Below are 43,825 nucleotides of genomic sequence, written 5' to 3'. Positions count from 1 at the left end.
CCAGGGGGCAAGGGAATGACGGGACTCTCCCCCTGCCCTGCCCCGGGCCGAGGCGGCAGCCCGCCGGGGCGGCCCCCCCTCCCCTCATCCGACCCCGCTGCGCGGGGCCACCTTCTCCCGCAAGCGGGAGAAGGGCAGCGCACCACCGATTAGAGGGTGCCGTCGGCGAGCAGGAGACGGAGCGCCTTCTTGTCGATCTTGCCGACGCTGGTCTTGGGGAGGGCGTCCAGGATCGCGATCCGGCCGACGCGGGCGTAGCGGCTGAGCGCCCCCGCCGCGATGGCGGCGTCGAGGCAGGCGTCGACGCGCTCGGCGGTGACGGTGGCGCCCGGCGCCGGCACCAGAACGGCGACCGGGCGCTCGCCCCACAGCGCATCCGGCACGCCCACCACCGCGACATCGCCGACCTCGTCGAGCTCCGCGACGATGTCCTCCATGGTCACCGAGCAGAGCCATTCCCCGCCGGACTTGATGACGTCCTTCAGCCGGTCGCGGATCTGGATGGCGCCATCGGGGTGACGCACCGCCACGTCCTGGGTGTGGAGCCAGCCGCCGCGCCACAACGCGTCCGAGGCGTCCGCGTCGGCGACGTAGCCGCCCGTCAGCCAGGGCGCCCGCAGCACCAGCTCGCCCTGGGAACGGCCATCCGCCGGGAGGTCCCGCATGGAAGCGTCGACGATGCGCGTCGCCACCAGCGGGATCGGCGCCCCCGCCAGGGTCAAGGCCGCCACCTCCGCCGGGTCGTCGAGCCCGTCCCGGGCGAAGCTGCGGGCGTGAATCACGGTCGGGCAGGTTTCCGACATGCCGTAGCCGGCCACGACTTGCAGGCCCCGCCGCCGCCCCGCCTCGCAGAGCGCCCGCGTCAGGGCGGCGCCCCCGACCGTCATCATCCAGCCCGACAGGTCCTCGTCGCGGGCCTCGGCGACGGTCAGCACCATCTGCAGGAGCGTGGGCACGCAGTGCGAGTAGGTAACGCCCTCGCGCGCCCGCAGGTCGAGGATGAGGGTGGGATCGTAGCGGCCGGGGTAGACCTGCTTCAACCCCAGCATGGTGGCGACGTAGGGCATGCCCCAGGCATGGACGTGGAACATCGGCGTCAGCGGCATGTAGACGTCGTCGATGCCGAGGCCGCGCCGCCGCGAGGCGCCGAACATGCCGCAGCAGGCCAGCGTGTGCAGGACGATCTGCCGGTGCGTGAAGCTCACCCCCTTGGGCCGGCCGGTCGTACCCGTGGTGAAGAAGGTGGTGGCCACCGCGTTCTCGTCGAAGTCGCGGAACGGGTAGTCGGGAGACGCCCGCTCCAACAGGGTCTCGTATTCGATCGCCGCCCAGGCGGGCGCCGGCAGGTCGACGCCGTCGGCGATCAGCACCACGGCCTTCACCCCCGCGAGCCCCGGCAGCGCGGCTTCGAGGAGGGGCAGGAAGTCGCGGTGGACCAGGATCACCTCCGCCCGGGCCTCGGCCAGCGTGAGGGCCACCTGGGCGGGCGGCAGGCGCACGTTCACCGTCTGGATCACGGCCCCCATCATGGGAACGGCGAAGTAGCATTCGAGATAGCGGTGGCTGTCCCAATCCATCACCGCCACCGTGGAGCCTTCCCCGGCACCGAGCCCGGCCAGGCCCGAGGCGAGCCGCCCCAGGCGGTCGCGGAAGGCCGGATAGGTGAAGCGCGACCGGTCGCGGTAGACGATCTCGTTGTCGCGTGCCGTCAGCAGGCAGGAATTGAGCAATTGGCCGATGACCAGCGGGAAGCCGTAGGCTTCAGCGGCCGGCTCGACGAAGCGCAACGGCATGGAACCCTCCCCCACGATGCGCGGGAGCCTGCGGCCAGGCCCGCGTCCCATGCCGACCCAACGCCGACACGGCGTCGGAATCCGACGACCGAGAGTGCCGGTCGCGCGTCGCATTGGCCAGCCCGAAGCGAGCGCTTTCCGTAACGGGAGATGTTGCGGCCACGCCATAGCGGGGCTCGAAGGCCTCCCGAAAACTAACATGTGTTTGACAGGTCGGCACCTCAAACCTAGCCTTCCTGCAACATGCACGGGCATCTCGTGATCCGTGGAGGGAACACATGAAGGCTCTGAGGACGGCGCTTCTGGCCGGCTCGGCCCTGCTGGCGACGGCAACCGGGGCCGCCGCCACCGAGGACGGCCTGACGCATGTCGACCTCGGCTATCTCGCCATCCTGGGCGGCTTCGCCCCTCCGACGGGACAGCCCTACCTGCGCGCCGACACCAACGTCGTGTTGTCGAGCCGGTCCAACGACCGCAACGGCGATCCCGTCAAGCTCGATCTCGGGACGCTGGGGCGGAGTCGCGTCAAGGTCCTCGCCAACACGTCCGCGGAGGTGCTGAGCTTCGCCTATGTGCCGGACGTCGTCCTGCCGATCCTCGACGCCCGCGTCGGCGTCGCCGCCTATACCTTCTATGCGGGCGCCCGCGCCGAGGCGCAGACCCGGATCCTCGGGCGCGTTTCGGGCAGCGGCGAAACGGTGAGCGGGCTCGGCGACACGACTTTCATCCCGATCTTCCTGAACTTCGACCTGCCCAAGGCCTTCCTACACGTGAACCTGTCGCCGGCCGAGTTCACGGCCCCCACCGGGCGTTACGACAGGACCGACCCGATCGGCGCCAACATCGGCCTCAACTACATCAGCTACCGCCCCGCCATCGTGGCGACCTACCTCGATCCGCGCGGGCACGAACTCGACCTCAACGCCAGCCTGTCGTTCAACGGGACCAATGGCGCGACCCACTACACGTCGGGCGACGAGTTCGGCATGACCTTCGCGGCCCTGCAGCATGTCTCCCCGGGGCTCGCGGTCGGCGTGGAGGGTTACTACTACAGGCAGTTCACCGGCGACCGGCTCGACGGCGTCGAGGTCAACACGGTCCGGCCGGCGAGCGCCTTCGTGCCCTTCGATCCGCTGAACCAGGGCCCGGGCAACAAGGGCCAGGTCTTCGCCATCGGGCCCGCCGTCACCTATAACCCGACGCCGCGGGTCGCCACCGACCTGCGCGTCCAGCACGAGGTGTTCTCGGACAACCGGCGGCAGGGCGACGTGCTCTGGGCCAAGGTGTCGGCCTCGTTCTGAACCTCCCGGCGTCGGAGGCGCCCCGCCCCGGCCCTCCCCGCATCGGAGACGGCCGGCGCCGCTCCTTGCCGTCCCTCGCCGGTTGACCTATACGTCAATCGACAGCCTCAAGCGTCAAGCACAAGGGGGGACACAGGTCCATGACAGGCGCCGTGATCGCGGGCTATGCCCGCTCGCCGTTCCAGCCCGCCGGCAAGGGCAGCCTCGCCCGGGTCCGCCCCGACGACCTCGCCGCCCAGGTCGTGCGCGCCCTCGTGGCCCGCACGGGGGTCGACTCGGACGACATCGAGGACCTGCTGCTCGGCTGCGCCTTTCCGGAAGGCGAGCAGGGCTTCAACGCCGGGCGGATCGTCGGCCTGCTCGCCGGCCTGCCGCTGACGGTGGGCGGCGCCACGGTGAACCGCTTCTGCGGCTCCTCCATGCAGTCCGTCCACATGGCGGCGGGCGCCATCGCCATCGGGGCCGGCGACGTCTTCATCTGCGCCGGCGTGGAAAGCATGAGCCGCATCCCCATGGGCGGCTTTAACCCCATGCCGAACCCCGACCTCGCGCGCGAGCGCCCCGGCGCCTACGCGACCATGGGCGAGACGGCCGAGAACGTCGCCCGCCAGTACCAGATCACCCGGGCCGACCAGGAGGCCTTCGCGGTCGCGAGCCAGCGCAAGGCCGCGGAAGCGCGCGACGCCGGGCGGTTCGCCGCCGAGATCGTGCCGATCGTCACCAAGGCCGGCACGGTGGACCGCGACGGGTGCCTGCGGCCCGACACCAGCGGCGAGGGGCTGGCGGCCCTGAAGCCGGCCTTCGACGGGAACGGCACCGTGACGGCTGGCACCGCGTCCCCGCTCACCGACGGCGCCTCGGCGGTGCTGGTCTGCTCGGCCGATTATGCCGAGCGCCATGGGCTGACGGTGCTGGCGCGCATCCGCTCGGTCGGCGTGTCGGGCTGCAAGCCCGAGACGATGGGGCTCGGCCCGATCGGCGCCAGCCGCAAGGCTCTCGCGCGCAGCGGCGGCGTCGCGGCCGCCGACCTCGACGTCGTCGAGCTCAACGAGGCCTTCGCCAGCCAGGCCATCGCCTGCGCCAAGGAGCTCGGGCTTCGCGACGAGGCCGTCAACCGCGACGGCGGCGCCATCGCGCTCGGCCATCCGCTCGGCGCCACCGGCGCCCGCATCGTCGGCAAGGCGGCCGAGATCCTCAGCCGCGACGGCGGCCGCTTCGCCCTCGCCACCCAGTGCATCGGCGGCGGCCAGGGCATCGCCACCCTGCTGGAGCGCGCCTGATGGATGCCGCCATCCGCCGCGTCTGCGTCATCGGCGCGGGCGTCATGGGGGCCGGCATCGCCGCCCAGGTGGCCAATGCCGGCGTGCCGGTGCTGCTGCTCGACATCGTGCCGCCGGGCACCGGCGACCGCAACAAGCTCGCCGATGCCGCCGTCGCCCGCATGCTCAAGACCGACCCCGCGCCCTTCATGGCGCCCCAGGCCGCGAAGCTCGTCGAGACCGGCAACACCGAGAACGACCTCGCCGCCGCCGCCGCCTGCGACTGGATCATCGAAGCCGTCGTGGAGCGGCTCGACCTCAAGCAGGCGCTGTACCGGCGGCTCGCCGAGCTGCACCGTCCCGGCACGGCCGTGAGCTCCAACACCTCGACCATCCCGCTGGCCGCGCTGCTGGGCGGCCTGCCCGAGGCCTTCGCGCGGGACTTCCTCATCACGCATTTCTTCAACCCGCCGCGCTACATGCGGCTGCTCGAAGTGGTGCCGGGCCCGGCGACCGACCCCGAACTCGTGGCCCGCGTCTCGGCCTTCTGCGACCACGTGCTCGGCAAGAGCATCGTGCGCTGCAAGGACACGCCCGGCTTCATCGCCAACCGCATCGGCACCTTCTGGCTGCAGCGCGGCGTCAATGCCGCCATGGACCTCGGCCTCGGCGTCGAGGAGGCCGATGCCGTGATGGGGCGCCCCTTCGGCATCCCCAAGACGGGCGTCTTCGGCCTGCTCGACCTCGTCGGCCTCGACCTCATGCCGCATATCGACGCCAGCATGACGGCGCTGCTGTCGGCCGAGGACGCCTTCGTCCGGGGCCACCGCGTCAACCCGCTGCTGACCCGGATGATCGGCGAGGGCTATACGGGCCGCAAGGGCAAGGGCGGCTTCTACCGGATCAACCGCGAGGCGGGAAAGATCAAGGAATCGATCGGCCTCGTCACGGGCGTCTACGAGCCCTCGCGCGACGCCAAGCTGCCCGAGGCCGCCGGCCGCGACATGCGGGCCCTCATGGCGTCGGAGGACCGCTACGGCCGCTACGCCTGGGCCGTGATGGGCGACGTGCTGGCCTATGCGGCCGGCCTCGTGCCCGAGATCTCGGACGACGTCGCCGGCGTCGACGCCGCCATGCGGCTCGGCTTCAACTGGAAGCAGGGCCCCTTCGAGATGCTGGACCGGCTCGGTCCCGCCGCGGTGGCGGCGCGGCTCGCCCGCGACGGCCGGCCGGTGCCGCCGCTGCTGGCGGCCGTCGGCGAGGGCAGCTTCTATCGGGAGGCGGCGGGCGAGGTCGAGGTCTTCGGGACCGACGGCGCCTATCATCGCGTGGAGCGGCCCGAGGGCGTGCTGCGCCTCGCCGACGTCAAACGGGCCGGGGCGCCGCTGCTGAAGAACGGCTCGGCGGCGCTGTGGGACATCGGCGAAGGCGTCGCGTGTTTCGAGATCGCCACCAAGATGAACAGCTTCGACGAGGCCGTACTGAAGCTGCTCGACCGGAGCCTCGGCGTGGTGGCCGAACGCTTCAAGGCGCTGGTGATCTACACCGATGCCACCAACTTCTCCGCAGGGGCCAACCTCGGGCAGGCGCTCTTCGCCTGCAACATCGCCGCCTGGGGCGAGATCGAGAAGCTGGTCGACGCGGGCCAGCGCGGCTTCAAGGCGCTGAAATACGCGCCCTTCCCGGTGGTCGGCGCGCCCGCCGGCCTCGCGCTCGGCGGCGGCTGCGAGATCCTGCTCCATTGCGACGCCATCGAGGCCCATGCCGAAACCTATGTCGGCCTCGTCGAATGCGGCGTCGGCCTCGTGCCGGGCTGGGGCGGCTGCGGCGAGATGATCGCCCGCTGGGCCGGTGCGCCGCGGATGCCGCAGGGCCCGATGCCGGCGGTCGCCAAGGTGTTCGAGACCGTGTCGACCGCCAAGGTGGCGAAATCGGCGGCCGAGGCCCGGTCCATGGGCGTGCTGCGCGAGCGCGACGGCATCACGTTCAACCGGGACCGGCTGCTCTTCGCGGCCCGGGCCAGGGCCCTCGCCATGGTGGACGGCTATGCGCCGCCCCCCAAGCCCGAGTTCCGCCTGCCCGGCGCTTCCGGCCGCCTCGCCATGACCCTGGCGGCCGAGGGGTTCCGGGCGCAGGGCCTGGCGAGCGCGCACGACATGGCGGTGGCGGGCGCCCTCGCCACGGTGCTGAGCGGCGGCGACGCTGACCCGGTCGACATCGTCACCGAGGCCGACCTGCTGAAGCTCGAACGCCGCGCCTTCCTGGCGCTGATCCGCACCGGCCCCACGCTGGAGCGCATCGAGCACACGCTGGCGACCGGCAAGCCGCTGCGCAACTGACGCTTCCCCGCCCGACCGCCGCCCCCCTTCGCTCGGAGTTTCCCATGCAGGTCTACGAGGCCCCGCTGCGCGACATGCGCTTCGTGCTCCACGAGCTCCACGGGCTCGACCGCATCACGGCCCTGCCGGCCTATGCCGAGGCGACGCCCGACGTCGTGGACGGCGTGCTGGACGAGGCGGCCCGCCTCACCAAGGAGGTCATCCTGCCGCTCAACGCCCCGGGCGACCTCGAGGGCTGCAGGCTGGAGAACGGCGTCGTGCGCACGCCCGAGGGGTTCCGCGAAGCCTATGCGGTGTTCCGCGACGGGGGTTGGCCCTCCCTCGCCGGCGACCCCGCCTTCGGCGGCCAGGGCTTGCCCGAATGCGTCAACAAGCTCGTCGAGGAGATGATCTGCGCCGCCAACCTGTCGTTCAGCCTTTATCCCGGCCTGACCCACGGCGCCGCCAAGGCGCTGGAGGTGCACGGGTCGCCGGAGCTGAAGGCGCGCTTCCTCCGGAACATGACCGAGGGCACCTGGGCCGGCGCCATGGCGCTGACCGAGGCGCATTGCGGCACCGACCTCGGCCTGATGCGGACGCGGGCCGTGCCGGACGACGCCGGCGCCTATCGGCTTTCGGGTTCCAAGATCTTCATCTCGGCGGGCGAACACGACCTGACCGAGAACATCGTCCACCTCGTCCTGGCGCGCCTACCGGACGCGCCCCCCGGCATCAAGGGCATCAGCATGTTCCTGGTGCCGAAGCTGATCCCGGGCGAGGACGGCCGCCCCGGCCGGCGCAACGGGGTGATCTGCACCGGCCTCGAGCACAAGATGGGCCTCAAGGCCTCGGCGACCTGCCAGATCACCTACGAGGACGCCGTGGGCTGGCTCGTGGGCGCGCCCCACAAGGGCATGCAGGCCATGTTCACCATGATGAACGAGGAGCGGCTCGGCGTCGGCATCCAGGGCCTCGGCGTCGCTTCGGCGGCCTACCAGTCGGCGGCGGCCTATGCCAAGGAGCGGCTGCAGGGCCGCGCGCTGTCGGGTGCCAAGCGGCCCGACCTCGCCGCCGACCCCATCATCGTGCACCCCGACGTGCGCCGCATGCTGATGACCATGCGGGTCAATGCCGAGGCGTGCCGGGCCGTCGGCATCTGGGTGGCGCAGGCCGTCGACCTGTCGAAACACGCCGGCACGCCGGCCGAGCGCAAGGAGGCGGAAGACTTCACGGCCCTGATGACGCCCGTGGTCAAGGCGCTCTTCACCGACCTCGGCTACGAGATGGCGAGCCTCGGCGTGCAGGTCTACGGCGGCCACGGCTACATCCGCGACCACGGCGTGGAGCAGTTCGTCCGCGACGCCCGCATCGCCATGCTCTACGAGGGCACCAACGGCATCCAGGCGCTGGACCTCGTGGGCCGCAAGATGCCGGCCCACATGGGGCGGCTGCTGCGCCCCTTCTTCCATCCCATCGCGGCCTTCATCGAGACCCGAAAGGGCGATGCCGCGCTCGGGCCGCTGGTGCTGGCCCTGGAGCGGGCCTTCGGCATGCTGCAGCTGGCGACCGGCCAGATCGCCACCGCGGGCCTGAAGGACGCCGAGGAGGCCGGCGCCGCCGCCACCGACTACCTGCGCCTGATGGGCCTCGTGGCGATGAGCTACATGCTGACGCGCTCGGCCGAAATCGCCCAGGAAAAACTGGCGGCGGGGGACGACGCCGACGGCTTCTACGCCGCCAAGCTCGCCAGCGCCCGCTTCTTCACCGACCGCGTGCTGCCCCAGGCCACGGCGCTGTTCCTCGCCATCAAGTCCGGCAAGGCCTCGACCATGGCCATGCCGGAGGCCGCCTTTTGACGGGGCGGGACCCGGCCCCGCCGGACGGGTTCGTCGCCCTGCCGGTGGTGGAGGCGAGGGCGCTCGGCTTCGACCCCATCGCCTTCCATGCCCGGAGGATCGGCGACGCGCTGGCGCTCGGCTTCCGCGTAGGTCCCCAGCACTGCAACCCGGGCGGCCGCTGCCACGGCGGCGTGCTGGCGACCTTCTGCGACATCCAGCTCGCCTTTGCGGTGATGTTCGACACGCCTGCCCTGGCCACCACGATCCTGCCGACCGTGAACCTGTCCATCGACTATCTCGCGGCGGTGCTGCCCGGCGCCTGGGTCCAGGGCATCGGCGGGACCGTCTCGGTCACCCGCAACCTCGCCGTGGCGCAATGCGTGGCGACGGCCGACGGCGTTCCGGCGGTGCGGACCAGCGGCATCTACAAGGTCGGCGGCGCCCGGGTGACGGGCATCGACACCGGGGCGTGGCTGCGGGCCCATGTCGGCAAGGTCGATGTCGGCCAAGCCTGAGCCGACCCTCGTGGACCCGCGGGGCGGGTCGCAGGCGGGCGAGCGGCTTCTGACCGTGACGGAGCTCGCCGCCGACCTCGGCGTGACGCCCCGCGCCATCCGCTTCTACGAGGACAAGGGGCTGATCGACCCGGCGCGGGCCGGTGCCACGCGCGTCTACACGGCGCGAGAGCGCGCCCGCATGCTGCTGATCCTGCGCGGCAAGAGGCTCGGCTTCAGCCTGGCCGAGATCAAGGACTTCCTCGACCTCTACGCCGTCGACCCGCGCCACCTCGAGCAGAAACGGGCGCTGCTGGCGGGCGTGCGCAAGCGCATCCTGGCGCTGGAGGAGATGCGCGTGTCGCTCGACCGGACGCTGACGGAGCTGCGCGCCATCGAGGCGCAAGTGGGGCGGGAGGTGAAGGAGGGGTGAGGGCGGGGAGGCGCGCGACGCCGCGGCTGCGTCCCACTCCCTCGCGCCCCTTCACTCGGACCGAATGGACGGTCGATCGCCCGCTGCCGGCAGGCTTCGGGCTGACAACTCTCAAGGCCCAGGCGACCCGCCGGCCAACGCCCGCCTGCAACGACCTCGCAGGTGCGCGGTCGTGCGCTTGCGGATGTCGCCCCGCGGCAGAGTCATGCGAGTTTCGAAATACGAAGCTGGTGATGGGCCGATGTCGAAACCTGGCAACAGCGTCTGAGGAGGGGCTGCAGGCTTTCGCCGAAACCGCGACGACCGTGACCCATCAGGGTCAAGGCAGCACGACGGTCGCTTCGCTTGGAGGCCTCGCCCGGAATCGAACCGGGATGCAAGGATTTGCAGTCCTCTGCGTAACCACTCCGCCACGAGGCCTCGACGCGGCCTGAACGGCCGGTGATCGCTTGGTCAGGGCGACTGTCCGGAGATCTACCGGATCCGGCGTCGGACGGCAAGGCGAAGCCCGGGGAAACTTTTCCAGGGCCGGCCGGCAAAATAGGGGTTGGCAAAGCCCGACGATCGGGGCTAAACACCCCCCACGCTGCAGCGATGCGGCGGCGTTCCCCGATAGCTCAGTTGGTAGAGCATTCGACTGTTAATCGAATTGTCGCAGGTTCGAGCCCTGCTCGGGGAGCCAAGCTTCTTGGTTTCGTTTTGAAGCATCCACGAAGCCCCGCCCCGCGGGGCTTTCGTCGTGACGGCCGAGGGTGGTCGACCTCCAGGCCTCTGCCACGCGATGGCGCCTGCGGACCTGTCCGTCGGTCCATATCGCGAAAAATAATTCCGCGGGCCGATTCCTTACCCCAAACGGGTGATGTCAGACTGTCGCACCTCGGCGAGGTTGCAGGCGACAGGCGCTGTTTTTCGAAGCCTGTCGGGACGGATTGATCGTTGGGGCATTGCGAACGGAGCGACCGTGGTCCGTCCCTTTCGGCGGCGGGCCACGGGTTTCCCCCGCCCGATGCGTCCCGCCGGCCGCCCTCGCCGGCGCGCCCTCGGGACGCGTCGGAGGGCCGGCTTGTCGCAGGACGCGGCTGTCGAGGGTGTCAGCGTGGTTCGACGGCCTCCCGTTCGGAGGCGTTCCATCGATCGGTGCCCGCCGCAACGAGGTCCAGAACCGCTGGAGAGTCCCATGGCCCGGTACTTCTTCGACGTCCGAGACCGCGAGCGGCGCATCCGCGACACGGCCGGCATCGAACTCGGCGACGATGCCCTCGCCATCCGGGAAGCGACGCTCATCGTGTGGCAGCTCCTGTCCGACGCCGCGGCCGAGGACCGAGTGGGCAGCGTCTCGATCAGCATCAGGACCGAGACCGGCGCCTGCCTCTACGAGGCGTCGACCTCGCAGCGTTGACGCCCCGGCCCGCCCGGAGCGTGGTGGTCGATCGATGGACCGCGTTCGTTTCCTGATCTAGACAGGCTCCCTGCCCTTCCGGCCGGCCCTGCGACGCCCGCCGGCCCAATCGGATCCGTCATGCTGAAGTCCGTCATCGATGCCATCGGCCACACGCCGCTGATCAAGCTCCGGCGCGCCTCGGACCTCACCGGCTGCACGATCCTGGGCAAGGCGGAGTTCATGAACCCGGGCGGCTCGGTGAAGGACCGGGCGGCCCTGGCGATCGTCGAGGATGCGGTGGCGCGCGGCACGCTGCGCCCCGGCGGCACGATCGTCGAGGGCACGGCCGGCAACACCGGGATCGGCCTGGCGCTCGTGGCCAACGCGCTCGGCTACCGCACCGTCATCGTCATCCCGGAGACGCAGAGCCAGGAGAAGAAGGACATGCTGCGCATGTCCGGCGCCGAACTCGTCGAGGTGCCGGCCAAGCCCTACAGCGACCCCGGCAATTACGTCCACGTGTCGCAGCGGCTGGCGGAGCGGCTCGCCGCCACGGACCCGAACGGCGCCATCTGGGCCAACCAGTTCGACAATGTCGCCAACCGCGGCGGCCACGAGCGCACCACCGGCCCGGAAATCTGGGACCAGACGGAGGGCAAGGTCGACGCCTTCATCTGCGCGGTCGGCACCGGGGGCACGCTGGCCGGCACCGGCCTGGCGCTGAAGGCCCGCAATCCCGCCATCACGATCGGCATCGCCGACCCCATGGGCTCGGCCCTGTTCAGCTACTACGACGCGGGCACGTTGACCTCCGCCGGCTCCTCCATCACGGAAGGCATCGGCCAGGGCCGCGTCACCGCCAACCTCGTCGGAGCCCCGGTGGATTTCGCCTGCCAGGTCGACGACCGCGAGGCGCTCGACGTGGTCTTCGACCTCGCCGAACACGAAGGCCTGCTGCTCGGAGGCTCCTCCGGCGTCAATGTCGCCGGCGCCATGCGGCTCGCCCGCCACCTCGGCCCAGGCCACACCGTGACGACGATCCTGTGCGATTCCGGCGCGCGCTACGCTTCGAAGCTGTTCAACCGCGCGTTCCTGGAGGGCAAGGGCCTGCCGGTGCCGCCCTGGCTCGACCGCGCGGACCGCGTCGACGCCGACATGACGCGCTGAGCGCGTCCAGGCCGACATGACGCGCTGAGCGCGTCGCGCCACGAGGGCGCGCCGACCCGCGTCAACCCAGGCATGCCGGCGCGCCGGCTCCGGCCTGTTGCAACCGGGCGCCCGCCGTGCCAAGGCATCGCCATGCTGACATCGCTCGATCCCGTCCTCGCGCCCGCCGCCGGCCGCGCCGCGCCGCGCATCTCCTTCGTGTCGCTCGGCTGCCCCAAGGCGCTGGTGGACAGCGAGCGCATCATCACGCGCCTGCGCGCCGAAGGCTACGAGATCGCCAAGAAGCACGACGGCGCCGATGCCGTCATCGTCAACACCTGCGGCTTCCTCGACAGCGCCAAGCGCGAGTCGCTCGCCGCCATCGGCTCGGCCATGGCGGAGAACGGCAAGGTCATCGTCACGGGCTGCATGGGGGCCGAGCCGGAGGTGATCCGCCAGGCCTATCCCAACGTGCTGGCCGTGTCGGGCCCGCAGGCCTACGAGAGCGTGATGGCGGCCGTGCACGAGGCGGCCGAGCCGCTGCACGACCCCTTCATCGACCTGTTGCCGCCGCAGGGCATCAAGCTCACGCCGCGCCACTACAGCTACCTGAAGATCGCGGAAGGCTGCAACAACTCCTGCTCGTTCTGCATCATCCCGCGGCTGCGCGGCCGGCTCGCCTCGCGCCCGGTGTCCGAGGTGCTGCGCGAGGCCGAGAAGCTGGTGAAGGCCGGCGTCAAGGAATTGCTCGTCGTGTCGCAGGACACGGCGGCCTATGGGCTCGACCTCGGCTACCCGCTGCAGCAGCACGGGGACCGCGAGGTGCGGGCCAAGTTCCTCGACCTCGCGGGCGAACTCGGCCGGCTCGGCGCCTGGGTGCGGCTCCACTACATCTACCCCTACCCCCACGTCGACGACGTCATCCCGCTGATGGCGGAGGGGTCGGTGCTGCCCTACCTCGACATCCCGTTCCAGCACGCGGCGCCCAACGTGCTGCGCGCCATGCGGCGCCCCGGCAAGCAGGACCGCACGCTCGACCGCATCAAGGCGTGGCGCGACATCTGCCCCGACCTGACCCTGCGCTCGACCTTCATCGTCGGCTTCCCCGGCGAGACCGAGGAGGACTTCCAGATCCTGCTCGACTGGCTGTCCGAGGCGAAGCTGGAGCGCGTCGGCGCCTTCAAATACGAGCCGGTGGAAGGCGCGCCCGCCAACACGCTCGGCCTGCCGCACGTGCCGCCCGAGGTACAGGCGGAGCGGCTCGACCGCTTCATGAAGCACCAGCAGCTCATCAGCGCGCGGCTGTTGGCCCGCAAGGTCGGGCGCCGCATGCCGGTGATCATCGATGCCGTCGGGCCCGGCGGCGCGGTGGGGCGTTCCAAGGGCGACGCGCCGGAGATCGACGGCAAGGTGCACCTGTCGCACCGTTTCCCGGTGCGGGTCGGCGACATCGTCACGGCCAGGGTCGACCGGGCCGACGCCTACGACCTCCACGCCACGGTGGTGTGAGGGAGACGGCGGCGCCGGCCAAGCGCCGCCTCAGATGGTGAAATCCATGCCGGCCTCGTGGGCGAGGCCGAACGTCTCGGCGCTCGTGCAGAGGTCCGCCACGGTGGTGCGGTCGAGCTCCGCCAGGAAGGCGTCCCCGGCGGGACGGAGCGCGGGCGTCACCACGGCGTCGACGAAGGCCGGCCGGGGCCGCGGCTTCGCATCCCCCTCCCCGACCCTCGCGGCCGCCCGCAGGATGTCGCCCACCGTGACGCGGCGGCGCTCCCGGGCCAGGGCGTAGCCGCCGCGCGGCCCGCGCGTCCCCTTGAGGATGCCGGCGCGGACCAACTCCTGCAGCAGCGTTTCGAGGTGGCGCGGCGTGAGCCCGTGGCGGGCCGCCAGCGCCTTGGCGGAGACGGGCGCGACGCGCCCGTTGAGGGCGATGTCCGTGACGGTGGCCACCGCCAGGAGGCTGCGCTCCGGCAGCAGCCTCACGGGACGGCGGCCCGGCCCGTCGAGCCGAACCCCCCGGCCCCGCGCGCCGTTTCGTCGAGTTCGCCCTCCTCCCAGGCGAGCCGCTCCACCCGGGCGAGCACGAGCTGGGCGATGCGGGTGCCGCGCTCGATCACGAAGGGCTCGGCGCCATGGTTGACCAGGATCACACCGACCTCGCCGCGATAGTCGGCGTCGACGGTCCCGGGGGCGTTCAGCACGGTGACGCCGTGGCGCAGCGCGAGCCCGGAACGCGGCCGGACCTGCGCCTCGGTCCCGTCCGGCAAGGCGATGCAGAGCCCGGTCGGCACCAGGGCGCGGGCGCCGGGTTCGAGCACCAGCGCCTGGTCCGGCGCCAGGGCCGCCACGAGATCGAGCCCCGCCGCGCCCGCGCTCTGGTAGGCCGGCAGGTCAAGCCCTTCCGCATGCGGGAGGCGCCGGACCCGGACCGGCACGGGACGCGCGGCCGTCATGCGCGGCCACCGTCGAGCATGGCGGCGAAGCGGGCGACGAGGCGGTGCGCCACCTCCGCCTTGTCGAGCCGCGGCCAAGCCTCGACGCGCGGCGCCCCGTCGGTGCGGGTGAGCAGGTGCACGGCATTCTCCGCCCCGCCCATGACGTCGCTCCCCGCCCCCACGTCGTTGGCGACGAGGAGGTCGCAGTTCTTGCGCGCCAGCTTGGCGGCGGCGTGGTCGAGCAAGGCGTCGGTTTCGGCCGCGAAGCCCACCACCAGCCTCGGGCGCCCTTCCCGGCGGCCCGCCACCGCGGCCAGGATGTCGGGGTTGCGGTCCAGCTGCAGCACGGGCTCGGGCGCGCCGTCGCGCTTCTTGATCTTGAGGTCCGCGGCGGCCTGCGGGCGCCAGTCGGCGACGGCGGCGGCAGCGACGAAGAGGTCGGCCGGCAGCGCGGCCTCGACCGCCGCCAGCATGTCGCGCGCCGTCTCGACCCGCACCACCGCGACGCCGCGCGGGTCCGGCAGCGCGACCGGTCCCGACACCAGCACGACCTCGGCCCCCGCCGCCGCCGCCGCCGCCGCGATCGCGTGGCCCTGACGGCCGGACGACCGGTTGGCGATGTAGCGGACGGGATCGATGGGCTCGTGCGTCGGGCCCGACGTCACCACCACGCGCCGGCCGCGCAGCGATGCCGCCCCGGCACCGGACGGCGGCGACACGGCGGCGACCGGCGCTGATTGTTTCAGCGGCGAGGCATCCTTCGCCAGCGAGGTGTCGGGCAGCGGGATGGCGGTGCCGTCCGCGAGGGCACGGGCGGCGGCGGCCACGATCTCCAGCGGCTCCGCCATGCGGCCGGGGCCGAACTCGCCACAGGCCATGACGCCCTCGCCGGGCCCGACGGTGAGGACGCCATCGGCCGCGAGCAGCGCCGCGTTGCGGCGCGTCGCCGGGTGGAGCCACATGCGCAGGTTCATGGCCGGGGCCAGGAGGACGCGGGTGTCCGTGGCCAGAAGCAGCGTCGAGGCGAGGTCGTCGGCGAGGCCCTGCGCAATCTTGGCCATGAGGTTGGCGGTGGCGGGCGCCACCAGGATGAGGTCGGCGCTGCGCGACAGCTCGATATGCCCCATCTCGGCCTCCTCGGTCAGCGAGAAGAGCTCATCGTGGACGCGCTCGCCCGTGAGGCTGGCGACGGCGAGGGGCGTGACGAAATGCTTGGCCGAGGCGGTCATGACGGCCCGCACCGAGGCGCCCCGCTCGCGCAGGCGCCGGATGAGGTCCAGCGCCTTGTAGGCGGCGATGCCCCCGCCCACGATCAGCAGCACGCGCCGACCCGCCAAACCGTCGTCGCCCGAGAGTGTCGACACGGCGGGTGCCGCGCCCGTTCCTGCCGCCATGGCCCCCTCCTCCCGCTGTCCGACGCCGCCCCTCCTCTATGCCGGATCCGGGCAGCGGGACCAAATCCCCTGACCGCCGCCGCAGGCAGCGAGCATACGGACAGCCGAAACCGCGCCAGACCCCAGAAAGGGCTTGCGACGGAGGGCGAAACATGGCATAGACGATATGCAACGTTTTCGTTGCATGCCCTTCTTGGGCGTTTCCTCCCTAGACTTGGGCCGCCTCTCGGGGCGGTCTTTTTTTGTTCCGGTGTCCGCACCCGCTTCGGGGGACTTCCGGAGGCCGGGGCATCGTCGGCCCGGTTTCATGGTTTCACCACATTGCTTCCCGCTTGGCAAGCAGCGTCACGGCAATTTCACGAATTTCTAGGCATAAATGCGGACTGGAAGGCAAAGACTGCCACGCCCTTAAGCAACCGAATAATTGCTCTTCGTACGATCATTTGCTCAGCCCGATGGTCGGGCCGCCACAGCGACCCGATGGTCGGGCCGCCACAGCGCCCCGTCTCACCGCAGCTGGAAGTCGACGGGGCGGAGCGGTTCGGGGAGGTCGGCCTCGCCGAGCATCTCCCGGATGTCGATCTCGATGCCTCGCGTCAGGGCGCTGAGCGGCAGGGCGTTCTGGCCGGTCCCGAACGGGTTCTCGAGTTCGTCGCCGAGGGCGTCGAGGCCGAAGAACGTGTAGGACACGATCAGCACCAGCAGCGGCGTCCAGGCGCCGGCCGCCGCGGCCAGCCCGAAAGGCAGCAGCAGGCAGAAGAGCATGGCGGTGCGGTGGAGCATCAGCGAATAGGTGTAGGGCACCGGCATGTTCCTGATGCGCTCGGCCGCGGCCAGCACGGCCGACATGGAGACGATGCTGTCCTCCAGGACCTGGAACACCTGGGCGGCGATGCTGCCGGAAGCGACCGCCTCCGCGGCCTCGCGCGTCAGGGCCGTGAGCAGCATGTTGGGCGGGTTGCGGGCGGCCGCCACGCCGGGCATTCCCGCCTCCGCCAGGGCCGCCAGGGCTTCCGGCCCCGGCGGCTCGGCGCGCAGGTGATGGCGCAGCAGATGCGCGAAGGCGATGGCGCCGAAGGCCGCGCGACGCGCCACGGCGGGTTCGCCCGGGCCGCGCACCGCCATCTGCTGGCGGGCGAAGCTTCGCGTGTCGATCAGCAGCTGGCCGAAGATCTTGCGGCCCTCCCACCACCGGTCGTAGCAGGCGGAGTTGCGAAACCCCGCGAAGATCGAGAGCGCGATGCCGATGAGCGAGAACGGCAGCGCCGCGATCTCGTGGAAGCGCATCAGCCCCGCCTCCTGCGACGCCACGACCAGGATCGACAGCAGCGTGACGGCGGCGAGACGCGGCGCGATGGTGGGGACGATGGATCCCTTCAGGATGAAGAACAGCTGCCAGGCGTTGGGCTTGTCGCGGACGATCACGGGTGGGGCTCCGGCGGGCGGGGACGGTGCCGTTTCACCAGGGCCGGGCGGCGCCGGTCAAGCCGGCCGAGCCGGCGCAGCCGGTCCGCGTCAGCCGGGCCGGCCCTGGAAGGGCCGCGCGAGGCCGAGGCGCGGCGTCCTGAAGGACAGGTCGGCGTGCTGCGGGCTGGGGTTTCGGATCTTGGAGGGTCGACCCTCGGCGCGCATGCGCCGGTCCGCCTCGGTCCAGGACGGGAGGTCGCCGTGCTCCTGGTCCCAATGCACCACCGAGGCCTCGTCGCACCAGCCGGCGAGGCGCGGCATGGCGGTGCGATGGTCGCCGCTCGTCATGTAGGCGCGCATGCTCGCCTGCCCGTCCCAGAGCGTGAGGGTCCAGAACGTCCAGGAGCGGTCGGCGAGCAGCGAGCCGTCGCGGAAACCCGGCGCGGCGCGCGCCTGGCGGTACGAGGGCACCGCATGGAAAAAGAAGGACGGGAGGAAGCGGACCGACCGCAGGCGCAGCCGCGTGACGCTGACGAAAGGCATGGGGATCTCCAGGTCGTTCCCCGCCACCATAGACCGGGACCGCGCCATCCGCCCAACGCGCGAGCGGGCCGGATGCTTCATCTGACCTGACGCTTCTCCAGTTTGCGGGCGAGCGTGCGGCGATGCATGCCGAGGCGGCGCGCCGTCTCCGAGATGTTGAAGCCGGTCTCGGCCAGCACCTCGTGGATGCGCTCCCACTCGAGCGTCTTGATCGAGGTGGCCCGCTCGCCGAGCGGCACGGCCGCGTTGCCCGCCCCACGGCCGAAGGCCGCCTCGATGTCGTCGGTGTTGGCGGGCTTGGCGAGGTAGTGGCAGGCGCCGAGCTTGATGCTTTCCACCGCGGTGGCGATAGAGGCGAAGCCCGTCAGCACCACGATCAACATGGCGGGGTCGTGCGCGTGCAGCGCTTCGAGGCAGGCGAGGCCCGAGGCGCCGGCGAGCTTGAGGTCCACCACGGCGTAGCCCGGGCTGCGCGCCGTCAGCAGCGCCTGCACGTCGGCCAGCGTCGGCGCCACCACGACATCGTAGCCGCGGCGCTCGAAGGAGCGCTTCAGCGTGCGGGCGAAGGCCTCGTCGTCGTCCACCACGACGAGAAGGCGCTCAGGCGTCGTCATGCGCCTCCTCCTCCTTCACGGCCAGGGCGGCCAGCGGCAGCGACAGGGTGACGGCGGCGCCCCCGCCGAGCCGGTTGGTCGCGGCGAGGCGCCCGCCGAGCTTGCGCACCACGTTGGCGACGAGGAACAGCCCGAGGCCGCCGCCTTCCCGCCCCTTGCTGGACCGGTAGGGCTTGCCGATCGTGTCGAGGATGTCGGGCGCGAAGCCGGGACCTCGGTCCGTCACGGCGAGGAGCAGCCGGCCGCCGTTGCGGACCGCCTCGAAGCGCTGCCAGCCGGGCGACGCCTCGAAGGCATTGTCGAGCACGTTGACGATGGCCTGTTTCAGCGCCGTGTCGGACACGATCGGCAGGTCGTCCCGCACGACGTTCTCGTAGACGAGGTGGGCCGAGGGCCGCGCCGCGCGCCAATCCTCGACGAGGTCGTCGAGAAAGGTGTGCAGCGTCGTGACGGCGGCCGATTCGCCCCGCGTCTCGCCCGCCGACACTAGGATGCCGGTGAGGATCGCCTTGCAGCGCCGCACTTCGCCCTCCATGGCGTCGAGCTCCACCATGAGTTCGGGATCGGCGGCGAGGGCCGGCATGCGCCGCCAGTCGCCCAGGATGACGGAGAGCGTGGCGAGCGGGGTGCCGAGTTCATGGGCGGCGCCGGACGCCAGCAGACCCATGCGGACGATGAAATCCTCCTCGGCGGCGCGCTGGCGCAGCGCCGCGAGCCTGGCGTCCCGCTCCCTTAGATTGCGGTTGATGCGACCGATGAAGACCACGAGCAGGCCCGCGTCGAGCAGGAAGCAGATCAGCAGGCCGATGATGTTCAGCACCGGCAGGCTGCCGTCGGCGAGGCCCGACAGGTCGAGCGGGCGGTGCAGCACCGTGAGGCCGGCGAAGCACAGACCCGTCACCGCGGCCAGACCCCAGGCCGCGCGCCCGTCGAGCAGCACGGCGCCGAGCGTCACCTGCAGCAGGTAGAGGAAGGCGAAGGGATTGGTGGCGCCGCCGGTGAGGGACAGCTGCAGCGTCAGCGCCGCCACGTCGAGCAGCATGGCGAGCGCGAGTTCCGGAGCCGCCACCGGGCGCGGGCGCGACAGGCGCAGGAGGCTGCCGAGGTTCAGCGCCACGAGGCCGCACAGCACGCCCGCCATGGCGCCGAAGGGCAGCGACACGCCGAGCCCGAGGCTGACGCCCGCGACCGTCACGAGCTGGCCCACCACGGCGATCCAGCGGAGTTGCACGAGGAGCAGGAGGTTCTGCCGGCCGGCGCCGTCGTCTCCCGCGGCATCGAGCGATCCGGCCGCGACCGCTGCCTCGGCCGGCCCGGCCAGCGCCGACATCAGCCGTCCATCCTCGCGGCGGTGCCGGCGCGCCGGCCCCGGAGCTCCTCGCGCACCGCCCAGGCGAGCGCCCCGGCCAGCATCAGCGCGAGGGCGAACCAGGTGACGGCATAGACGAGGTGGTTGTTGGGGAAGGCGACGACCGTCAGGCCACCGACCGGCAGTCCGCCGGGGTTTGGCGTCGCGTCGGCATCGATGAAATAGGGCGCGACCGGCCCGGTGAGCCCGCGCCGCGCCGCGATGGCGGCGACGTCGCGGGAATACCAGCGGTCGTCGGCGGGATCGTTGGAGCGGAGGAAGGCGCCGCCGGGCTCGGTGACGCGCAGCAGCCCTACGACCTCGACGGGTCCCTGCCGCTGCCCCGCCGGCCTGGTGGCGGGGTCGCGCCGGTTGGTCGGCACGAAGCCGCGGTCGACCAGCACGGTCGTGCCGGCCTCGGTGTGCAGCGGCGTGACGATCCAGAACCCCGACCCCGCCTCGGTCACGGCCTGGACGGCGGTCTCACGGGTGTTGTCGAAGGTGCCGCGCACGGAAACGTGGCGGTACTGGTCGGCCTCGGCCGTGATGCCGGCCCAGGCGGCGGGCCCGGGCGCCGGCACGGGGGCGGCGTGGACGCGGGTGTCCACGCTGGCGATGAGGTCGAGTTTCCAGAACAGCCGGTGCACCTGCCAGGTGCCGAGCGCCGCCAGGAGGGCGATGGCGACGAGGCCGCAGCAGCCGACCAGGACGGCCTTGGCGCCCGACCGCGACTTCGACGGGCCGGGCTCCCCGGGCCGCGGATCGCCCGTCGGCGCGGGAGGGGCCGACGGGGCGGTCCGCATCGTCACATCTTCATGTTGCTCATGTCGGCGGGCGCCATCGGCATCATGTTGGCGTTCATGTGATACATGACCCAGATCGACCCCGCGAGCGTGATGACCACCATCACGACCGTGAAGATCAGCGCCAGCATGGTCCAGCCGCCCTCCGACTTCGTGTTCATGTGGAGGAAGTAGACCATGTGGACGATGATCTGCACGAAGCCGATGCCCATCACCAGCAGGCCGGCGACGCGGCTGTCGGCGACCACATGGGCCATCACCAGCCAGAACGGGATGGCGGTCAGCAGCACCGACAGGCCGAAGCCCGTCAGATAGCCCTTGAAGGACCCGTGGCCCGCCTCTTCGTGGTCGTGCAGGACCTGCACATGCGCGTTGGCCGCGACGTTTCCACCGCTCATGGGAGCACGCTCACGAGATAGACGAAGGAGAAGACGCCGATCCACACGACGTCGAGGAAATGCCAGAACATGCTGAGGCACATGAGCCGGCGCTTGTTCTCGGGGACGAGGCCCTTCCACATCACCTGCACCATCAGCACGAACATCCACAGGATGCCGACCGACACGTGCAGGCCGTGGGTGCCGACCAACGTGAAGAAGGACGACAGGAAGGCCGAACGCTGCGGACCCGCCCCCTCGGCGATGAGGTCGGCGAACTCGTGCAGCTCGAGGTAGACGAAGCCCATGCCGAACAGGGCCGTCACCAGCATCCAGAACAGCGTGTTGCCCTTCCACCCCTTCTCCATGCACAGCATGGCGAAGCCGTAGGTGATGGAGGAGAAGAGCAGCAGCGCCGTGTTCAGCGCCACCGTTTCGAGCTTGAACAGCGTCGCCGGCGAGGGGCCGGCGGCATAGGCGTGGCCGTAGACCGCGTAGCAGGCGAACAGGGCCGCGAAGATGAGGCAATCGCTCATCAGGTACAGCCAGAAGCCGATCATGGTGCCGCCTTCGGCGTGACCATGGCCGTCATCGCCGGCGACGTAGAACTTCAGCGTGTCGTCGTCGGCGAGGGATTCGTCGGAACGCGTCATGTCTCGACCTCCCTCAGGCCCGGGTGCCGAGCAGGCGCGAGCGCTGCTCCTCGGTGCGGGTCACCTCCTCGGCCGAGATGTAGAAGTCCCGGTTGTAGTTGAAGGTGTGCACGATGGTCCCGAGGACGATGGCGACGAAGCTCAGCGCCGCCAGCCACCAGATGTACCAGATCATGGCGAAGCCGAAGACCGTGGCGAGACCCGACAGGATGATGCCGGCGCCGGTGTTCTTGGGCATGTGGATCGGCTTGTAGCCGTTCAGGGGACGCACGAAACCGCGCTTCTTCATGTCGGTCCAGGCGTCGAGGTCGTGCACCATCGGCGTGAAGGCGAAGTTGTAGGCGGGCGGCGGCGAGGAGGTCGACCACTCGAGCGTCCGCCCGTCCCACGGGTCGCCGGTGACGTCGGCGAGGACGTCGCGCTCCCGGATCGACACGTAGATCTGGTAGAAGAAGGCCGCGATGCCGCAGGCGACCAGCAGCGCGCCGAAGGCCGCGATGATGAACCAGATCTGCAGCGACGGGTCGTCGAAGTGGTTGAGGCGCCGCGTCACGCCCATCAGGCCGAGCACGTAGAGCGGCATGAAGGCGAAGTAGAAGCCTGACACCCAGCACCAGAACGACACCTTGCCCCAGAACACGTCGAGCTTGAAGCCGAAGGCCTTGGGCCACCAGTAGGCCACGCCGGCCATGATGCCGAAGAACGTGCCGCCGATGATGACGTTGTGGAAATGCGCCACCAGGAACAGGCTGTTGTGCAGCTGGAAGTCGGCCGGCGGCACGGCCAGCAGCACGCCCGTCATGCCGCCGATCACGAAGGTGATCATGAAGGCGACGGTCCACATCATGGGCAGCTCGAAGCGGATGCGGCCCTTGTACATGGTGAACAGCCAGTTGAAGATCTTCGCCCCGGTGGGGATGGAGATGATCATCGTGGTGATGCCGAAGAACGAGTTGACGCTCGCCCCGTTCCCCATGGTGAAGAAGTGGTGCAGCCAGACCAGGTAGGCCAGGATGGTGATGACCACCGTGGCGTAGATCATCGAGGCATAGCCAAACAGGCGCTTGCCACAGAAGGTCGACGTCACCTCGGAGAACACCCCGAACAGCGGCAGGATGAGGATGTAGACCTCCGGGTGGCCCCAGATCCACAGCAGGTTCACGTACATCATGGGGTTGCCCCCGAGGTCGTTCGTGAAGAAGTTGAAGCCGAGGTAGCGGTCGAGCGAAAGCAGGGCCAGCACGGCGGTGAGGATCGGGAAGGCCGCCACGATGAGCACGTTGGTGCACAGCGCCGTCCAGGTGAAGATCGGCATCTTCATGAAGGACATGCCCGGCGCCCGCATCTTGACGATGGTGGCGATGAGGTTGACGCCCGACAGCAGCGTGCCGATGCCGGCGATCTGCAGCGACCAGATGTAGTAGTCGACGCCGACGCCCGGGCTGTAGGAGGCTTCCGACAGCGGCGCGAAGTTGGTCCAGCCGGTGCGGGCGAACTCGCCGACGAACAGCGACATCATCACCGTCACGGCGCCCGACACCGTCATCCAGAACGAGAAGTTGTTCAGGAACGGGAAGGCGACGTCGCGGGCGCCGATCTGCAGCGGCACGACGAAGTTCATCAGGCCCGTGACGAAGGGCATCGCCATGAAGAAGATCATGATGACGCCGTGCGCGGTGAACACCTGGTCATAGTGGTGCGGCGGCAGGTAGCCCTGGCTGCCGTTGAAGGCGATCGCCTGCTGGGTGCGCATCAGCAGCGCGTCGGAGAAGCCGCGCACGAGCATGACGAGCGCCAGCACGCAATACATGATGCCGATCTTCTTGTGGTCGATCGACGTGAACCACTCCTTCCACAGGTAGCCCCACAGCTTGAAATAGGTGAGGGCGCCCAGCAGGGCGACGCCGCCGACGGCGACGCCGAGGAACGTCACGATCAGGATGGGCTCGTGGTACGGGATGGCTTCGAGCGTGAGACGCCCGAAGATCAGTTGCTGCAGGTTGATGTTCGAGAACATGTGGGGGTCTCGTTCGGGATCGGGCGTCGGGGCGGTCGGTCTCAGTGCGGGTTGATCTGGGCCGGGGCGGGGTTGATCTTCATATCGGGACCGACCGGCATGCCGTCCATCTCGGGCTGGTTGCGACCCTGCGCGTCATCGTGATGCGCCGGCTGGTTCACGTCGGGGGCCTGGGGCGTCGGTTCCATGCCCTGGGGGGCGGTCTTCAGCGTGTTGGGCGGCCGGCCCGAGGCCGGGAAGGTGGCGCCCGGGGCCTCGTTGCCTTCGCTGAGCCGCGCGCCGTCGTAGATGAGCTTCTCGCGGTTCTCCGCTCCCCGCTCGCCCGGCACGCCGCCCGTCGCGTCGATCGCCATCATCTGGTCCTCGCACATCTTGTTCGGGTCGACGCACATGTTGACGATCTTGCCGTAGAGGCCGGGCTGCACCGAGCCGTAGAACTGCGGCCGCACCTTCTCGCTCGGCTGCGACAGCTTGAGGAAGCGGGGCCCGTCGAGCGTCATCTCGGCCGCCTTGGCCTTGGCCACCCAGGCGTCGAAATCGCCGTCTGTCATGCCGTAGAACTTGAAGTTCATGTCGGAGAAGCCGGCGCCGCTGTACATCCCGGAATAGCCGTCATAGGTGCCGGGCTTATTGATGACGGCGCTGAGCCGCGTCTCCATCCCCGCCATGGCGTAGATCTGCCCGGCCAGGGCCGGGATGAAGAAGGTGTTCATCACCGTGCCGGAGGTGATGTGGAAGTCGAGCGGCCGGTCGATGGGCGCGGCGAGCACGTTGACGGTGGCGATGCCCTGCTCGGGATAGATGAACATCCATTTCCAGTCGAGCGACACGACGTCCACCTCGAGCGGCTTGGTGCCCGTCACCACCGGCCGGCTGGCGTCGATGCGGCCGACGGGCCGGAACGGGTCCAGCACGTGGGTGCTGATCCAGGTCAGGGCGCCGAGCGCCACGATGATGAGCAGCGGCGCCGTCCAGATCAGCACTTCGAGCTGGGTCGAGTGGTGCCAGTCGGGCGCGTAGGCGGCCTTGGTGTTGGAGGCGCGGTAGCGCCACGCGAAGAGCGCGGTCGCCGCCATCACGGGCAGGATGATGAGCAGCATCAGCCCCGTCGACGCGATGATGAGGTTGCGCTCCTGCAGGGCGACGTCGCCCGAGGGGTTCATCAGCACCATGTCGCAGCCCCCGAGCAGGGCGAAGACCGGCAGCAGGCCGAGGACACGCAGGAATCTCACGAGGGGGCCACCTGTTGGAAAGTTCATGAGCGATGTACGGTCGATGGCGCCCTCATAGCATTGGACGTTTTGTCCAGGCCAGGGCGATTGGACGGCCGGCCGCGCCGCGGTATGCGTGCCATGCGTCGAACGGTTTGCGGGCCGGCGCCGCGCGTGGCATGCGCCATGGGTCGCGGCCCTCGCGACCGGACCACGGCGTCGCGCCTGTCGCGGCGCCCAGCGAGGATTTGGGGATGGTCAACAGCGTTCCAGGGGTGGCGTCGTCAGCGGCGGTCGAGCGCGATGCGCGGCTGGTCTCGACGGATCACAGCCACGTTTCGCCCGGCGAGATCGCCCTCGGCGTGGTGATCGGCCGCACGTCGGAAGCCTTCGACTTCTTCGTCTACGGCATCGCCAGCGTTTTGGTGTTCCCCGCCCTGGTGTTCCCCTTCGCCTCCGCGGAGACCGGGACGATCTATTCCTTCATGGTGTTCAGCCTGGCCTTCGTGGCGCGCCCGATCGGCACCGTTCTCTTCATGGAGATCGACCGGCGGCACGGCCGCGGCGTGAAGCTCACGGCGGCGCTGTTCCTGCTCGGCGGCTCCACCGCCTCCATCGCCTTCCTGCCGGGCTTCGCCGACTGGGGCTGGGCCTCCATCGCCCTGCTCTGCATCTTCCGCCTCGGCCAGGGGCTGGCGCTCGGCGGCGCCTGGGACGGGCTCGCCTCGCTGCTGGCCCTCAACGCCCCCCATCACCGGCGCGGCTGGTACGCCATGGTGCCGCAGCTCGGCGCGCCCTTCGGCTTCATCGTGGCGGCCGGCATCTTCGCCTTCTTCCTCCTCAACATCTCCATGGAGGACTTCATCGGCTGGGGCTGGCGCTATCCCTTCTTCGTGGCCTTCACCATCAACGTCGTGGCGTTGTTCGCCCGGTTGCGCCTCGTCGCCACCGAGGAGTTCGAGGAGCTGCTGGAGCGCCGCGACCTCGTGCCGGCCCCCATCTCCGAGCTCTTCCACAGGCAGGGCGGCGACGTCCTGATCGGCGCCTTCGTGCCGCTCGCCTCCTTCGCGCTGTTCCACCTCGTCACCATCTTCCCGCTGTCCTATGCGGGCCTGTTCACCGACCGGACGCCGGCCGCCTTCCTCGAACTCGAGCTCGTCGGCGCCGTGGTGCTGGCCGTCACCGTCATGCTGTCGGGCCTCATCGCCGACAGGGTCGGCCGCCGCAACCTGCTCGGGACCTGCGCGGTGCTGATCGGCATCTACGCGCTCTTCACTCCCATGCTGCTGGGCGGCGACCAGACCGGCCAGGCCGTGTTCATCCTGGTGGGTTTCGGCCTGCTCGGGTTGTCCTTCGGCCAGGCGGCCGGCGCCGTGGCGTCCAACTTCTCGAGCCAGAACCGCTACACGGGCTCGGCCCTCACCTCCGACCTCGCCTGGCTCATCGGCGCGGGTTTCGCGCCGCTGGTGGCGCTCGCCGGCTACGCGCGCTTCGGGCTCTGGGCCGTCGCCGTCTACCTGCTGTCGGGCGCGGTCTGCACGCTCGGCGCCCTGGCCATCAACAAGCGCCTCGACCTCCGGGACACCTGACGGCCTTCCAACGCATGTCGCCGACGACGACGGGAAACATGTCCAAGTCTTCGGCGAGCCTGCCGGCACGGGTTCGGCCAGTCCACCAACGCCGAGCGGGGGTCGGCGGGGGCGGTCGCCGATCCTGTGCCGGCGCCGGCAATGCCGCCCTCCAGGCCTCGTGATGCGATGTCGACGGCCGCCCCTCGGGCGGCCGTCGTCGTTCGCGCCGTCGTCATGCTGGCCCGGCGATGCGCGTCCGGTGCGCGCAGCGGCATCAGGACCGCGAACGAATCCGGCATCGGCACCGTTGCTCTCATCCAGACGAGTGACGCGTGGGTGTGGGTGAATGGCGACCGAAAGACGAGACGTGGCGCGGTTCCCGGCCCCCGAGGCCCGCGCCGACATCCTGGAACGCAGGCGCACGCTGAAGATGGCGCGGTCGGCCCACGCCTACGTCCGGGGCTCGACGGCGCAGTTCTACGGCTGGCTCGCCGAGGCCGACAGCGCTCTCGTGCCGGCCGGCCCGCCCGTGTGGATCTGCGGCGACTGCCACCTCGGCAACCTCGGGCCCCTCGCCGATGCCGCCGGACGGGTCCGCATCCGCATCCGCGACCTCGACCAGACGGTGCCGGGCAACCCCGCGCATGACGTGATCCGGCTCGGCCTGTCGCTGTCGACGGCCGCGCGCGGCTCCGACCTCCCCGGCGTCACCACCGCCCACATGCTGGAGGAGATGGTGCACGGCTACCGGGACGCGCTGCTCGGCCACGACGACAGCCTGTCGGAGGTGCGGGCGGGCCGGGCCGTCCGCACGGTGCTGCGCCAGGCGACGCATCGGCGGTGGGAGCACCTGGCCCAGGAGCGGCTGGAGCGCGTCGAACCCCGCATCCCGCTCGGCAAGCGGTTCTGGCCGCTGACCGACGCGGAGCGGGACGGCATCGCCGAGCTCGTCGCCTCGCAACCGGTGCTGGACCTCGTGGGCGCGCTGCACGGCCGCGGCCCGCACCACGCCGTGTCGGTGATCGATGCCGCCTATTGGCTGAAGGGCTGCTCGTCGCTCGGCACGCTGCGCTACGCGGTGCTGTTGCGGGTCGGCTCCGGCAAGGCCCGGGCGAGCTACGGCCTCCTCGACATCAAGGAAGCGGTGGCGAGCGTCGCGCCGTCGGCGCCGGGCGCCGTGGTGCCCTCCGACCACGCGCTGCGCGTCGTCGGCGGGGCCCGCGCGCTGTCGCCCTCGCTCGGCGACCGCATGGTGCCGGCCCGTCTGCTCGGGCGGCCCGTGGTGCTGCGCGAACTCCTGCCGCAGGACCTGAAGCTCGAGATCGACGAGTTGACGCGCGAGGAGGCCGTGGGGGCGGCGCGGTTCCTCGCGGCCGTCGTGGGCCATGCCCATGCCCGCCAGATGACGCCGGAGCTGCGGCGCGCCTGGGCGGACGATCTGCGGCGCCACCGCGCGGGCGGGCTCGACGCGCCCTCGTGGCTGTGGAATGCCGTGGTGGAACTGGTCGGGCGGCACGAGCGCGGCTACCTCGACCACTGCCGGGACTTCGCCCTGGCCTCCGCCGGCTGACCGGCGCCCGCCGTGGACGGGTGGCGCTCGTCTTGACTCCCGTGCCGCTTTTGTTAGGCACCCGTGCGGGCAGGTCCGTCCGCCGGCCCTCTGCGGCAGGCGCGGACGCGCCGTAGCGTTGGAGACGAGATGCAGAGACTTCTCCGGGCCCTCCCGGCGCCTCGCCGGGTCGGGGCTCTCGCGGTGGCTCTCGTGGCGGGGGTGCTGACGGTCCTCGCCCTCGGGGCGCCTCCCCTCCGGGCGCAGGGCGTCGTCAAGGGCAAATATGGCGACTGGGAGATGCGCTGCGAGACGCCGTCCGGCGCGCCGCGCGAACAATGCGCCTTGATCCAACGCATCGAGGACAAGGACCGGCCGAACATCAGCCTCGTCGTCATCGTGCTGCGCACGGCCGACGCCAAGAACCGCCTGCTGCGGGTGGTGGCGCCGCTCGGCGTGCTGCTGCCGTCGGGGCTCGGCCTGACGATCGACAAGGCCAACGTCGGTCGGGCCGGCTTCGTGCGCTGCCTGCCGACCGGCTGCGTGGCCGAGGTGGCGATGAAGTCCGACCTGATCGACCAGCTGCGCAACGGCACCGACGCCACCTTCATCATCTTCCAGACGCCCGAGGAGGGCATCGGCATCCCGCTCGCCCTCACGGGCTTCAAGGACGGCTTCGACAAGCTGCCCTGCGGCGACGGCTCGCTCCCGGCGGCCAAGTCGGGCGGCGGCGCGCCGGTATGTCCTGGCGAGACCGACGACACCGACGATGCCGGCCAGACCGGCAAGAAATGATCGTCAGGATGGGTGCGGGGCCGCCGGCGGCCCGGTTTCGGAGGAACGGATGACACGAACTGGAGCGCGGGCCGCGGCGCTGGCCGCGGTGGGGCTGAGCCTGTGCGGCTGCGCCGCCACCGAGAAGCTGCTGCCGACGACCGGCGGCGGCGGATCCGTGTTCGGCAACCTCCTCGCCTTCCACACGAGCGACCCCGGGCCGGTGCCGGTGGCGGGCCAGCGCGAAGATCCGCTCGAATGCCCCACCATCGAGATCCTCGACGGCACGGCCTCCTACCGGACCTATGCCGGCGCGGAGCAGACCAACGAGGCGGTGCGCTACCAGTTCTCCATGGGCGAGGTGGCGCGGGACTGCACCAAGAGCGGCAAGGAGATCCTGCTGAAGGTCGGCGTCGAGGGACGGGTGTTGCTCGGCCCGGCGGGCGCGCCCGGCTCCTTCACGGTGCCGGTGCGCATCGCGGTGCGCCACGACGGCGACGGCAAGGCCGTGGCGACCAAGTTCTTCCAGGTCCCCGCCACCATCGCGCCCGGCGCCGATTCGACGACCTTCCAGGTCGTGTCGGAGCCGATCGCCGTGCCCTTCGTGACGTCGCATTCCGACGAGGACTACACGATCCTGGTGGGCTTCGACGCAAGCGGAAAACCGGCTCCCGCCGCGGCCGGCCCCGATCGCAAACCCCGTCGCCGCGCCCGCGCCGCGACGCCGCCCCAGGGCTGACCCCGCCGTCGCGGCGCAGCGCAAAAATTCCTTGCGCGGCGCCGACCGGCACCGTATATGCCCATCACCGACGCGCTGCATCGCGGCGCCGTTGGGGGATAGTTCAACGGTAGAACAGCGGACTCTGACTCCGTCAATCTTGGTTCGAATCCAGGTCCCCCAGCCAATCGATCGTCAGGATGTTTCGGCTTTCCTCGAACATCGCCGATCCGGTCTTCTTCAACCCTTCGATACCAGCGTTCTGTAGGCCTATGACGCAGCGCCCTCGGCAGTCTGCTTCAGCGTAAGCTCGCTCTCGATGAGACCCGTCGGCTTGGCGCTGCGGATGGGCCTGGACCCATGCGTCGCGTCCTTCGCCAACGCGGCGGGAGCGGCGATCCCGGCCTCTCGGCCGACCGTGGACCGGCATCCACCGCCAAACCTCTCCGTGCCCACCGGCCCCCAACCCGCCTGCGCCACGGCAGGCATGCCGCGACCCGTCCCGCTGCCGGACGATGCTGCGACGGAGTGTATCCCCAGATGCCCGTGCGTTCCGCCCCGCGATGACCGATCCGGCCAGTCATCCGACGCCGTCGCGGTGCGTGGGACCGGCAAGCGGAGACGCTGACGGCCGACCGACGGCGCGCCTGTCGCCCCGGGTCCACCCATCGCGCAAGGTCCGGTCGGCCCGAGGCCAAGGGCGTGCCGCGGCCGTTCGATGTTGTCGGCCCTCGGTGCCGACGGGCCGCCAGGTCCCGGTCAGGCGGGAGCGTCGGCCGGCAACGCGATCCTGAACGTGCTGCCACGCCCATAGACGCTGCTCACGGTGATGTCGCCCCCGAGCATGGCGGCGAAGGCCTTGCTGATCGAGAGCCCCAGTCCCGTGCCGCCGAACTTGCCGGACGTCGAGGCCTCGGCCTGGGCGAAGCGCTGGAACAGTCGCCCGAGCTGCTCGTCGGTCATCCCGATGCCGCTGTCACGAACCTCGAAGACGATCAGGTCGCGGGCCTCGGGACCTTCGCTCCGGGTCGCCGACAGCGTGACGGTGCCACCCTCGGTGAACTTGGACGCGTTGCTCAGCAGGTTGAGCAACATCTGTTTGACCTTGGTGAGGTCCGAGTGCATGCCGCCGACGCCCGGGCCGACGGTCACGGCGAGCCGGTTGCCCTTCTTCTCGACAAGGGGCGTGACCGTGGAGGCGACGTCGTGCACGATGGTCCCGACGTCGAAGTCCTCGGGAAACACCTCCATCTTGCCGCTCTCGATCTTCGACAGATCGAGGACGTCGTTGATGAGCCCGAGCAGGTGGCGGGCGTTGGCTTCGATCTTGGCCATGTCGGGTGCGAAGACCTCGGGATCGTCGCCGTCCAGCATCTCCTCCTGCAGCATCTCGCTGTAGCCGATGATGGCCGACAGGGGCGTACGCAGCTCATGGCTCATGTTGGCGATGAAGGTGCTCTTGGCGAGGTTGGCGGCTTGGGCGTCGTCACGCGCCTTGGCGACCTCCCCGTCGGCCCGCTTCCGCGCCGTGATGTCCCGCAGGTAGGCGGTGAACATCGCCCGGCCGCCGACCTTGATGGGCGTGACGGCGAGTTCGGCCGGGAAGCGTTCGCCGTTGGCGCGTTCCGCCTCGACCTCGACATGCTTGCCCAGGGCCGAGATCTCCCCGTCCTCGAGGAAGCGGGCGAACTTCTTCAAGTGCCCGACCAGGAAATCGGCCGGCAGGATCAACGCTCCGAGTTCCTGGCCGACGGCGGCGTCCCGCGCCCATCCGAACGTCCGCTCAGCCGCAGGGTTGAACTGGATGATGCGCGTCTCCTCGTCGATCACCACGATGCCGTCGAGCGCCGTCTGCATGATGGCGTCCTTGAGCGTCTCGCTGTCGCGCAGCTCGGCCTCGGCGCGCTTCCTCCTCAGGAACTGGCCGACCTGGCGCCCCAGCGTGGCGAATGCGGCGTCTGCCCCGTGGTCGACCGCGATGGCGCGACGGCTCGTGAACTCGAAGGCACCGAGGTTGATGCCGTCGACCCCGATGGGGATCGCCACCACCGCGCCGGGGCGGGCCCCCGCCGTCATGGCGACGTCCGCCAGCACCGTCCTGGTCTCGGCAACGGCCTGCAGCACGTGGGGCCCGGCGGACTCGCCCCCTGCCCCGAACGCCCTCGGCCCAGCCCAGATGGCCACCCGCTTCAGACGACCTCCGTCGGAAGCCGCGCCTTCGGTCAGCCACATGGCCCCCTCGTCCCAGCCGAACCCCGAGCCGATCGCGGCGATGACGCGCTCCTGCCCGACGGCCACGTCGACGTCCCCGCCCAGGACCTGGCTGACCTCCTGCTGAACGGCGAGGCGCTGGCGCCCCTGGCGCTTCGACGACAGGTCCTCGAACCGGATCACGCTGCCGACGATCGTCCCGTCGGCGAGCACCGGATGGGACGAATATTCGGCGAAGAACGACGTGCGGTCCTTGCGCCAGAGCAGCTCGTCGTCGAGCAGCACCGGCTCGCCCGTCACGAAGGTCCGCAGCAGGGGGCAGTCCCCGGCGGGATAGGCCGAGCCGTCCGGCCGGGTGTGGTGGATGAGGTCGTGCATGTGACGGCCGATCAGTTCGGCGCGATCGTCGTATCCCAGGAGATCCATCGCCGTTCGATTGACGAAGGTGCAGCGGCCATGGCGATCGATCCCGTAGACGCCGCCGCCCAGGGATTCGAGCAGGCGATCGGCATCCACTCGGCTGACGTCGGCGTCGAACCTCGGGTCGGCGCCCGTGCGGGACGGTGCGTTCGGGTCAGTCCTGCATTCGTCGAAGTCGGTCAAGGTCACGGGCTCCGGACAGAAGCGGGGATGGGCATGGCGCGCCCCGGGTAGGCGAACTGCCGAACAGGCAGCATCGATCCTCGACGGCGTGAAACTGTGCTTTGCCGACCGCAGAGGACCGTCTCAGGAGGTGCGGCGCCTTCGCTTCCGGCGATCGCGCTCCAGCCCGATAGCATTCGCGACGCTGCCGTCTCGGGGCGTCTCAGAGCCGGGTTGCGGCCTGCCGATCCTCGGGTCCATCGGTCCCGCACGAGCCGATGCTGTATCGGCGCGGAGGATCTGGAACGGCGGACCGCGTCGTGCCGAAGCCCTGCTCGGGCGGCACGCCCCCGCGCCCTCCCCCGCGCCCTCCGCCGCGCCGGTCCCGCGGCGGTGAACAGCACTGGCGTCCGCTCCTCGGCTGGGGAGGCATGTCGGCGTCGACCGATGCAACGATCGATGAATGCGATCACCTAGCCGAGTAGAGGAAGAACGGCCCGAAGTTGAACGATTTGTCCAGCTTCAGCCGACACGGCGTGACGATTTGGAAGGAGTTCGATCCGTAACAGTATGAATTCGCCGCGCAGTAATACATCTTGCCGGTCTTTTTCTCGATCTTGACCTGCGTCAGCGGCCCGAACACGCCGCTTTGTTTGGACTTGACCTGCTCGGGCGCTTCCAGCGCCGGCGCATCGGAGAGAAGGCGGGTCATGCAGTTGGGCTCCGCCCGGGCGCTGCCGATGCACCAGGGTCCGAAGACGGCCAGCACGGCCGTCATCGCCAGCAGGGTGTCGGGACTCACGGTCGATTTGCCACGGACCATCTCTGCCCCCGTTCGGTTGTCCCGCTCAACATGCCTCTGCTCCCGGCGGGGTCAAGGTGTGAGCCGATGCGAGACGGCGATGTGGCGACGACCCCGCCTCGCCGCGGGCGCCACCGGCGAGGCCCCGGAGGAGGATCGGCTTCGTCGGGCTCGGCCCGGCCAGTCCAAGTCGACGGGCTGGCTGTCGCGTCGGAGCGCGACTTGATCAGTCGAAGGCTGAAGCGCTCCTGTGCCACACGGCGCTCGACGGCGGGACTCGCATGCACCGGGCCAGGTGGAGATGGTTGAACGGGGCGGGTCCGGCCGGAAAGGTCAGTGTAGACGGTTCGAGGTCCCGCATCCCTTGCGACAGTCGATCGATTCGGATGGAAAAATTAAGCAGCGATCGGCGGAACCTTGGCGCGCGGGGTGGTGTTTTGGTCGCACATGCACCTCGTCGTGGAGGACCTGCAGGGGCGGACTTCTCTTGGTCCGGTCTTGAAGGAAGCAGTCCGGTTCCTTCGGGAGCGTGGGCGGTGCTGTAGGACCGTCGACGCGCCCAAGTGGCCGTCGTTTCGGCGGTTCCGACGTCAGCGGCTACCTGGACTCCCGACATGTCAGACACCTTCCCCACGGCGGGCCAAGCGCCGCGCGCTTACGGCGGCGATTCACCGAACTTCAGCCCCGTACCTCCGGCGGACGACGCCCGCACCATCCTGGTCAACAACGTGTCGTGGGGCGGCGTGCTGGCCGGCGTCGTCGCCGGGCTCGTGACGCAGCTCATCCTCAACCTCATCGGTGTCGGCATCGGCGCCTCGACGCTGAACCCGATGACCGGCGACAACCCTTCAGCCAGCGGCTTCTCCATCGGGGCCGGCATCTGGTGGGCCCTGTCGGGCATCGTCGCGGCGTTTGTCGGCGGCTACGTGGCGAGCCGCCTGTCGGGTCGCCCCAAGGCGTCCACCGGCGCCTGGCACGGCCTGACCTCCTGGGCCGTGACCACGTTGGTGGTCTTCTACCTGCTCACCACGGCGGTGGGCGGCCTCATCGGCGGCGCCTTCAACACCGTCAGCGGCGCCATCGGCGGCGTCGGCCATGCCGTCGGCACCGCGGCCCAGACGGCCGTGCCCGCCCTGTCGCAGGGGACCGATCCGATCGGCGCCATGCAGCAGGCCCTGTCGGCTCCGGCCGCCAACGACACGGCCGCGGCGATGAAGGATGCCACCACGGCCCTCGCCAAGGCCCTGGTGTCCGGCGACGACGCCCAGGTCGCCGATGCCCGCGAGAAGGTCGCCCAGGCGATGGCGCGGCAGCAGAACATCCCGGTCGACCAGGCCCGCGCCCGCGTCTCCGCCTATGAAACACAGTTCCGCGACAAGGCGGCACAGGCGAAGCAGCAGGCTGCCGAGGCCGCCGATGTCGCCGCCAAAAGCGTTTCCCGCGGCGCCCTGCTGGGCAGCCTGGCCCTGGTCCTCGGCGCCATCGCGGCCTGGTTCGGCGGCCGGGCCGGCACCGTCGACCCGACCGTGACGGCCGAGTTCATCCGGAACGTGCGCGTTCGCGGCACCCCCGCCGCCTGACCCGACGGGCTCCCCGAAACAAGCCGATCGGCGTCACGCGCCGCCCGGCACCTCCCACGACACGACAGGCGGCTCCCAACGCCGCCGCTCCCGACCAGCACGACGACCGAGAAAGGGCAACACCATGGTTTCCACCCTGCAGAAGCACACCGTCACGGCCTTCTACGAGCATCGCGACCACGCCGAGAGCGCCGCCAACAAGCTGCGCCAGTCCGGCGTGCCGGCGAACGACGTCACCGTGTCGCCGGACAGCCTGGGCGTCGATGACGGGCGCGACGGCACCGGCGCGACGGCGAGGAAGGGCGGTTTCTGGGCCTCGCTGGAAGAGTTGTTCGGCGGCACGGACGACCACGACACCTATGCCGAAGGCCTCCGCCGCGGACACGTCATGCTGACCGCCCATATCGACGACGCCCACCTCGACCGTGCCGTCGCCATCCTCGACGAACACGGCACTATCGATCTCGACGAGCACGAAGCGGCGTGGCGCAGCGAGGGTTGGGCCGGCCCATCGACGACGGCCTCGACCTCGACGGCCTCCACCGCCACGACCTCCACCGCCATGGCCTCCACCGCCATGGCCTCGACGGCCACGGCCGGCGGCGCCATGGACATGGCATTGGCGGCGACGGCCGCGCCTGCGCGCCTGGTGGCGACCGACAGCGTCGCAACCCCGGTGCCCGCCGCCAGGGCACCCGTACCGGCACCGGCGAAGCCGGCCATCGCCGGCAATGCCTCGGGTCGGGGCGCCGAGGATGTCGTGCAGGTCGTCGAGGAGCGCCTCAACGTCGGCAAGCGCGCCGTCAGCCGCGGCAAGGTTCGCCTGCACAGCTACGTGGTGGAACGCGAGGTGTCGGAGAACGTCACGCTTCGCGACGAGACGGTCAGCATCGACCGTCATGCCGTGGACCGGCCCGTGGCGACGCTCGCCGCCGACGCTTTCGCGGAGCGCACCATCGAGATGGAGGAGATCGGCGAGGAAGCCGTGGTCGCCAAGACCGCGCGCGTCGTCGAGGAGATCGGCATCCGCAAGGACGTCACCGACCGCACCGAAACGGTGCACGACAGCGTTCGCAGCACCAAGGTCGACATCGAGGACGGACGGACCGTCGGGACGGGATCGGCCGGGCTGGGCGGCCCCCTCGCGGCACGGATCGCCAAGGACCTGGAGGTCGTGGGCTCGGACGGCGGGCATGTCGGCATCGTGGACCGTGTCGACGGTGCCATGTTGAAGCTGAAGCGCCTCGATACGGCAGCCGATGGCCAGCACCACCTGCTGCCTATGGACCTCGTCAAGACGGTGGACGGCAAGGTCGTGCTGGGCATCGCGGCCGGCGAGGCCATGCGGCGCTGGCAGGCCGCCTGACCAAGTTGCCCGATCGGGCCGCCTGAGCAGGCTGCCCGACACGGGTCCGGAGCGCGGGCGACGAGGATGTCGCCCGCGCCCGGCCTTCCCCTTCGCCATGAGGTGCCGACCATGTCCGACCTGCCCAGGGTTTCCGAGTCGCGGACGTCGAGGGTCGACGACCGGGGAGACATCGGGTCGGCGGGCAAGCCCATCGCGGCCACGCCGCCGTCCCCGGGCGTGTCCGAGGATGTCCTCCAGGTCGTCGAGGAGCACCTGAAGCTCGACAAGCGACGGACGTCGGTCGGCCGCGTCCGAGTCCATACCCGCACCGAGACCGTCGATGCCGTGGCGGAGGCCGAACTGGAGCGCTACCGCGTCGAGGTCACGCGCGTGCCGATGGACCGGATCGTCGACGTCGTGCCCGAGGCGCGGGCCGAGGGCGACACGACCATCATCCCGGTGGTCGAGGAGCGCCTCGTCGTCGTGAAGCAACTCGTGCTCGTCGAGGAACTCCGCATCCGCCACGTGAGGGACCGCGAGGCCGTCCGGCAACCCGTGACGCTCCGGCGTCAGCGGGTCGTGGTCGAACGCCGCGATGCCATCGGGCAAAACAGGTCCGGCGATGCGGCGCCGGGCCGTGACGCCGCCGTGACCGTCGTCGACACGGCATCCGATCGGCCCGGCACCCCTTCGACACCGGGCGACGGCGAGCGCCGGTCCGGTCGGGACCTGGCGATCGACCCATCGCCCGGGCGAGAGGGACCGTGATGGAAGACCGGACGATCATCGCCCTCGACGATCGCGCGACACGCGCCCGCGAGGCCCGGCACGCCCGTCACCAGGAGCGCCGTGCCGCTTCTATCCTGGGCGTCTTCGTGATCCGCGCACCGCCGCCGGCCCATGGCTTCCGATGGGAGATCCGCCGGTTCGGGACCATCGTTCTCCGCGTCGGCGCGGATGCCTATGCGACGCCGGCCGCCGCGCAGGCTGCTGGCGAGACGGTGCGGGCGCGGTGGCCTGATTGATGCGGGCGACGTTTTGCGGACGTCGCGGCATCCGGTGTCGATGTCGACAGGCCCCGGGCCGCCGCGCTTGAGCGGTTCGGAACCATGACGGTCGGCGAAATCTTCGACCCTGGGCGCATTCGGCTCGAAACCGTCCGCCGGCCATGGTGTCGCTTCAACTTCTGGGTGGTCGAAGAACCGCCCATTCCCCTTGGGCACGTGCAGGCGCAAGCCGTTGCCGTGCTTTTGACCGAGGCCCGAACAGCGTCGGGATCGCGTCTCGGCTTCTCCAGTCCCGTCGCACCGTCAACGAGGTCCGAACATGAGCTTCACCCAGAACACGGCGGCGCCGTCGCGCTCGCTCACGGCATTCTTCGACACCAAGGGCGCGGCCCAGCAGGCCGCCTCCGACCTTGAGGCGGCGGGGGTTTCCCGCGGCGATATCGCCATCGTCGAAGGCGGCGGGACTGCGACCGGCACGGCTTCGGTTCCCGAACACGAAGGCTTCCTGGCGAGCCTCAAGGACATGTTCATGCCGGAGGAGGACCGCTACTCCTACGCCGAGGGCCTGCGCCGGGGCGGCTACCTCGTCTCGGTCAGGACCGGGCAGGTCGACAGCGACCGTGTCCTCGACATCCTCGACCGCGACGGCGCCGTGGACATGGACCAACGCGAGACCACGTGGCGCAGCGAGGGCTGGACGGGCTTTGGGGCGCCGGCCGTCGGCACGGCCGCAGCGGCAACCTCTGCGACGCAGGTGGCGGCGTCGACACGCGGCGCGACGGTGCCGAGCGTCGGTCGCGACACGGGTGCGACGGGCCGTGAGGATGCCATTCCCGTCTACGAGGAACGTCTGAACGTCGGCAAGCGCGAGGTCAGCCACGGTCGCCTGCGCGTGCGCAGCTACGTGGTGGAGACGGCCGTCGACGAGCAGGTGACGCTCCGCAGCGAGACCGTCCAGGTCGACCGCCGCCCTGTGGACCGTGCCGTCAGCGCCACCGATGCCATGTTCCAGGACCGCACCATCGAACTCGAAGAGTTCGCCGAGGAGGCGGTCGTCTCCAAGGAGGCGCGCGTCGTCGAGGAGATCTCGCTGCGCAAGGAGGCCCGGGACCGGACGGAGACGATCCACGACTCGGTGCGCCACACCGAGGTCGAGATCGAGGACGGCCGCACCGCGGCGACCGCCGCCACGGCGACCACCGCCGGCATGGCGACCGGCGCCGTCAGGGAAGGCAGCGACGACGGCCGCATCGTGGAGCACATGGAGGTCTATGCCTCGGACGGCACCAAGATCGGCACCGTGGACCACATGGAGGGCACGGACCGCATCAAGCTCGCCAAGACCACCTCGCCGGACGGCCAGCACCATTACGTGCCGCTGTCCTGGGTGGATCACGTCGACCGGCACGTGCACCTGAACCGGACGCTCGCCGAGATCAAGGCCGCCCGGTGACCTGAGCCCACGCCCCGGCGGGCCCCGAGGGCCTGCCGGACGCCCGTCGCACGCCGCTTTCGGCCAGGGATGCGTTGGCCGCCTACATGCAGGTCTGCGCCTGTCGCGCGGACCTCCGCCGACGCGCTGCCGAGAGACCTGGTGGGTCGTGCGCGAGCCGGAATGAGGTGCCTAGGGGCATTTCGCCCGTTCCCTTCACGGTTTTTCAGCAGGCCTGTCGCCGGATCCGTAGGGGTCCCAGGCGCTGAGCGCGCCCGTCACGGATGCGTCGACATCGGCCAGTGTCGCGCCGTCGAGCGCCTGGATCGATAAACCGAGCAGGACGCCGTCGAGCATCGTCGCCAACCCCGCGATCACCGTGTCGGCGCGCAGCTCGCCTACTGCGACCGCCGCTTCGACGCTCGCCCTGATGGCGTCCCGGTTCGCGCGCCGCTCGGACGCGGTGATCGCCCGCTCAGCCTTGTTTGCGGCGAGCCGCCGATCGAGGTTTTTTTGGACTGATCAATCCATCATGGAGCGACACGCTGGGGCTCTGCCTCGCTTGCGCCCACCGCCCTCGCGCTCGCCGGGGCAGCCCTCGCCATCGCGCTGGCCGCGCGCCGCCACGCCCGGTCCGCGCACCGCAGGCTGACGATCCTCGGAGCGATACCAAGGGATCGAAGAAGCGGCTCGACGTGCTGGAGTGCCGGTCCTCATCGCACCAAGGACGTCACCAGAGGCGGCGTTGACGTTGGCTGAACTTCCTCATAATGGTATGATGACATAAACACTATCATAGCGTCGCTGACCTTGGGGAGGGTCGCACATGCACCACGAACGCCTGGTCCTTGGTGGCTTCATCGGCCCGTTTGTCACCGGCTGGATCCGGCAGGTGTCGGGCGGTTACCCGGCCGCGCTGGTCACGCTCGGCTGCTGCCTGGCGGCCTTCGGCATCGTGGTCTTCGTCTTCCTGTCGCTCACCGAGCGGCGCGCCTCCGGGCCTCACCGCCTCCGGACCACGGCCTTGTTCACGGGAGCCGACCTTTGAACATCCCGCACGACGTCATCCGCCTGACCTACCGCGTCGAGACGCCCGGCGACGTCGACCGGGTCGCCGCGAAGATCGCCAGCGACCAGTCGACCGGCACCTTCGTGGCGCTCCCCGGTGAGACGCCCGAACTGAAGGCGCGCGTTGCAGCCCGGGTCGTCGGGATCCGGCCGCTGCCGCCTGTCGACGCGCCCTCCTTCGGGACTCCTGACGGCCAGGTCGCATCCGACGCGGGGCCCTTCCACCGCGCGGACGTCGACATCGATTTCCCGCTCGATGCCGTCGGGACCGACCTCGCCGCGCTGATGACGATCGCGATCGGCGGGACCTATTCGATCCGACAGCTGTCGGGGATCCGCGTCGTCGACATGGCGCTGCCGCCGGCCTTCGCCAAGGCCTATCCGGGACCGCAGTTCGGCACGTCGGGCAGCCGGCGCCTGACCAATGTGGTGGGACGCCCGCTCATCGGCACCATCGTCAAACCCGCGCTGGGCCTGCGGCCGGCGGAGACGGCCGCCATGGTGCGCGAACTCGTCGACGCCGACGTGGACTTCATCAAGGACGACGAGAAGCTGATGAGCCCGGCCTATTCCAGCCTGGCCGACCGCGTCCGCGCCATCATGCCGATTGTCCTCGACCGCGAGCAGAAGACCGGCAAGAAGGTCATGTACGCCTTCAACATCTCCAGTTCCGATCCGGAGCAGATGCTGCGCGACCACGACACGGTCGCGGATGCCGGCGGCAACGCCGCCGTGATCGCCATCCAGTCGGTCGGCTTCGGCGGCATGAATTTCCTGCGCAAGCGGAGCCGCCTCGCCCTGCACGCCCACCGGGCCGGCTGGGACCTGCTCACGCGGCATCCGGGCCTCGGCATGAGCTTCCGCGTGTACCAGAAGTTCTGGCGCCTGCTCGGCGTCGACCAGTTCCAGATCAACGGCATCGGAGCCAAATACTGGGAGCCGGACAGTTCCTTCGTGTCGTCCTTCGGCGACGTCACGACGCCGATGTTCTCGGAGCGCGACACGGCCCTGCCGGTCGTGTGTTCGGGCCAGTGGGGTGGACAGGCGCCGGAAACCTTCGAGCGGACCGGCCGCACCCTGGACCTCATGTACCTGTGCGGCGGCGGCGTCGTCAGCCATCCGGGCGGTCCGGCCGCGGGCGTACGGGCCGTCCGCCAGGCCTGGGACGCCGCCGTCGCGGGGGTGTCGCTCGCCGACTACGCCGCCGACCACCCGGAACTGGCACAGAGCCTCGCCAAGTTCGGAGGTCCCTCCGGCGATGCCTGACCTTCTCCTGTCGTTCTACGGCGACGACCTCACCGGCTCCACCGACGCCATGGAGGCGCTCGAGTCGCGCGGCGTGCCGACTGCGCTGTTCCTCGACATCCCCTCGCCCGACCAGCTGGCGCGCCTCGGTCCCGTGTCGGCGATCGGCATCGCCGGGACGAGCCGCAGCCAGAGCCCGGCCTGGATGGACGTGCATCTCACCCCGGCGCTGCGGTGGCTGCACGGGCAAGGGGCGGCGCTGTGCCACTACAAGGTCTGTTCGACCTTCGATTCGGCGCCGGACATCGGCAGCATCGGCCGCGCGATCGACATCGGCGCGACGATCTTCGACCAGGCGACCGTGCCCCTGGTCGTCGGGGCGCCGCAACTCAAGCGCTACACCGCGTTCGGCACGCTGTTCGCCGCCTATCGGGGGGAGACGTTCCGCATCGACCGCCACCCGGTGATGAGCCGCCATCCCGTGACGCCGATGCACGAGGCCGACCTCCGCCGTCACCTGGCGCTGCAGACGGAGCGCGGCTGCGCCCTGCTCGACCTCGCCGACCTGCAGGCCGAGGATCGCGACGCGCGCCTCGCCGCGGCCCTGGCCGACGCGCCCGGCGTGCTGCTGATCGACGTCGCCGATCCCGGCAGCCAGCGTGCCGCCGGCGACATCCTCTGGACGGGACGGCGGGGCCGCCGTTTCGTGGTCGGCTCGTCCGGCGTCGAATACGCGCTGTCGCCGGCCTGGACGGAGGCCGGCATCGCGCCGGGGCGCGCCGCCTTCCCCGATCCCGGCGCCGTGGACCGGCTCGCCGTCGTGTCGGGCTCCTGTTCGCCCACCACCGAACGGCAGATCCGCCACGCCCTCGACGGCGGCTTCGTCGGCGTCGGGCTCGACCCGCGCCGGATGGTGTCGGTGCCCGACGAGGTCCTGGCGGAGGCCGTGGCGGCGGGCTCACGGGCCTTGGCCGAGGGCAGGAGCGTGATCCTCCACACGGCGCTCGGACCCGCCAGCGACCTCGGCTCCGACATCGACGCCCTGCCCGACGGACGCCACAGGCTCGGACGCGGGCTGGGCCGCATCCTCCGCGCCCTCGTCGAGCGGCACGGACTGCGGCGGGCCGTGGTGGCGGGCGGCGACACCTCCTCGCATGCCCTTCGGGAGCTCGACGTCTTCGCCCTGCGGACCCGGCTGCCGCTGCCGCAGACGCCGGGATCGCCGCTCTGCACGGCGTTCAGCGACCACGCCGCCTTCGACGGCCTCGAAGTCGCACTCAAGGGCGGACAGGTCGGCCACGACGACTACTTCGAGGCGATCCGTCTCGGGCGGCCTCACCTGGTTGACTGATCATACCAGATGGGCTCTGATGGTCCAAATTTCGGGAGGAACTGACACATGACGGCGATCGCTCTCTTCGGGGCCGGCGGAAAGATGGGCTACCGCCTCGCCGCCAACCTCAAAGGCTCCCGCTTCGACGTGCGCCACGTCGAGCCGAGCGACGCGGGGCGCGAGCGCCTGCGAGACCTCGACGTCGCGGCGGTGGACCAGGCGGGGGCGCTCGACGGCGCCGATGTCGTGATCCTGGCGGTGCCCGACACCGTGATCGGCAAGGTCGCGGCCGCGATCTCGCCATCGCTGAAGCCCGGCACCATGGTGGTTGTGCTCGACGCCGCCGCGCCCTTCGCCGGCCATCTGCCGCAGCGCGACGATCTCACCTATTTCGTCACGCATCCGTGCCATCCGCCGATCTTCAACGACGAGACGGAGATGCACGCCAAGGTCGATTACTTCGGCGGCATCGCGGCGAAGCAGCATATCGTTTCCGCCCTCATGCAGGGACCGGACAGCGACTACGCCCTCGGCGAGGAGGTCGCCAAGGTGATCTGGGCGCCCGTGATGCGCTCCCACCGCGTCACCGTCGAACAGATGGCGCTTCTCGAGCCGGGTCTGAGCGAGACGGTGGCGGCGACGCTGCTCGTCGTGATGAAGGAGGCCATGGACGACGTCGTGGCGCGCGGGGTGCCCAAGGAGGCGGCGCGCGACTTCCTGCTCGGCCACCTCAACGTCCTCGGGTCGGTGATCTTCGAGGAACGGCCGGGTCTCTTCTCCGACGCCTGCAACAAGGCCATCGAGTTCGGCAAGCCGGTGTTGATGCGGCCCGATTGGAAGCGGGTCTTCGAGCCCGACGAGATCGCCGCCAGCATCCAGCGGATCACCTGACGCCGCAGGCCCCGTCACACCCACCGACACGGCGACCAGCCCCGTCCAAGAGGGCCGGCGCGACCCCAACCACAACCACAGGAGGAAACCTCATGAATCGGACGCTACTCTCGACGCTGCTCGCCGGCGTCATGCTCGTCGGCGCCGGGGCGGCCCTGCCGGCCCAGGCCAAGGACCTGGTCGCTATCATCACGCCGTCCTTCGACAACCCCTTCTTCAAGGCCGAAGCCGACGGCGCCAAGGCCCGGGCCGAGCAACTCGGCTACGACACGATCGTGCTGTCGCACGACGACGACAATTCCAAGCAACTGCAGCTCGTCGACTCCGTGGTGGCCCGCGGCGCCAAGGCCATCATCCTGGACAATGCGGGGTCGGACGCCAGCGTGGCGGCGGTCGAGGCCGCCAAGAAGGCCGGCGTCCCCTCGTTCCTCATCGACCGCGAGATCAACGCCACCGGTGTCGCGGTCTCGCAGATCGTGTCGAACAACTACCAGGGTGCGCAGCTCGGCGCCCAGGAGTTCGTCAAGCAGATGGGCGAGAAGGGCGCCTATGTCGAGCTGACCGGCCGTGACGCCGACGTCAACGCCCATATCCGGTCCAAGGGCTATCACGATGTGATGGACGACTACCCCGATATGAAGATGCTGGCCACGCAGTCGGCCAACTGGAGCCAGCCCGAAGCCTTCACCAAGATGGAAGCCATGCTGCAGGCCCATCCCGACCTGAAGGGCGTCATCGCCGGCAACGACACGATGGCGATGGGAGCCCAGGCGGCACTCAAGGCCGCCAACCGGTCCGACGTGATCGTGGTGGGCTTCGACGGTTCCAACGACGTCCGCGACCAGGTGTGAGCTTTCCATAGGTTGTCCATCCGATCCGAACCGAGGAAGCTGAGGTTGCGACGCTTCAGCCCCAAGGGAGGGACCGGATGAACATCCACAAGAATGCC

37 protein-coding genes, 3 tRNA genes and 3 pseudogenes are annotated in these 43,825 nt (G+C 70.4%); 26 read left to right on the top strand and 17 right to left on the bottom strand.

Going from position 1 to position 43,825, the window contains the following annotated elements:
* Nucleotides 1-149 precede the first annotated feature (149 nt).
* Nucleotides 150-1,793: a long-chain-fatty-acid--CoA ligase gene (locus D3272_RS24770; protein WP_129221909.1), complete on the bottom strand. Its 1,644-nt coding sequence runs from the start codon at nt 1,791-1,793 to the stop codon at nt 150-152.
* A 278-nt stretch (nt 1,794-2,071) separates the two neighbouring features.
* Between D3272_RS24770 and D3272_RS24765 the strand changes: the two genes are divergently transcribed.
* The 6 genes from D3272_RS24765 (at nt 2,072) to D3272_RS24740 (ending at nt 9,436) form a co-directional block, all read left to right on the top strand.
* Complete coding sequence (locus D3272_RS24765; RefSeq protein WP_129221908.1) at nt 2,072-3,094, top strand: SphA family protein; 1,023 nt, start codon at nt 2,072-2,074, stop codon at nt 3,092-3,094.
* A gap of 140 nt (nt 3,095-3,234) precedes the next feature.
* Nucleotides 3,235-4,374, top strand: a complete 1,140-nt coding sequence (locus tag D3272_RS24760) for a thiolase family protein (RefSeq protein ID WP_129221907.1) — start codon at nt 3,235-3,237, stop codon at nt 4,372-4,374.
* The gene (locus D3272_RS24755; RefSeq protein ID WP_129221906.1) at nt 4,374-6,692 is read left to right on the top strand and encodes a 3-hydroxyacyl-CoA dehydrogenase/enoyl-CoA hydratase family protein; all 2,319 of its coding nucleotides are present in this window, start codon (nt 4,374-4,376) and stop codon (nt 6,690-6,692) included. The genes D3272_RS24760 and D3272_RS24755 overlap by 1 nt, the downstream gene beginning before the upstream one ends.
* A gap of 44 nt (nt 6,693-6,736) precedes the next feature.
* Complete coding sequence (locus tag D3272_RS24750; protein ID WP_129221905.1) at nt 6,737-8,527, top strand: acyl-CoA dehydrogenase C-terminal domain-containing protein; 1,791 nt, start codon at nt 6,737-6,739, stop codon at nt 8,525-8,527.
* A complete protein-coding gene (locus tag D3272_RS24745; RefSeq protein WP_129221904.1) occupies nt 8,524-9,024 on the top strand; it encodes a PaaI family thioesterase in 501 nt (166 codons plus the stop codon). Before D3272_RS24750 ends, D3272_RS24745 begins: the two co-directional genes overlap by 4 nt.
* Entirely contained in the window at nt 9,008-9,436 is a 429-nt protein-coding gene (locus D3272_RS24740) for a MerR family transcriptional regulator (RefSeq protein ID WP_129221903.1), read from the top strand. Before D3272_RS24745 ends, D3272_RS24740 begins: the two co-directional genes overlap by 17 nt.
* 346 nt (nt 9,437-9,782) lie before the next feature.
* Here the strand turns inward: D3272_RS24740 and D3272_RS24735 are convergent.
* Nucleotides 9,783-9,856: transfer RNA gene (locus D3272_RS24735), tRNA-Cys, on the bottom strand.
* Between the two features lie 186 nt (nt 9,857-10,042).
* Here D3272_RS24735 and D3272_RS24730 point away from each other — a divergent pair.
* From D3272_RS24730 to rimO, 4 genes are all read left to right on the top strand, one after another.
* Nucleotides 10,043-10,118 (top strand) — tRNA-Asn (locus tag D3272_RS24730).
* A gap of 495 nt (nt 10,119-10,613) precedes the next feature.
* Nucleotides 10,614-10,835, top strand: coding sequence for a DUF6894 family protein (locus D3272_RS24725; protein ID WP_129221902.1), 222 nt, complete (start codon nt 10,614-10,616; stop codon nt 10,833-10,835).
* Between the two features lie 120 nt (nt 10,836-10,955).
* The gene (locus D3272_RS24720; protein ID WP_129221901.1) at nt 10,956-11,984 is read left to right on the top strand and encodes a cysteine synthase A; all 1,029 of its coding nucleotides are present in this window, start codon (nt 10,956-10,958) and stop codon (nt 11,982-11,984) included.
* A gap of 132 nt (nt 11,985-12,116) precedes the next feature.
* Complete coding sequence (gene rimO, locus D3272_RS24715) at nt 12,117-13,472, top strand: 30S ribosomal protein S12 methylthiotransferase RimO (protein WP_129221900.1); 1,356 nt, start codon at nt 12,117-12,119, stop codon at nt 13,470-13,472.
* Between the two features lie 30 nt (nt 13,473-13,502).
* Here rimO and D3272_RS24710 read toward each other — a convergent pair whose 3' ends face one another.
* The 12 genes from D3272_RS24710 to cyoA form a co-directional block, all read right to left on the bottom strand.
* Nucleotides 13,503-13,946 (bottom strand): RrF2 family transcriptional regulator, encoded by a 444-nt coding sequence (locus D3272_RS24710; RefSeq protein ID WP_129221899.1) that lies wholly within the window; start codon nt 13,944-13,946, stop codon nt 13,503-13,505.
* Nucleotides 13,943-14,416 carry a dUTP diphosphatase gene (gene dut / locus D3272_RS24705; RefSeq protein WP_129221898.1) on the bottom strand — a complete coding sequence of 158 codons (474 nt, stop codon included), beginning with the start codon at nt 14,414-14,416 and terminating at the stop codon, nt 13,943-13,945. Before dut ends, D3272_RS24710 begins: the two co-directional genes overlap by 4 nt.
* Complete coding sequence (locus D3272_RS24700; RefSeq protein ID WP_129221897.1) at nt 14,413-15,792, bottom strand: bifunctional phosphopantothenoylcysteine decarboxylase/phosphopantothenate synthase; 1,380 nt, start codon at nt 15,790-15,792, stop codon at nt 14,413-14,415. Before D3272_RS24700 ends, dut begins: the two co-directional genes overlap by 4 nt.
* Nucleotides 15,793-16,299: 507 nt before the next feature.
* Nucleotides 16,300-17,217 (bottom strand): bestrophin family protein, encoded by a 918-nt coding sequence (locus tag D3272_RS24695; RefSeq protein ID WP_129221896.1) that lies wholly within the window; start codon nt 17,215-17,217, stop codon nt 16,300-16,302.
* A gap of 90 nt (nt 17,218-17,307) precedes the next feature.
* Entirely contained in the window at nt 17,308-17,742 is a 435-nt protein-coding gene (locus D3272_RS24690) for a DUF3291 domain-containing protein (protein WP_129221895.1), read from the bottom strand.
* Nucleotides 17,743-17,819: 77 nt separating this feature from the next.
* Nucleotides 17,820-18,356 (bottom strand): response regulator transcription factor, encoded by a 537-nt coding sequence (locus tag D3272_RS24685; RefSeq protein ID WP_129221894.1) that lies wholly within the window; start codon nt 18,354-18,356, stop codon nt 17,820-17,822.
* The gene (locus tag D3272_RS24680; protein WP_129221893.1) at nt 18,343-19,686 is read right to left on the bottom strand and encodes an ATP-binding protein; all 1,344 of its coding nucleotides are present in this window, start codon (nt 19,684-19,686) and stop codon (nt 18,343-18,345) included. Before D3272_RS24680 ends, D3272_RS24685 begins: the two co-directional genes overlap by 14 nt.
* Nucleotides 19,686-20,507 (bottom strand): SURF1 family protein, encoded by an 822-nt coding sequence (locus D3272_RS24675; protein ID WP_129221892.1) that lies wholly within the window; start codon nt 20,505-20,507, stop codon nt 19,686-19,688. Before D3272_RS24675 ends, D3272_RS24680 begins: the two co-directional genes overlap by 1 nt.
* A gap of 2 nt (nt 20,508-20,509) precedes the next feature.
* Nucleotides 20,510-20,905, bottom strand: coding sequence for a cytochrome o ubiquinol oxidase subunit IV (gene cyoD / locus D3272_RS24670; protein ID WP_129221891.1), 396 nt, complete (start codon nt 20,903-20,905; stop codon nt 20,510-20,512).
* Nucleotides 20,902-21,537, bottom strand: a complete 636-nt coding sequence (gene cyoC / locus D3272_RS24665; RefSeq protein ID WP_129221890.1) for a cytochrome o ubiquinol oxidase subunit III — start codon at nt 21,535-21,537, stop codon at nt 20,902-20,904. The genes cyoD and cyoC overlap by 4 nt, the downstream gene beginning before the upstream one ends.
* A 13-nt stretch (nt 21,538-21,550) precedes the next feature.
* Nucleotides 21,551-23,554, bottom strand: a complete 2,004-nt coding sequence (gene cyoB, locus D3272_RS24660; RefSeq protein ID WP_129221889.1) for a cytochrome o ubiquinol oxidase subunit I — start codon at nt 23,552-23,554, stop codon at nt 21,551-21,553.
* Nucleotides 23,555-23,595: 41 nt separating this feature from the next.
* A complete protein-coding gene (gene cyoA / locus D3272_RS24655; RefSeq protein WP_129221888.1) occupies nt 23,596-24,813 on the bottom strand; it encodes a ubiquinol oxidase subunit II in 1,218 nt (405 codons plus the stop codon).
* Between the two features lie 206 nt (nt 24,814-25,019).
* Here cyoA and D3272_RS24650 point away from each other — a divergent pair, with 206 nt between their 5' ends.
* The 5 genes and pseudogenes from D3272_RS24650 to D3272_RS24630 all read left to right on the top strand — a co-directional run bounded on the left by D3272_RS24650 (nt 25,020) and on the right by D3272_RS24630 (nt 29,564).
* Nucleotides 25,020-26,354 (top strand): MFS transporter, encoded by a 1,335-nt coding sequence (locus D3272_RS24650; protein WP_129221887.1) that lies wholly within the window; start codon nt 25,020-25,022, stop codon nt 26,352-26,354.
* Nucleotides 26,355-26,682: 328 nt separating this feature from the next.
* A complete protein-coding gene (locus D3272_RS24645) occupies nt 26,683-27,906 on the top strand; it encodes a DUF2252 family protein (RefSeq protein ID WP_129221886.1) in 1,224 nt (407 codons plus the stop codon).
* A 129-nt stretch (nt 27,907-28,035) separates the two neighbouring features.
* Nucleotides 28,036-28,575, top strand: a pseudogene (locus tag D3272_RS24640) (invasion associated locus B family protein); the annotation flags it as partial.
* 154 nt (nt 28,576-28,729) lie between these two features.
* Nucleotides 28,730-29,398, top strand: coding sequence for a hypothetical protein (locus tag D3272_RS24635; RefSeq protein ID WP_129221884.1), 669 nt, complete (start codon nt 28,730-28,732; stop codon nt 29,396-29,398).
* 92 nt (nt 29,399-29,490) lie between these two features.
* Nucleotides 29,491-29,564 (top strand) — tRNA-Gln (locus D3272_RS24630).
* Nucleotides 29,565-30,136: 572 nt separating this feature from the next.
* Here D3272_RS24630 and D3272_RS24625 read toward each other — a convergent pair.
* Entirely contained in the window at nt 30,137-32,191 is a 2,055-nt protein-coding gene (locus tag D3272_RS24625; RefSeq protein ID WP_129221883.1) for a PAS domain S-box protein, read from the bottom strand.
* Nucleotides 32,192-32,639: 448 nt separating this feature from the next.
* Nucleotides 32,640-32,972: a hypothetical protein gene (locus D3272_RS24620; RefSeq protein ID WP_165361517.1), complete on the bottom strand. Its 333-nt coding sequence runs from the start codon at nt 32,970-32,972 to the stop codon at nt 32,640-32,642.
* A gap of 614 nt (nt 32,973-33,586) precedes the next feature.
* Between D3272_RS24620 and D3272_RS24615 the strand changes: the two genes are divergently transcribed.
* The 6 genes and pseudogenes from D3272_RS24615 (at nt 33,587) to D3272_RS24590 (ending at nt 38,360) form a co-directional block, all read left to right on the top strand.
* Nucleotides 33,587-34,552 carry a PhnA-like protein gene (locus D3272_RS24615; protein ID WP_129221881.1) on the top strand — a complete coding sequence of 322 codons (966 nt, stop codon included), beginning with the start codon at nt 33,587-33,589 and terminating at the stop codon, nt 34,550-34,552.
* 124 nt (nt 34,553-34,676) lie between these two features.
* Complete coding sequence (locus tag D3272_RS24610) at nt 34,677-35,918, top strand: DUF2382 domain-containing protein (protein ID WP_129221880.1); 1,242 nt, start codon at nt 34,677-34,679, stop codon at nt 35,916-35,918.
* 111 nt (nt 35,919-36,029) lie between these two features.
* Nucleotides 36,030-36,668, top strand: a complete 639-nt coding sequence (locus D3272_RS24605; protein ID WP_129221879.1) for a YsnF/AvaK domain-containing protein — start codon at nt 36,030-36,032, stop codon at nt 36,666-36,668.
* Entirely contained in the window at nt 36,665-36,925 is a 261-nt protein-coding gene (locus D3272_RS24600; RefSeq protein WP_129221878.1) for a hypothetical protein, read from the top strand. Before D3272_RS24605 ends, D3272_RS24600 begins: the two co-directional genes overlap by 4 nt.
* Nucleotides 36,926-37,226: 301 nt before the next feature.
* Nucleotides 37,227-38,054, top strand: a pseudogene (locus tag D3272_RS28345) (YsnF/AvaK domain-containing protein); the annotation flags it as partial.
* 60 nt (nt 38,055-38,114) lie between these two features.
* Nucleotides 38,115-38,360: a DUF2171 domain-containing protein gene (locus D3272_RS24590; RefSeq protein WP_129221911.1), complete on the top strand. Its 246-nt coding sequence runs from the start codon at nt 38,115-38,117 to the stop codon at nt 38,358-38,360.
* A 195-nt stretch (nt 38,361-38,555) separates the two neighbouring features.
* Here D3272_RS24590 and D3272_RS27550 read toward each other — a convergent pair whose 3' ends face one another.
* Nucleotides 38,556-38,696, bottom strand: a complete 141-nt coding sequence (locus D3272_RS27550; RefSeq protein ID WP_165361516.1) for a hypothetical protein — start codon at nt 38,694-38,696, stop codon at nt 38,556-38,558.
* 469 nt (nt 38,697-39,165) lie between these two features.
* On the opposite strand from D3272_RS27550, the gene D3272_RS24585 reads away from it, so the two are divergent.
* The 5 genes and pseudogenes from D3272_RS24585 to D3272_RS24565 form a co-directional block, all read left to right on the top strand.
* Nucleotides 39,166-39,387: a hypothetical protein gene (locus D3272_RS24585; RefSeq protein WP_129221877.1), complete on the top strand. Its 222-nt coding sequence runs from the start codon at nt 39,166-39,168 to the stop codon at nt 39,385-39,387.
* On the top strand, nt 39,384-40,673 hold the full coding sequence (gene oiaX, locus D3272_RS24580) for a 3-oxo-isoapionate-4-phosphate decarboxylase OiaX (RefSeq protein ID WP_245496772.1): 1,290 nt from the start codon (nt 39,384-39,386) through the stop codon (nt 40,671-40,673). Before D3272_RS24585 ends, oiaX begins: the two co-directional genes overlap by 4 nt.
* A complete protein-coding gene (locus D3272_RS24575; RefSeq protein ID WP_129221876.1) occupies nt 40,666-42,003 on the top strand; it encodes a four-carbon acid sugar kinase family protein in 1,338 nt (445 codons plus the stop codon). The genes oiaX and D3272_RS24575 overlap by 8 nt, the downstream gene beginning before the upstream one ends.
* Before the next feature lie 48 nt (nt 42,004-42,051).
* A complete protein-coding gene (locus D3272_RS24570; protein ID WP_129221875.1) occupies nt 42,052-42,876 on the top strand; it encodes a phosphogluconate dehydrogenase C-terminal domain-containing protein in 825 nt (274 codons plus the stop codon).
* 92 nt (nt 42,877-42,968) lie between these two features.
* A pseudogene (locus D3272_RS24565) lies at nt 42,969-43,724 on the top strand (substrate-binding domain-containing protein); the annotation flags it as partial.
* Nucleotides 43,725-43,825: the final 101 nt, after the last annotated feature.

Source organism: Lichenibacterium ramalinae (assembly GCF_004137085.1).
In the GTDB taxonomy this organism is placed as follows: Bacteria; Pseudomonadota; Alphaproteobacteria; order Rhizobiales; family Beijerinckiaceae; genus Lichenihabitans; species Lichenihabitans ramalinae.
This window is presented reverse-complemented; position numbering and strand designations above follow the sequence as displayed.

Bases quoted from the DNA above. Each gene is read 5' to 3' on its own strand.
- D3272_RS24770 (WP_129221909.1), bottom strand. From the start codon at position 1,793: ATGCCGTTGCGCTTCGTCGAGCCGGCCGCTGAAGCCTACGGCTTCCCG.
- D3272_RS24765 (WP_129221908.1), top strand. From the start codon at position 2,072: ATGAAGGCTCTGAGGACGGCGCTTCTGGCCGGCTCGGCCCTGCTGGCG.
- D3272_RS24760 (WP_129221907.1), top strand. From the start codon at position 3,235: ATGACAGGCGCCGTGATCGCGGGCTATGCCCGCTCGCCGTTCCAGCCC.
- D3272_RS24755 (WP_129221906.1), top strand. From the start codon at position 4,374: ATGGATGCCGCCATCCGCCGCGTCTGCGTCATCGGCGCGGGCGTCATG.
- D3272_RS24750 (WP_129221905.1), top strand. From the start codon at position 6,737: ATGCAGGTCTACGAGGCCCCGCTGCGCGACATGCGCTTCGTGCTCCAC.
- D3272_RS24740 (WP_129221903.1), top strand. From the start codon at position 9,008: ATGTCGGCCAAGCCTGAGCCGACCCTCGTGGACCCGCGGGGCGGGTCG.
- D3272_RS24725 (WP_129221902.1), top strand. From the start codon at position 10,614: ATGGCCCGGTACTTCTTCGACGTCCGAGACCGCGAGCGGCGCATCCGC.
- D3272_RS24720 (WP_129221901.1), top strand. From the start codon at position 10,956: ATGCTGAAGTCCGTCATCGATGCCATCGGCCACACGCCGCTGATCAAG.
- rimO (WP_129221900.1), top strand. From the start codon at position 12,117: ATGCTGACATCGCTCGATCCCGTCCTCGCGCCCGCCGCCGGCCGCGCC.
- dut (WP_129221898.1), bottom strand. From the start codon at position 14,416: ATGACGGCCGCGCGTCCCGTGCCGGTCCGGGTCCGGCGCCTCCCGCAT.
- D3272_RS24700 (WP_129221897.1), bottom strand. From the start codon at position 15,792: ATGGCGGCAGGAACGGGCGCGGCACCCGCCGTGTCGACACTCTCGGGC.
- D3272_RS24690 (WP_129221895.1), bottom strand. From the start codon at position 17,742: ATGCCTTTCGTCAGCGTCACGCGGCTGCGCCTGCGGTCGGTCCGCTTC.
- D3272_RS24685 (WP_129221894.1), bottom strand. From the start codon at position 18,356: ATGACGACGCCTGAGCGCCTTCTCGTCGTGGTGGACGACGACGAGGCC.
- D3272_RS24680 (WP_129221893.1), bottom strand. From the start codon at position 19,686: ATGTCGGCGCTGGCCGGGCCGGCCGAGGCAGCGGTCGCGGCCGGATCG.
- D3272_RS24675 (WP_129221892.1), bottom strand. From the start codon at position 20,507: ATGCGGACCGCCCCGTCGGCCCCTCCCGCGCCGACGGGCGATCCGCGG.
- cyoD (WP_129221891.1), bottom strand. From the start codon at position 20,905: ATGAGCGGTGGAAACGTCGCGGCCAACGCGCATGTGCAGGTCCTGCAC.
- cyoC (WP_129221890.1), bottom strand. From the start codon at position 21,537: ATGACGCGTTCCGACGAATCCCTCGCCGACGACGACACGCTGAAGTTC.
- cyoB (WP_129221889.1), bottom strand. From the start codon at position 23,554: ATGTTCTCGAACATCAACCTGCAGCAACTGATCTTCGGGCGTCTCACG.
- cyoA (WP_129221888.1), bottom strand. From the start codon at position 24,813: ATGAACTTTCCAACAGGTGGCCCCCTCGTGAGATTCCTGCGTGTCCTC.
- D3272_RS24650 (WP_129221887.1), top strand. From the start codon at position 25,020: ATGGTCAACAGCGTTCCAGGGGTGGCGTCGTCAGCGGCGGTCGAGCGC.
- D3272_RS24645 (WP_129221886.1), top strand. From the start codon at position 26,683: ATGGCGACCGAAAGACGAGACGTGGCGCGGTTCCCGGCCCCCGAGGCC.
- D3272_RS24635 (WP_129221884.1), top strand. From the start codon at position 28,730: ATGACACGAACTGGAGCGCGGGCCGCGGCGCTGGCCGCGGTGGGGCTG.
- D3272_RS24615 (WP_129221881.1), top strand. From the start codon at position 33,587: ATGTCAGACACCTTCCCCACGGCGGGCCAAGCGCCGCGCGCTTACGGC.
- D3272_RS24610 (WP_129221880.1), top strand. From the start codon at position 34,677: ATGGTTTCCACCCTGCAGAAGCACACCGTCACGGCCTTCTACGAGCAT.
- D3272_RS24605 (WP_129221879.1), top strand. From the start codon at position 36,030: ATGTCCGACCTGCCCAGGGTTTCCGAGTCGCGGACGTCGAGGGTCGAC.
- D3272_RS24590 (WP_129221911.1), top strand. From the start codon at position 38,115: ATGGCGACCGGCGCCGTCAGGGAAGGCAGCGACGACGGCCGCATCGTG.
- D3272_RS27550 (WP_165361516.1), bottom strand. From the start codon at position 38,696: ATGCTCGACGGCGTCCTGCTCGGTTTATCGATCCAGGCGCTCGACGGC.
- D3272_RS24585 (WP_129221877.1), top strand. From the start codon at position 39,166: ATGCACCACGAACGCCTGGTCCTTGGTGGCTTCATCGGCCCGTTTGTC.
- D3272_RS24575 (WP_129221876.1), top strand. From the start codon at position 40,666: ATGCCTGACCTTCTCCTGTCGTTCTACGGCGACGACCTCACCGGCTCC.
- D3272_RS24570 (WP_129221875.1), top strand. From the start codon at position 42,052: ATGACGGCGATCGCTCTCTTCGGGGCCGGCGGAAAGATGGGCTACCGC.